This window comes from Aeromonas sp. FDAARGOS 1403 (assembly GCF_019047325.1).
In the GTDB taxonomy this organism is placed as follows: domain Bacteria; phylum Pseudomonadota; class Gammaproteobacteria; order Enterobacterales; family Aeromonadaceae; genus Aeromonas; species Aeromonas dhakensis.
On sequence record NZ_CP077249.1, the window covers coordinates 3622648 to 3678966 of the forward strand.

Below are 56319 nucleotides of genomic sequence, written 5' to 3' on the forward strand. Positions count from 1 at the left end.
TCTTCCCCAACCTGACGGTGGCCCAGAACATCGCCTTCGGCCTTGAGAATCAGGGGCTGGCGCGGGATCTTATCAAGGAGCGGGTCGATCACTGGCTGGGGCTGGTGGATCTCACGGCCCAGTCCCACAAATACCCGAGCCAGATCTCCGGCGGCCAGCAGCAGCGGGTGGCGCTGGCCCGTGCCTTGGCCCTCTCCCCCGGTCTGTTGTTGCTGGACGAACCGCTCAGCGCCCTGGATGCACTGGTGCGCACCCACCTTCGCAGCGAGATCCGCGCCCTACAGCAGCGCCTTGGCATCACCACCATCATGGTGACCCACGATCAGGAAGAGGCGCTGACCATGGCCGATCGCATCGTGGTGATGGATAGCGGCCGCATCGTGCAGGTGGGCACCCCGCAGGAGATCTACCACCAGCCTGCCAGCCGCTTCGTGGCAAGCTTTGTCGGCACCATGAACTTCCTCGACACCCTGGTGCTGAGCCCCACTCAGGTGCGCCTTAACGATCAACCGTTGCCACTCACCAACCGGGCCACGGCCGGCAGTAAATTGCAGGTGGCGATCCGCCCCGAGGCGATCACCCTGAGTGCGCCGAGCGAGCCCTATCTTGGGAAGCATGGCGTTGAGGCAACCATCGATCAGGTGGAGTTTCTCGGCGCCGCCCAGCGCCTTATCTGCACCGCCGACACCTATCTGGGCCCGCAGCAAATTCTGGTGGAGCGCCCGACCCACGAGCTGCCCCGCCACGAGCAGGGGGGCTGGCGCAGCGGCATGCGCTGCTCGCTGCACTGGCCCGCCGGAGCGATGCAGCTGTTTGAAGGAGAGCGCCCATGACAGCCCCCCTTGCGACCTCCTCCCTGCTGCCACCAGCGACAGCCCGCCAAGACTCCCACTGGCAGCGGCTTTGTCGCGGCTGGAGCCGGGATCAACTGCTGCAGCTGATCCTGCTTTTGCTTGGCATCGCCCTGCTGGTGGGGGGCCTCTTGCTACCGCTGCTCACCATGCTGCAAAAGAGCCTGCAGGATGAGAACGGCCTCTGGGTGGGCCTTGCCAACTTCAGCGCCTACTTCGACTCCCCTCATCTGGGGCGCACCATTGGCAACACCCTCTGGCTCGGGGTGCTGATCACCGCGCTGGTGGTAACCATCGCCTTTGGTTACGCATATGCCCTCACCCGCACCTGCATGCCGGGCAAGGGGCTGTTTCGCCTCATTGGTTTGATCCCGCTCCTGATGCCCTCCCTGCTGCCCGCCATCAGTCTGGTCTACTGGTTTGGCAATCAGGGGATCGCCAAGGGGCTGCTCGGCGGCGAGAGCATCTACGGCCCCATCGGTATCGTCATTGGCCTTGGCTTCTGGTGCTTCCCCCACGCCCTGATGATCCTTATCACGGCGCTCGGTCAGAGCGACGCCCGCCTCTATGAAGCCTCCCGGGTGCTGGGCAGCCGCGGCTGGCGCACCTTTGTCACCGTCACCCTGCCCACCGCCCGCTATGGCCTGCTCAGCGCAGCCATCGCGGTGTTCACCCTCACCATCTGCGACTTCGGGGTGGCCAAGGTGATTGGCGGCCAGTACAGCGTGCTGGCCACCGATATCTACCGGCAGGTGATCGGGATGCAGAACTTCTCCCTCGGTGCCGTTGCCAGCGTCACCCTGCTGCTGCCGGCGCTCTTGAGCTTTGCGCTGGAGCACAGGGTGCGCAGCAAGATGCAGGAGCAGAGCAGCACCAAGGCGGTGCCCTATCGCCCCAAACCCCATCGGCTGCGGGATCTGCTGGCGCTCGGCTGGTGCACGCTCTGGGCCCTGCTGTTTCTGGCGCTGGTGGGCATGGCCGTTTACGGCTCCCTGGTGCAGTTCTGGCCCTACAACCTCGCTCTGACGCTGGATCACTACGCCTTTGACAGCAACAGCGTCTATGGCTGGCAGCCCTTTACCAACACCTTGCAGTTGGGCCTCTTTACCGCCATCACGGGCACAGTGCTGGTCATGGTGTTGGCCTGGGCGCAGGAGAAGGGACGCCACTTTGCATGGCTGCGCCAGTTACTGCATCTGCTCGCCATGCTGTCGCTGGCGGTGCCCGGCATGGTGCTGGGGCTGGGTTATATCTTCTTTTTCAACGGCAATCCGCTCTTTGGCAGCCTCTACGGCAGCCTGCCGTTAATGGTGCTCTCCTGCGTCATCCACTACTACACGGTGGGTCATATGACGGCGCTGACCAGCCTGAAACAACTGCCCAAGGAGCTGGAACTGGTGGCCATCTCATTGCGCATTCCGCTCTGGAAAGCGTTCTGGCGAGTCACCCTGCCCGCCTCCCTGCCCGCACTGCTGGAGATCTTCATCTATCTGTTCGTCAACGCCATGACCACCACCTCGGCGGTAATCTTCCTCTATTCGAGCGACAGCGTGCTCGCCTCCATCGCCGTGCTCAATATGGAGGATTCTGGCGACACCGCCGCGGCCGCCGCCATGGCTACCCTGATCCTGCTGGCCGCCGCCACCGTCAAGCTGCTCCAGCTCTTTTTGAGCCGCACCCTGCTGGATCGCACCCAGCGCTGGCGCCACCCATAACCTTATCGAGGAGTCATGATGTCCACTCTCCCCTTCTGGCTGGCCGAAGCGCTGGCCGCCGAACAGCCCGCGCCCCCCACGCCACTTTGCGGCAACCACGAGGCCGATGTCTGCATCGTCGGCGGCGGCTTTACCGGGCTGTGGAGCGCCATCGCCCTTAAAACAGCCGAGCCACACTTGCGCATCATGGTGCTGGAGAAAGATCGCTGCGGCAGCGGCGCCTCCGGGCGCAACGGCGGCTGCCTGCTCAATTGGTCGGCCAAGTACCTGACGTTAAAGCGCCTCTTTGGCGAACAGCAGGCCGCCTGGCTGGTGCAACGCTCCGAGCAGGCGGTGCACGAGATTGCCCGCTTCTGCGAACAGCACAATATTGAGGCACAGCTGAGGGTCGAGGGCACCTGTTACACCGCCACCAGCGAGGCGCAGCGCGGCCTGATGGAGCCGGTATTACGTGAGCTACAGCGAGCCGACCTTAACCAGTGGCAGGCGATTGCGGAGGGTGAACTGGCGAGCCAGAGCGGCTCTCACGTTCATCTGGAGGGGCTCTACAGCCCCCACGCTGGCTCGGTGCAACCGGCACTGCTGGTGCGCGGCTTGCTGCGGGTGGCGCGGGAGCTGGGGGTCGAGGTCTATGAAGGCTCCCCCATGCAGCGCCTTGAGGCGGGCCAGCCGGCGCGGGTGCAAACACCGCAGGGCGAGGTGCGTGCCCGCAAGGTGGTGCTGGCCCTCAACAGCGCCATGGTTCAGCACTTTCGCGAGTTTCGCCGCAGTATCGTGCTGGTCTCCTCCGATATGGTGATAACCGACCCCGCGCCAGATGCACTGGCCGCCCAGCAGGTTGCGCACGGCCGCTCCGTGGTGGATGGCCGCACCTTTGTGCATTACTACCGCTCCACCCCGCAAGGGCGGCTGATGCTGGGCAAGGGGGGCAACACCTTCGCCTTTGCCAACCGCCATCTGGCCGAGTTTGATGCGCCGAGCCGTTATCTTGCCCCCCTCACCCGCACCCTGCGCCGCTTCTTTCCGGCCCTTGCAGAGGTGCCCATCGCCGCCAGCTGGTGCGGTGCCTCCGACCGCTCGGTGGATGGCCTCCCCTTCTTCGGCCACTGGCGAGGGCAGCCCAATATCGTCTATGGCCTCGGCTACTCCGGCAACGGGGTGGCGCAGAGCTGGATGGGCGGCCAGATCCTGGCGGCCTTGGTGCACGATGAAGTGCGGGAAGCGGACAAGCCGTGGCGCGACTGCGCGCTGGTCAGCGGCCCGCGCGGCTATTTTCCGCCCGAGCCATTTCGCTGGCTGGGCGCCATGGTGGTGCGCAACGCCATCCGGCGCAAGGAGCGGGCGGAAGATGAGAACCGCCCGGTGGCCTGGTATGACAAGCAGCTGGCCAAACTTGCCGATGCGGCGGGCAAGGCGGACAAATAGACGCCTTCGTCCAGCGCTTAGGAAAGCACCAGAAAGCCGAAGGGGCAGGAGAGTGATGACTCCCCTGCCCCTTCGCAGTTGGTACGGCTCGCAGCTGACCCGATAGACAGGCTGGCGTTAGCTGGCCCAGGTAATGATGTGATCGATCCAGTCGCCGGCATCCACCTCGTGCACCACCTTGCCGCGCACCGACTGGCCGGCCTGGTGCATGGCGCTGCGGCTGCCGGTGATAAGCGGATGCCACTCTGGCAGGCTCTGCCCCTCCGCCAGCAGGCGGTAGGCGCAAGTCGACGGCAGCCAGTCATATTCGGCAATCTTGTCGTGGGTGATCTGCAGGCAGTCCGGCTCTTTCTTAAAGCGGTTGCCGTAGTCGGAGCACTGGCAGGTCTTGGTATTGAGCAGGTTGCAGGCCACGTTGGTGAACACCAGCTCCTCGGTGTCCTCGTCGATCAGCTTGTTCAGGCAGCACTTGCCGCAGCCGTCGCACAGGGACTCCCACTCCGTCATGGTCATCTGTTGCAGGCTCTTCGCCTGCCAAAAGGGGGCGTTCTGCACGGGTTCTGTTTGCTGCGCGTTTTGCTGCATGAAGATAGGCTCACTCAATACACTGACAAGCGCGTGGTTATACGCCCTATGGCCCGATTTTTCAAGGTTGGCAGCTTTGACATGACGACCAAATGGATGCTGCCAACAGGAGAAGAGGTACAGGAGGTATCTCGGTGTAACAGAGGATGATTCAAGGCCTCCGCTATTAAAATACAAGGACCTTACATCTATTAAAAATCAACTAAATCTCAATTGCCACCTATTTTATAAACTCACAGTTGACTTAAGAATAATAGATTTACAGCCATACCTATCAAGATAACACTGCAAGAACGGTTTAATCCAATCTGAACAGCAGGTTTAGACTGTATCCAAGGAGATAACACTCCAGCCAAGTAACCTATTGGTAATTTTACTAAAAAGGTAAGGAACGCAAAAGATGCCCCTAAAAACAATAATGCTTGTGTCGATGACGCACTATCAACACTGACAAACTGAGGTAGATAGGCAAAATAAAACACTGCTATTTTTGGATTGCTTATGTTAGAGATCATTCCTTTAAAGAAGAAAGAACTCATACTCCCATCGACGCCTCCCACATTTTCAAAGCCAATAGCTGACACTTTAAATAATTTTACTCCAAGATAAAAAAGGTAAGCCGCACCGACATACTTCATTATATCAAAGGCTAACTCTGATGCTTGCAACAAGGCACCTAAGCCTAAAGCTACCAGAATTGTATGGCCCAACAATCCAGTCGCGACCCCAGATGCTGTAATCACTCCAGCCTTCGGGCCTCTTGCTATAGAACTGGATAGTACCAACACCATATCTTGCCCTGGAGCCAAGACGATCAACAATGATGTAGTGATGAAAATAAAGAGTGTCGAGTCAATCACGGACAATTACCTTTGGTTATTTATCTTGTCCCTGAAAGTTACCATTAAACTCTCACTTACAGTTTGTTCAAAAGCCGATTTAGTATTGCCAAAAGCTGATTCGTGCATTATCTCGCTCGTAGCTTTCTAGGTTGATAGCCGTAGTAATGACTAAATCTAGAGCTGAATGCAGATGAATCCTGATACCCGACCTCGCCCGCTATGACGTTGACAGGGTAGTCAGTATTGACCAGCAATGCCCTTGCTTTTTCCATCCTTAAATGCAGCAGATATTGTCCTGGTGTTTTCCCTGTTTCATTTTTAAATAGTGTTTTGAATTGACTTATGCTCAGGCAAGCGACAGAAGCTAATTCATCCAGTGAAGGCGACATTCGGATATCATTTTCCAAGTGTTCTATTGCTCGGGAGATCCTCTTATCTGTATTCAGCAAAAATGGTTGTTCGCTCAGAAGCTGAAAAAACCAATTCCCCATACTACTTTCCAGTGTCGGACTGGTTCGGTACTCAAGTTGCTTTTGAACAAAGAAGCAGAAGGCTTGAACAGGTTCGGAGATTTTCACAAAAGACTCTTGTAGCTTCTCTATATTTGCAGGAAGTTCACTTAAATCTGCAACCAGAAAATATGACCCTTTTTCTGGTGCAAATGTGTGCTCATCCCTAGCAAGAGTTATGATACATTGCCCAGGAACCCCTCTTCCTGCATGCCGGCCTGTATGCATGTCAACCGCACCGATTAAAGGAAACACCAATTGGTGATGGTCATGTGCGTGGGTATGTGACACAAAAGTATATGAGCGAATCGATAATTTAGCCGTCATATGTTCCCCAAAGCTGTGTGCATCCACTCTTCAACAGGTTTGTCTTGGCTGATGTGCATTGAAAAAATAGCTAATGTATATGGCCTACAACACTAGCACCAACCCTTTTAGAATATCAAGAATGGCCATCTTACCCATAGCTTCGCTTGTTATGAACTATGTATCCATTTGTTGAGGGGGATGAATAGATTAGAACTCCAGACAGTTTTCCTGCCCTGCCTGCTTATAGTAGTTTGGTTCAGCATAATTTGTTGCATGATTAATTACAGGGCAACAAGAGAAGTCAATGATAATAATGCTCAGCACTGAAATCTGAAAGGATAGCCCGGCTATTTTTAAAGCGGTTGCCTTAGTCGGAGCACTGGTGTCCTCGTCGACCTGCTTGCTCAGGCAGCACTTGCCGCAGCCGTCGCACAGGGACTCCCACTCGGCCGTGGTCATCTGTTGCAGGCTTTTTCCTGCCAAAAAGGGGCGCTCTGCACGGGATCTGTTTGCTGCATGAAGAAATGCTCACTCAATACACTGACAAGCGCGTGGCTATACGTGCTATGCCAGATTTTTCAAGGTTGGCGGCGGTTTTGCCTGCAGTCCGAGAGCGATGTCATTAACGGTGATTCATGTTATCCCATCCAGATAATCAGACTGGCAGATCTCCATCTAACGGTTGTCATTTCTACCCGCTGGTGGGAGGAAATAGCTGTGGCATACTAGCCTACCCCGCAGATCCGAATATGATCTGCTATTCGAACCTGCGGGTGAACATGAACTGATCTTATGGATTAATGGGTCGTGTGATGAAGACAGTATTGATAACGGGGGCGAGCAGAGGATTGGGGCTGGCACTTGTCCAGACTTTTTATGAACACAAGTATCAGGTTTATGCAGTTGTCAGAACCGCCAATGCCTATGACATGCTGATGGCTATGTACCCTGGAGTCTCTGTGCTTGTTGCTGATGTAACTCATGAAAACTACGAGGCTCAGCTTTCCGGGTTTATCGAGCACACGAAGATAGATATTGTCATAAACAATGCGGGCTCCGCCGGCACCCCGGGTATAGATACCAAGCGCAGTACAGGCGACCAGCTCACTTATGAATTTAAAACGCACTGTGTCGGCGCTCTTTCTACCGTCAAAGCCCTGCTGAACCATGAAAATAGAATACAACCATCCTTGATCGTCAATATCAGTTCAAGGAGAGGATCATTGAACATGCAAGCAGCAGGCGCAGCCAAGGGAATTATGTGCTCTTTCTCTTATCGCATTGCGAAGGCGGCCCAGAATATGTTGTCACTCTGCATGGCGGATGATTTGGAGAGCATGGGTATTAAAGTGATCTCGGTCCACCCCGGGGCATTGCTCACCAAAATGGCCCCTGCCGATGCGACGCTGACACCGGAGCAATCCGCAAGCAGACTGGTTGACATGATCGAACGTGATGATGTTAATTCACGGGATTTTATTTGCTTGGAAACAGGGAAACTTCCGTGGTGAATCACAGCATCGGTTCGAACAGTACAGTATCAAGCGCAGGCTTGTAGCCTAATAACTATTCAATGCGAATAACCAGTCACTACAGACTCTCTCAATCAGGTAGGCCACATGTCACCCATCCAGCGACCTACCTTTTCAACCATGTTTATACAACCGCATGCCATACCATGATGGTCGTTTCCCAATGACCGTGGGTTGATTTATGTATTGCGTTGAAGCCTTGCTGACGATAGAAGTCAACGTTATGTGTTTCACACTGCAAGTAGAGTGTCGCAACACCACGGGAAACGGCCATATCCTTGGCGACATTAATCATTTTTTTGGCGATGCCTTTTCTGCGGTGCGGCGCTGGAACATAGATACCACCAATCCAGAACTCATATTCAGGGTAGTTTTTATTTTCCTGGATTTTCAGTTCCAATGTTCCAACCAGTTCGCTATCGTCATGCGCGACCAGGCTAAATGGGATGTTTCTATTCAAGGCTTTTACTTCAACCTTTTTACGTACCATCTCTTTCGTAACGCCGGGCATCTGAGAGGCCCACTCATCGAAATACCAGTTAACTATTGTCGATACATCATGCGGATGATCCGCAAGCAATGAAATTTCCATATATTCCCTTTGCCAATATACAAAACATTCTTAGATTCGCGACAATGGATAATGATGTCAAATCATTAGAAATAAAAATGCCGCCCCAAAGGGCGGCATTTTGTTATCTGAGATAACAGGCTAACTTACCAACCGGTTACTTCACGCAGGGCCTTGCCGATATCGGCCAGGGAACGCACGGTTTTCACGCCGGCATCTTCCAGGGCGGCAAATTTCTCGGCCGCGGTACCTTTGCCACCGGCGATGATGGCGCCCGCATGACCCATGCGCTTGCCAGCCGGAGCGGTGACACCCGCAATGTAGGAGACCACCGGCTTGGTGACGTGGGCCTTGATGTAGGCAGCCGCGTCTTCCTCGGCGTTGCCGCCGATCTCGCCGATCATCACGATGGCTTCGGTCTGCGGATCATTCTGGAACATCTCCAGGATGTCGATGAAGTTGGAGCCCGGGATGGGGTCGCCACCGATACCGACGCAGGTGGACTGGCCGAAGCCCTCGTCCGTGGTCTGCTTGACCGCTTCGTAGGTCAGGGTGCCGGAGCGGGAGACGATGCCCACCTTGCCCGGCTTGTGGATGTGGCCGGGCATAATGCCGATCTTGCACTCACCCGGGGTGATGACGCCCGGGCAGTTGGGGCCGATCATGCGCACGCCGGTTTCCTGCAGCTTCACCTTGACGTCCAGCATGTCCAGGGTCGGGATGCCTTCGGTGATGGTGACGATGAGCTTGATGCCGGCATCGATGGCTTCCAGGATGGCGTCCTTGCAGAACGGCGCCGGGACATAGATGACGGAGGCAGTGGCGCCAGTGGCTTCCACGGCGTCACGGACAGTGTTGAACACCGGCAGGCCCAGGTGAGTGGTGCCACCCTTGCCCGGGGAAACGCCGCCGACCATCTGGGTACCGTAGGCAATCGCCTGTTCGGAGTGGAAAGTGCCCTGACCGCCGGTAAAGCCCTGGCAGATCACCTTGGTGTCTTTGTTGATCAGAACGCTCATTATTTGGCCTCCGCTGCTTTTACCACTTGCTGAGCTGCGTCAGTCAGACTCGTTGCGGCGATGATATTGAGGCCGCTGTCGGCCAGTTTACGGGCACCCAGTTCGGCGTTGTTGCCTTCCAGACGCACCACCACGGGCACTTTCACCCCCACTTCCTTGACGGCGCCGATAATGCCTTCCGCGATCATGTCGCAGCGCACGATGCCACCGAAGATGTTGACCAGCACGGCTTGTACCTTGCTGTCGGAGAGGATGATCTTGAACGCCTCGGTCACCCGCTCCTTGGTGGCGCCGCCGCCGACGTCCAGGAAGTTGGCCGGTGAGCCGCCGTGCAGGTTGACGATGTCCATGGTGCCCATGGCCAGACCCGCGCCGTTGACCATGCAGCCGATGTTGCCATCGAGGGCCACATAGTTCAGCTCCCACTGGGCGGCGTGCGCTTCACGGGGGTCATCCTGGGACGGGTCGTGCATCTCGCGCAGCTTCGGCTGGCGGTACAGGGCGTTGGCGTCGATGTTGATCTTGCCGTCCAGGCAGTGCAGGTTGCCCTTGTCGGTGATGACCAGCGGATTGATTTCCAGCAAGGCGAAGTCGCAGTCCAGGAACATCTGGCCCAGACCCATGAAGATCTTGGTGAACTGCTTGATCTGATCGCCGACCAGACCCAGTTTGAAGGCCAGCTCGCGGGCTTGATAAGGCTGCGGGCCTACCAGCGGATCGATGGCGGCTTTGTGAATGAGTTCCGGGGTTTCGTGGGCGACTTTTTCGATCTCCACGCCACCTTCGGTGGAAGCCATGAAGACCACACGGCGAGAACCACGGTCAACCACGGCGCCCAGGTAGAGCTCCTTGGCGATGTCGGTGCAAGATTCCACCAGGATCTTGGTGACCGGCTGACCGTTGGCGTCAGTCTGATAGGTCACCAGGTTCTTGCCGAGCCAGTTCTGGGCGAAGGCACGGATCTCGTCCTTGCTCTTGGCCAGCTTGACGCCGCCCGCTTTACCGCGGCCACCGGCGTGGACCTGGCACTTGACGACCCAGGTGTTGCCGCCAATCTTGTCGGCCGCTTCGGCCGCTTCCTGCGGGGTGGCACAGGCATAACCTTCGGAGACCGGCAGGCCATACTCGGCAAACAGCTGTTTTGCCTGATATTCATGCAGATTCATAGATGCTCTATCCGTGTTGTAGGTATTTCCGTCCGGGGCTCGTGTTTCTCAATCCCCTGTGAAAGAGGCCAAAGTGGCCCCTCGTTATCTTTCTAATTTCACTTTCACTCAGACGTTCCGTCAGGGCCGCGAGGGCCCCCGCTTGCCGCCGGGCGACAGACCCGGCGGCAAGCTTGTGGCGCGGCTTGGCAAGCCCACAGGCTTGCCACTCCGGCCGATTTCTTTAGACGTCCAGCAGCAGACGGGTCGGATCTTCCAGCAGCTCCTTGATGGAGACCAGGAAGCCCACCGACTCGCGGCCGTCGATGATGCGGTGATCGTAGGAGAGCGCCAGGTACATCATCGGCAGGATCTCGACCTTGCCGTCGACGGCCATGGGGCGGTCCTGGATCTTGTGCATGCCCAGAATGGCGCTCTGGGGCGGGTTGATGATCGGGGTGGACATCAGGGAGCCGAACACGCCACCGTTGGTGATGGTGAAGTTGCCGCCGGTCAGTTCGTCCACGGTCAGCTTGCCGTCACGGCCCTTGCCGGCCAGATCCTTGATGGCCTTCTCGATGTCGGCCAGGCTCATGCTGTCGCAGTCACGCAGCACCGGAGTCACCAGACCACGGGGGGTGGAGACGGCGATGCTGACGTCGAAGTAGTTGTGGTAGACGATGTCGTCACCGTCCAGCGCCGCATTCACTTCCGGGTAGCGCTTGAGGGATTCCACTACCGCCTTCACGTAGAAGGACATGAAACCGAGCTTGATGCCGTGCTTCTTCTCGAAGATCTCGCCGTACTGCTTGCGCAGCTTCATGATGGGCGCCATGTTGATCTCGTTGAAGGTGGTCAGCATGGCGGTGGTGTTCTTGGCCTCCAGCAGACGCTCGGCGATACGCTTGCGCAGACGGGTCATGGGCACGCGTTTTTCAGTGCGACCGGCCAGCGGGGCGACCGGTGCAGCCGGGGCTGCAGCGGCAACCGGCGCGGCGGCAGGCTTGTTGCCACCCTTGATGAAGGCTTCCACGTCTTCCTTGGTGACGCGACCGCCTTTGCCGGTACCGGTCAGCTTGGCAACATCGATGTCATGCTCGGCCACCAGGCGGCGCACGGAGGGGCTCAGGCCATCGGCGGCGTCATCGGCTACCGCTTCTACCGGCTTCTCCTTGGTCTCTTCACCGGCCACCGGGGCAGGCTTGAGCATGGCGATCAGCTGGCGGGAGAGCACGGTGGCCCCTTCGCTTTGCAGGATGTCGCCCAGCACGCCGGCTTCCGGCGCCGGCACTTCCAGCACGACCTTGTCGGTCTCGATGTCAACCAGCACTTCGTCACGGGCAACCAGATCACCCGGCTTCTTGTGCCAGGTCGCGATGGTGGCATCCGCCACTGATTCCGGCAGGTCCGGTACTTTGATCTCGATAGTCATCTAATCAGTTCCTTGTTTACTTCTTGGCCAGCGGGCTTGTTCTTGGTCGAAGAGGACGCTCCCGGGGAGCGCCCTCTCCTTCACAACTCGTTATTCCAGGGTAAGTGCGTCTTCCACCAGGGCTTTTTGCTGCTTGGCGTGGACGGACATGTAACCGACGGCCGGCGAGGCCGAGGCCGGGCGACCGGCATAACGCAGACGGGCATGGCTTGGCAGCACGCTGTCGTAGTGATGACGGGTGCAGTACCAGGCGCCCTGGTTCTGCGGCTCTTCCTGACACCAGACGAAGTCGGTGACATGGCTGTAGTCGGCCAGGATGGCGCGCACTTCCTCTTCCGGGAAGGGGTAGAGCTGCTCAATCCGCACCAGGGCCACATCTTGCTGCTCGGCCTTGCGACGGGCATCGAGCAGGTCGTAGTAGACCTTGCCGGAGCAGAACACCACGCGCTTGACGCCCTTCGGATCCAGCGCATCGATCTCGCCGATGGCGTTCTGGAAGGTACCTTCGGCCAGCTCTTCGAGCTTGCTTACCGCCAGCGGGTGGCGCAGCAGGGATTTGGGCGTCATCACGATGAGCGGACGGCGCATCGGACGCACTACCTGACGGCGCAGCATGTGGAACACCTGGGCCGGGTTGGACGGCACGCACACCTGCATGTTGTGCTGGGCGCACATCTGCAGATAACGTTCCAGACGGGCGGAGGAGTGCTCCGGACCCTGCCCCTCGTAACCGTGCGGCAGCAGCATGGTCAGGCCGCACATCCGGCCCCACTTCTGCTCGCCGGAGGAGAGGAACTGGTCGACTACCACCTGGGCGCAGTTGGCGAAGTCGCCGAACTGGGCTTCCCAGATGGTGAGGCCGGCCGGCTCGGCGCTGGCGTAGCCATATTCAAACGCCAGTACCGCGTTCTCGGTCAGCACGGAGTCGTACACCTCGAACGGGCCTTGCTCGTCGTGCAGGTTGCACAGCGGGGTGTAGGTGCTGGCATCGGTCTGGTTGTGCAGCACGGCGTGGCGGTGGAAGAAGGTGCCGCGACCGGAGTCTTCCCCGGTGAAGCGGATGCGGGAACCCTTGTCCACCAGGGTGGCGTAGGCCAGGGTCTCGGCAAAGCCCCAGTCCACCAGCTTCTCGCCAGCGGCCATCAGGCGGCGATCTTCGTAGATCTTCTCGACCTGGCGCTGCAGCACGTGGGTGGCTGGATACTGGCTCACCCGCTCGCCGAGGGCCTTCAGGTGATCCATCGGCACTGTGCTGTCATAGGGCATGGCCCAGTCGTGACCCAGGTAGGGGGTCCAGTCGACGGAGTGCAGCTCCATCGGACGCCACTCCTTGCTCACCCGCTCACCGCGATCCAGGGTGTCGCGATACTCGTTGACCAGAGTAGTGGCCAGCTCCTGGCTGATGACGCCATCGGCCACCAGCTGATCGGCGTAGATCTTGCGCGGGGTCGGATGCTGCTTGATCTTCTGGTACATCAAGGGTTGGGTGGCACTCGGCTCGTCGGCCTCGTTGTGGCCGTGACGACGGTAGCAGACCAGCTCGATCACCACGTCGCGCTTGAAGGTGTTGCGGTAATCCAGGGCAATCTGGGTCACCAGCACCACGGCTTCCGGGTCATCGCCGTTGACGTGCAGCACGGGGGCCTGCACCGCCTTGGCGATGTCGGTGCAATATTCGGTGGAGCGCAGGTCACGGATATAGGAGGTGGTGAAACCCACCTGGTTGTTGATGACGATGCGCACCGTCCCGCCGACGCCATAGGCACGGGTCTGGGACATGTTGAAGGTCTCGGCCACCACGCCCTGACCGGCCATGGCCGAGTCACCGTGAATGGTGATGGGCAGTACGGTCGAGCCGTCCTTGTCACCACGACGATCCATGCGGGCACGCACGGAGCCGATGACCACGGGGTTGACGATCTCGAGATGAGACGGGTTGAAGGCGAGCGCCAGGTGGACGTTGCCGCCCGGGGTGGCGAAGTCGGACGAGAAGCCCATGTGGTACTTCACGTCACCCGTGCCCCAAGATTCGCCGTGCTTGCCGGCAAACTCGTCGAACAGGTCCTGGGCGCGCTTGCCCAGCACGTTGATCAGCACGTTGAGGCGACCGCGGTGGGCCATGCCGATGACAGCCTCTTTGCAGCCCTGCTCGCCGGCGCGACGAATAAGCTCTTTGAGCATGGGTACCATGGCATCGCCCCCTTCCAGGGAGAAACGCTTGGCCCCCGGGAACTTGGCGCCCAGGTATTTTTCCAGCCCTTCGGCGGCGGTCAGGCTCTCGAGGAAGCGGGTCTTCTCTTCGAGGGTATAGGTCCCCTTCCCTTCGATGGATTCGAGCCTGTCTTGCAGCCAGCGCTTCTCCTCGGTGGAGGTGAGGTGCATGTAGTCGGCGCCTATGCTGCCGCAGTAGGTCTTCTTCAGCGAGGCATAGAGATCTGAGAGCACCATGGTCTCGCGACCGATGGCGTAGGAGCCCACGTTGAAGGTGGCCTCCATGTCCGCGCCTTGCAGGTTGTGAAACGCAGGGTCCAGTTCGGCAACGGTTTCACGCGCCCACAGGCCGAGCGGATCCAGATTGGCGTTTTGATGGCCGCGGAAGCGGAAGGCGTTGATCAGCTGCAGTACCCGCACCTGCTTGGCATCCACTTGCGGATCGGAGACGGGGGCACTGTAACGGGAGGGCTCCTTGGCCAGGCGACGGAAATAATCGCGGACCCGGGAATGGGGTTGTTCTATCGCATGGCCATTGACCTGAGGCAGCGAGCTAAACAGGCTGCGCCACTCTTCGGCTACGGATTCGGGGTCTTCCAGGAAGGATTCGTACAAATCCTCGATATAGCTTGCATTCGCACCAGCCAGGTGAGATGACTCCAACCAGGCCTTCATCACGCCGTTATGCATTTCTATCCCTTGTACATCTTGTTCACTGCAGCGCAGCTTGTAGGGGTCAAATAGCCATCCAGGCTGGATGGCTATCCAGAGGTCGGGCCTGGCGCGTGACGCCCTGGCCCTGATATCAAACAGCCCGGTTGAGCAGCATCGACTTGATGTGGCCGATGGCCTTGGTCGGGTTCAATCCCTTGGGACAGACGTTCACGCAGTTCATGATGCCGTGGCAACGGAACACACTGAAGGCGTCATCCAGATTCCCCAGTCGCTCGGTCGCGGCGGTGTCGCGGCTGTCCGCCAGCCAGCGGTAGGCGGCGAGCAGCCCGGCCGGGCCGATGAACTTGTCCGGGTTCCACCAGAAGGAGGGGCAAGAGGTGGAGCAGCAGGCACAGAGTATGCACTCGTACAGGCCATCCAGCTTGGCGCGCTCTTCGGGGGATTGCAGGTGCTCACGCACGGGCGGCAATTTTTCGTCGTTGATGAGGAAGGGTTTGACCTTCTCCCACTGGGTGTAGAACTGGGTCATGTCGATCACCAGATCGCGGATCACCGGCAGGCCTGGCAAGGGGCGGATAACGACGTTATTGCCCTTCTTCAGCAGATCGGAGAGCGGGGTGATGCAGGCAAGACCGTTCTTGCCATTCATGTTGAGACCGTCTGATCCACAGACCCCTTCGCGGCAGGAGCGGCGGAAGGCGAGCGTGGGATCCAGCTCTTTCAACTGGATCAGTGCGTCGAGCACCATCATGTCGGAACCTTCAGGAATATCAAGACGATATTCCTTCATATGGGGGACGTTATCAACATCCGGATTGTATCTGTAGACAGAGAATGTGACGTTCATTGTGCTTGGCTCCGCAATCAGTAAGTCCGGACCTTGGGCGGGAACGCCTCACGGGTCTTGGGTGACATGTTGACAGCGCGACGGGTCATGGACTCGGTGTCCGGATGATAGAGGCTGTGGCACAGCCAGCTCTCATCGTCACGCTCCGGGAAATCGAAGCGGCTGTGGGCGCCCCGGCTCTCGGTACGGAAGTTGGCGGCCACCGCGGTGGCATAGGCGGTCTCCATCAGGTTGTCCAGCTCCAGGCACTCGATGCGCTGGGTGTTGAACTCCCTGGAGGTGTCGTCCAGCCGGGCGTTCTTGAGGCGCTCGCGGATGAGTTTCAGCTCGGCCAGCCCTTCCGCCATGGCATCCCCTTCGCGGAACACGGAGAAGTTGTTCTGCATGCAGCGCTGCAGATCCTTGCGGATCTGAGCCGGGTCTTCACCGTTACGGTTGCTTTCCCAGCGGTTGAGGCGCTCGAGCGCCTTGGCGATGTCGGCGTCGGTGGCTTCCACGCCGTGATCCATCGAGCCCAGAGTCTCCACCAGGTGCATGCCGGCGGCACGACCGAACACCACCAGATCCAGCAGGGAGTTGCCGCCCAGACGGTTGGCGCCGTGCACGGAGACGCAGGCTATCTCGCCCACCGCGAACAGACCGACCACCGGCACGTCGTTGCCATCCTTGTCCTGAGTCAGGCACTGGCCGTTCACGCTGGTCGGCACGCCGCCCATCATGTAGTGGCAGGTCGGGATGATGGGGATGGGTTCCTTGACCGGATCCACGTGGGCGAAGGTGCGAGAGAGCTCGCAGATGCCCGGCAGACGGGATTCCAGTACCTCTTTGCCGAGGTGATCCAGCTTGAGCTTGATGTGCGGGCCCCAAGGACCGTCGCAGCCGCGGCCTTCGCGGATCTCGATCATGATGGAACGGGCCACCACGTCGCGACCAGCCAGATCCTTGGCGTTCGGCGCATAACGCTCCATGAAGCGCTCGCCGTCTTTGTTCAGCAGGTAGCCACCTTCACCGCGGCAACCTTCGGTCACCAGTACCCCTGCCCCGGCGATGCCGGTGGGGTGGAACTGCCAGAACTCCATGTCCTGCACGCCGACCCCGGCACGCAGCGCCATGCCGACACCGTCACCGGTGTTGATGTGGGCGTTGGTGGTGGACTGGTAGATGCGACCGGCGCCGCCAGTGGCGAGTACGGTGGCCTTGGCCTTGAAGTAGACGACTTCACCGCTCTCCATGTCGATGGCGGTACAGCCGACGATGTGGCCGTCCTGGTTCTTCACCAGATCCAGCGCATACCACTCGGAGAAGACGGTGGTCTTATTCTTGACGTTTTGTTGGTACAGGGTGTGCAGCAGGGCGTGGCCGGTACGGTCGGCAGCCGCCGCGGTACGGGCAGCCTGCTCACCACCGAAGTTCTTGGACTGACCGCCAAACGGACGCTGGTAGACGCGGCCGTTGTCGAAGCGGGAGAAGGGCAGACCCATGTTCTCCAGCTCATAGACGGCCTCGGGGCCTGTCTTGCACATATACTCGATGGCTTCCTGATCACCGATGTAATCGGAGCCTTTCACGGTGTCATACATGTGCCACTGCCAGTTGTCGTCGTGGGCGTTGCCCAGCGCAACCGTGATGCCGCCTTGGGCGGAAACCGTGTGGGAACGAGTCGGGAAAACCTTGGAAAGCAGTGCGCAGCTCTTGCCGGATTGGGCAATCTGCAGCGCGGCGCGCATGCCGGCACCGCCGGCGCCGATCACGACCGCATCAAATTCACGAGTTGGAATAGTCACCTTACACACCCCACAGCACGACGAAACCCGTCATCAGATAGACAAACAGCACCACCACCAGTGCAAACTGCAGCGCACCGCGCAGCCCGACCGGCTTGATATAGTCGGTCAGCACCTGCCACAGACCGATCCAGGCATGGATCAGCACACACAGCAGCGCCAACAGGGTGAACACCTTGGTGAAGGTTTTCGCGAAGAAACCGGTCCACACCTCGTAGGTGATGTCATTGCACGCAACGAAACCCACCAGATAGAGGACATAACAGGTCATGATGAGGGCGGTGGCGCGGATCAGGATGTAATCGTGAACACCGCTGCGCCCGAATGTTGCAGAATTGGTTACCATACCAGAACCCCCGCCAATACCGCCAAAATCGCAGTGATCACGAAGGCCACACGGGCACTTTGATTACCGGATTCCAGCTCTTCCCAATAGCCCATGTCCATGACCAGGTGACGCAGCCCGCCCACAATGTGGTAAGCCAGCGCGGTCAGGATCCCCCACAGCACGAATTTGACCAGGAAGTTGTCCATGATGGACACCACGGTCTCAAATCCTTCGGGAGAGGCGAGTGAAGTACCAAGCATCCACAGCAAGATTGAGAGCGCCACAAAGGTGATGACCCCTGAGACACGATGCAAGATGGAAGCGATGGCGGTGACAGGAAAGCTGATCGTCTGTAGGTCGAGGTTTACAGGTCTCTGTTTATTTTTCACGGCTTTGCCCACTCAGCTCCATTGAGCACGTTAGTTATTGTTTTTTCACGCTTATGAGGGCATGGAGTGGCATTTGTTAGGTTTTTGTTACCAAAACAACTCGGGAAAGCCAAAAACGACATTTTCAATATCACATCTGGCTTTGCGAAAGCGTTTCAAACACCGACAGCCATCACCCACGAGGCGCAGTATATCGGCGGGCTTAACCAATGACAATCAATTAGCTACAAAGAAAACCCAAAACCGTAAACCAGATCTCACAACTGATTTAACAAAACATTAATGATCATCCAGCAAAATTGACAACAGACCTGAACTCTGTTTCAAATAAGGCGCTCCAGCCGCCCTGGTACGGGTCAGAACCTTTGCCAGCGTCATCAAACTCGTAATAAAGTAGAGCTGGAATCAAATTATAAAAGAGCAAAGGAGACGTGCTATGGCTGATAAGATAGCCACCCTACATCTGCCCGGCAAAGACCCGGTAGAACTCCCGATCCTGTCAGGAACTGTCGGACCCGACGTGATCGATGTCAGAAAGCTGGGCGCGCAAGGGTACTTCACCTTCGACCCCGGTTTCATGGCCACCGGTTCTTGCAAATCATCCATTACCTACATAGATGGCGATCAGGGTGTCTTGCTGCACCGTGGTTACCCCATCGCCCAGTTGGCCACCCAGGCCAGCTACCTCGAAGTCTGCTATATCCTGCTGTACGGCGAGGCGCCCACCAAGGCGCAATACACGGAATTCGAACGTCTGGTCACCCGCCACACCATGGTGCATGAGCAGATCGCCTTCTTCTTCCGCGGCTTCCGCCGCGACGCTCACCCCATGGCCGTCATGTGCGGCGTGGTCAGCGCGCTTTCCGCCTTCTATCACGACGCCCTCGACATCAACAACGAAGAGCACCGCGAGATCTGCGCCTTCCGTCTGCTCTCCAAGATGCCGACCCTGGCCGCCATGTGCTACAAGTACTCCATCGGTCAGCCATTCATGCAGCCGCGCAACGCCCTCTCCTATGCCGGCAACTTCCTGCACATGATGTTTGGCGTGCCGACCGAAGAGTACAAGGTCAACCCCATCGTCGAACGCGCCATGGACCGCATCTTCACCCTGCATGCGGACCACGAGCAGAACGCCTCCACCTCCACCGTGCGTCTGGCGGGCTCATCCGGTGCCAACCCGTTTGCCTGTATCGCCGCGGGGATCGCCTCCCTGTGGGGACCAGCCCACGGCGGTGCCAACGAAGCCTGCCTCAAGATGCTCGAGGAGATCGGCTCAGTGGATCGCATCCCCGAGTACATCGCCAAGGCCAAGGACAAGAACGATCCGTTCCGTCTGATGGGCTTTGGTCACCGGGTCTACAAGAACCACGACCCCCGTGCCACCGTGATGCGCGAAACCTGTCACGAAGTACTGACCGAGCTGCAGATCAAGGATCCGCTGCTGGACGTGGCCATGGAGCTGGAGCGCATCGCGCTGTCCGACCCCTACTTCATCGAGAAGAAGCTCTACCCGAACGTGGACTTCTACTCCGGCATCATCATGAAGGCCATCGGCATCCCCATGTCCATGTTCACCGTGATCTTCGCCATCTCCCGTACCATCGGCTGGATTGCCCACTGGAACGAAATGCACTCGGATCCGGATCAGAAGATTGGCCGTCCGCGCCAGCTCTACACCGGTCAGCCGCAGCGCGAGTTCACCCCGCTCGACCAGCGTTGAGTCGCAGGTTTCAGATATTTTGTTACAAAGGCGGTCATTGACCGCCTTTTCATTTGCCGCTCTAATGCCCCCCTTTTAGCCAAGGAGTCCATCATGAGACCATTATTCATCAGCGCCGGCGCCGCCCTGCTGCTCAGCGCCTGCCAGAGCGCCCCTGCCCCGACCGCCGGCGAGACCCTCTACGTCAACAGTCAGCTGGTGCACTGCGTCGGTGTCGGCCCCATGCAGTGCATGCAGGTGCGCAGCGACGAGCAGCAGCCCTGGACCCTGTTTTATCAGCAGATCGAAGGCTTCCAGTTTGAGCCCGGCTACCGCTACCAGCTGAGCGTCAGCAAGGAGCAGCTCACCGATGTGCCGGCAGATGCCCCTTCCCTGCGCTACCAGCTCATCAAGGTCGTCAGCAAACAGGCGGCGCGCTGATCAAAAAAGGCATCATTTGAAGATGCCTGTTCAGTTGGTGACCCGCTTCTGGTAGGCTGGCTGACGCATTCACTATTTAATCAGCGTTTTCGGGCAGTCATGCCCTGTCACTATGATCAAGATCCGCACGACTCGGGCCAACGACTGGCCCGCCATCATGGCCATTCAGGACGAGTGTTATCACCAGCTGGATCCTGAACCCATCGACGTCATGAGCAACAAGGCCGAACTGGCGCCCGACTGCTGCTGGGTCGCCGAATATCAGGGCCAGGTACTGGGTTACCTGCTCTGCCACCCTTGGCGCGCCCACCAACCACCGCCCCTCTCCGTGTCCATGCAGCGCCTGGCCGGCAACGACGAGTTCTATCTGCATGATCTCGCCGTCTCCAGACAGGCTCGCGGCAAGGGGATCGGCCAGCGTCTACTCGCCACCGCCCTCGCGTTTGCCACCGACGAAGGGTTCGAGCACGCCGGTCTGGTGGCGGTACAGGATGCGCCAGCCTTCTGGCGAAAGCAGGGGTTCAAGCCTGCCAGCACCCAGAAATCCCTGGCCGAATATGGCGAGGGCGCCACCTACATGCGACTGCCGCTGCAGGCGCGGGCTTGACGAACACCCAATAAAAAAGGCGCCTTGCGGCGCCTTTTTTGCAACTCATGACGGGCTCATCAAGCCTTGTACTTGCTGAACACCAGGGAGGCGTTGGTACCGCCAAAGCCGAAGCTGTTGGACATGACGGTGTTGAGCTCGGCCTCTTCGTACTCGCGCACGATGGGCAGACCTTCAGCCTTCTCGTCCAGGGTCTCGATGTTGATGCTGGGGGCGATGAAGCCGTGTTCCATCATCAGCAGGGAGTAGACAGCCTCGTGCACGCCAGCGGCGCCCAGCGCATGGCCGGTCATCGCCTTGGTGGCAGAGATCTTGGGACCGTTGGCACCAAACAGGGTCTGGATAGCTTCCAGCTCTTTGGTATCACCGACCGGGGTGGAGGTGCCGTGGGTGTTGATGTAGTCAACCTTGCCAACACCTTGCATCGCCATCTTCATGCAGCGCACCGCACCTTCACCGCTCGGGGCGACCATGTCGTAGCCGTCGGAAGTGGCGCCGTAGCCGGTCAGCTCGGCATAGATGTGGGCACCACGAGCCAGCGCGTGCTCCAGCTCTTCGATCACCAGAATGCCGCCGCCACCTGAGATGACGAAACCATCGCGGTTCGCATCATAGGTACGGGACGCCTTTTCCGGCGTGTCGTTGTATTTGGTAGACAGCGCGCCCATGGCGTCAAACTGGATGGTAGAGGACCAGTCCAGCTCTTCACCGCCACCAGCGAAGACCACATCCTGTTTGCCAAGCTGGATCAGCTCCATGGCGTGACCGATGCAGTGAGCGGAGGTCGCGCAGGCGGAGCTGATGGAGTAGTTCACGCCCTTGATCTGGAATGGTGTAGCCAGGCAGGCAGAGGTGGTGGAAGACATGGTGCGCGGCACCATGTAGGGACCCACACGCTTGACCCCTTTCTCGCGAGCGATGTCCACAGACTCGGAGGTGTTCTTGCCGGAAGCACCACCCGAACCGACCACCAGGCCGGTACGCTCGTTGGAGACCTGGTCTTCCGCCAGGCCGGCATCTTCAATGGCCTGCTGCATGGAGAGGTAGGCGTAGGCCGCGGCGTCACCCATGAAACGCATGACTTTACGGTCGATCAGTTCAGACGGATCGAGTTTGATGTTACCCCAGACACGGCTGCGCAGGTTGTGCTGCTCGAACTGCTCGGAATAGGTGATGCCAGATTTGCCTGCTTTCAGGGAGGCCAGCACTTCTTCCTTGTTGTTGCCGATACTGGAGATGACGCCGATACCGGTGATCACTGCTCTTCTCATTAATTCATCTCGTCTGGAAAAACTGGCACCGAGTCTACCCGCTTTCGGCTGCCAAACTGGTCTGCTTTCACGTAGAATGCCCGCGATTTTGTGACGCGAGCCGAGGAAAACGTGAGTCAAACATCCTTACATCATGCCCGATTGGACTGGAATGAAGCGGGAACTCCAGTCTCCAGTGAGTTCGGGGATGTGTACTTTTCCAATGATAACGGTCTAAGTGAAACCCGCTACGTCTTTTTGCAGCAAAATCGGCTGCCAGCGCGATTTTCGCACCACGATAGTGACATTTTCGTGATAGGTGAGACAGGTTTCGGCACAGGTCTTAACTTTCTGGCGACAATGGCCGCCTTTCTGGAACAGGCGCCCCAAACCGGCAACGGTTCCCGGCTGCACTTCATCAGTTTCGAAAAGTACCCGCTCACCCAGGTCGATCTGCACAAGGCGCTGGCGGCCTGGCCCGAGCTTGCCCACCTGAGCCAGGATCTGATTGCCCAGTGGCCGCTACCGGTCTGCGGCTGCCATCGCCTCATCTTTGCCGGCGGCCGCATCCGGCTCGATCTCTGGCTTGGCGACATCAAGGAGATGCTGCCCCAGGTGCCCCACCCGGCAACGGGGCTGGTGGATGCCTGGTATCTGGATGGCTTCTCGCCGGCCAAAAACCCCGAGATGTGGACCCAGGATCTGTTCGACGGGCTCGCCCGTCTCGCCCGCCCCCAGGCGACCATCGCCACCTTTACCTGCGCCGGCTTCGTGCGCCGCGGCCTGATTGCCGCCGGCTTTGTCATGCAGAAAGTGAAGGGCCACGGCAGCAAGCGGGAGATGCTGGCGGGCGAGCGCGCAGACAAGCTGCCGCAGCAGACCATAGCCCCCTGCTATGCCCGTCCGGCCGGGCGGAAGGAAGAAGTGCTGATCATTGGCGGTGGCATCGCTTCGGCCATGACGGCGCTCTCGCTGGTGGAGCGGGGCCGCAAGGTCACCCTCTTGTGCCAGGATGACGAGCCGGCCGGCGGCGCCTCCGGCAATCGCCAGGGAGCGCTCTATCCGCTGCTCAACGGTGAGCACGATGCCCTGTCGCGCTTCTATTCGCTGGCCTTCGGCTTTGCCAGAAGCCGACTGCTGGCCCTGGCCGAGCGCCACCCCATCGCCTTTTCCCTGTGTGGCGTCACCCAGCTCGGTTATGACGACAAGTCCGCCGCCAAGCTGACCAAGATGGCGCAAGGCCCCTTCCCGCCCGAACTGATGCAGGTGCTTTCCGAGCCAGAGGTCGAGCAGGTGGTCGGCCTGCCTTGCGGCCACGGCGGCGTCAGCTATCCGCTGGGGGGCTGGCTCTGTCCGGCCGATCTCACCCGCGCCGCCATCAAGGAGGCGCAGGCCGGCGGACTGCTTGAGGTACTCTTCAATACACAGATCACGACCGTGACCGAACAGGCGGATGGCTGGCAAGTCGAAAGCTGTGACGGTCGCCGCTGGCAGAGCCCCACCCTGGTGGTGGCCGCCGGACACCAGTTGCCGGCGCTCATCCCCTTTGCCGAGTTGCCGCTCTATCCGGTGCGCGGCCAGGTGAGTCATGTGCCCACCTCCGCCAGCCTGAGCCGGCTCAATACCGTGCTCTGTTATGACGGCTACCTCACCCCAGCCAACGAAGGCCAACACTGCATCGGCGCCAGCTATGGCCGCAACCAGACCGAGCTCGCGTTTCGCGCCGAGGAGCAGGCCCAGAACCAGGCGCGCCTGCAGGCCTGCCTGCCGCAGCAGCGCTGGCCTGCCGAGGTGGACGTGAGCGGCAACCAGGCCCGGGTCGGCGTGCGCAGTGCCAGCCGGGATCATCTGCCGGTGGCGGGGCCGGTCGCCAGATTGGCGGCGCTGGCGGATCACAATCTGAAGGCGCCCGTTGATCAGCAGAGTCCATTGCCCCTCTACCCCGGCCTCTATGTGCTGGGGGCGCTCGGCTCACGGGGTCTGTGCTCGGCCCCCCTTTGCGGCGAGCTGCTCGCCAGCGAGATCTGCGGCGATCCGCTGCCGCTGGCCGCCGATCTGCTGGAGGCGCTCCATCCGGCCCGCTACTGGGTACGCAAGCTGCTCAAGGGCAAGCCGTTGCAGTAAGCCTCAGATGCTCAGCTCAAGTGCCCGGCAAGGCGCAACAACAAAACGGGCTCCCCAAGGGAGCCCGTTTTTCATGGATGGTATGTGGCGTCAGATGCCCTTAGGCCAGTTGAGCCCCAGCTTGCGGCCATGGTCGGTCTGCTGCTGCAACTGGGCAAAACGCTCGCGCAAGCTGGCCAGCCCCCCCTGCCCGCGTTGCCAGGCCTGATACTGCAGGGCGGCGCAGTCACGCTCCACCGGCAGCTGGGCCAGCTGGATGCCAAGCTGGCTCACGCTCTCCAGCAAGATGTCCTTGTGGCGGCTCTCGTAATCGAACATGGCGGCCACCAGCTTGTCCCACTTCTGGCGCTCGGCGGCGGAGGCCTTGGCCTTGTCCATCCAGTTCGGCACCATCACCTTGATGCGGGTGGTGACCTTGACCTGCTCCAGCTCGCAGCGCTGCGCCCCGGGGCTGGTCTGCAACTGCCAGGAGAGTTGGTAACTGGCCATGCCGATGTGGCCATTGGCTCGGGCTGTGCCCGCATTGGTCATCTGGCGGGCCAGGCTCGCCACATCCGGCCCGGAAACCCGATAAAACTGGAAGTCTACCTTGATGTCAGGCACCGCCTTGATGCCGGTGTAATGGGAACTCTCGGCCCCTGCGGTGGCGGCGAACAACATCAGTGCCACCATGAAAAGTTTGCTGACCATTCCCATCTCTGCTGCCTTGACCTCGTTGCTGGCGGGGTTGTTATTTTAATTAATAATCAACGCATTAATATTCAAAGCAGGAGATTAACCGCGATCCCCGCGACTGTCACCTACTCCCGTCACAAAGCCTAAGTGTCAGCTTGACAAGTCGCAACCCCGCGCCCGTATTGATTTGCAAGCGAGATCACAAGTGATGCGCTACATCATGGTGGGTTACCCCTTATTGGATAATAATCGCCGAGTTTTATGTCGATGCATTTCGGGATTGGCCAGATTAACCTCCAAGTTGACGCCAATAATGCATCCACTCCCATTCGTACTCAGGAACTCACTCTATGATGGAACTCCTTATTGGTACCCTGGTCACCCTTGCCGTGGGCCGCTACATCTTCAAGGGCTACTCGGCCACCGGGGTGCTGCTCAGCGGCGGCCTGCTGCTGCTGGCGATCACCGCCCTGATGGGCAAGGCGGTACTGCCCGCCAGCGTCGCCTCCACCGGCCACGTGGCCACCGACGTGTTCGAATACGTGCGCTTCCTGCTGGTGGACCGGGGCGGTGGCCTTGGCATGCTGATCATGGTGCTGTGCGGCTTCGCCGGCTACATGAGCCACATAGGGGCCAACACCATTTTGGTGAAGCTCGCCAGCAAACCCCTCGGCGTCATCAAGTCCCCCTACATCCTGCTGGTGGCCGCCTACCTGGTGGCCTGCGCCATGTCGCTGGCGGTGAGCTCCGCCACCGGCCTCGGCGTGCTCTTGATGGCCACCCTGTTCCCGCTGATGGTCAACATGGGGATCTCCCGCGGCGCCGCGGCGGCGGTGTGCGCCTCGCCGGCCGCCATCATCCTGGCCCCCACCTCGGGGGACGTGGTGATGGCAGCCCAGGCCGCCAACATGGAGCTCATCGAGTTTGCCTTCAAGCTGACCCTGCCCATCTCGCTGGTGGCCATCGCCGCCATGGCGGTGACCCACTTCTTCTGGCAACGCTATCTGGATCAGAAGGCCGGCGAGCACAATGCCGCCGTCGCCCCGAGCGATCTCATCACCGACGCGCCCGGCTTCTACGCCATCCTGCCCTTCACCCCCATCATCGGGGTGCTGCTGTTTGACGGCAAACTGGGGCCCAAGCTCGACATCGTCACCATCATCGTCATCTGCCTGGTGCTGGCCGCCCTGCTGGAGCTGGTACGCAAGCGCAACGGCAAAGAGCTGCTGGACGGGTTGCAGGTGTGCTGGCGCAGCATGGCTGACGCCTTCGCCGGCGTGGTGATGCTGTTGGTGGGGGCCGGGGTGTTTGCCCAGGGCCTGATGGGGCTCGGCTTCATCGCCAACCTCCTGGATCTTGCCCAGAGCTTTGGTACCGGCGGCATCGTCATCATGCTGGTGCTGGTGGTCATCACCACCCTGGCCGCCTTTACCACGGGCTCCGGCAACGCCCCCTTCTACGCCTTCGTGGAGCTTATTCCCCATCTGGCTACCAGCCTCGGCGTCAACCCGGCCTATCTGGTGATCCCCATGCTGCAGGCCTCCAACCTCGGCCGCACCATTTCGCCGGTCTCCGGGGTGGTGGTCGCCTGTGCGGGGATGGGCAACCTCTCTCCGTTCGAGGTGGTCAAGCGTACCTCGCTGCCGGTGGCCGTCGGCCTGCTGGTGGTGATCCTCGCCACCCAGATCATGGTGCCCGCCTGACGTGGTCGAGGCTCCCTGAGCGGATGCCCCGCCTCTCCCCGCTCTACCAGCCCGGCCTGCCGCCGGGCTGGTATCTCCCCCCGCCATTGGAGTAGACTCGGTGCTCTTTTTTCTCTAAGGAGGACCGAGATGAGTATTACGGTTCAACTTGCCCATTTCAGTGACTGCCACTCCCATTTCGATGGCGCCCCCATGCGCTTCGCCCCCGCAGGCGAGTCCGAATGGCGCACCCAGTGCGGCGGCTATGCCCGTATCCTGACCCGGCTCAACGCCCTGCGCCGGCAGGCAGACGAGGCGGGCCAGCCCTGTCTGTTTCTGCACGGTGGCGACACCTTCCAGGGCTCGCTCTATTTCAACCGCTTCAAGGGGCGGGCCAACGCCGATCTGCTGAGCCTGCTGCGACCGGACGCCATGGTGATCGGCAATCACGAGTTCGATCTGGGCAACGGTCCTCTGGTGGAGTTCCTGCGCCAGCTTGATTTTCCGGTGCTGGCTGCCAACCTCGACAGCAGCCAGGAGCCGGCCGATACCCCACTCCCCCTGCGCGGCCTGTCCAATCTGCACGATGTCAGCCGCCCCTGGCAGCGGCGCCTGCTCGGCGGCGTGCCCTTTGCCCTGCTTGGCATCACCTTGCCGCAGATGGCCGCCATCGCCAACCCGGATGCCCACACCCGCTTCCACGGCATCGAGCAGACCCTGAAGGCCGCACTGGCAGAGATCAAGGCCGCCGGCATTCAGCACATCATCCTGCTCAGCCACCTGGGGCTAGAGCAGGACAAACGGCTGGCCGAGCGTTTCCCCGAGCTCAGCCTCATCATCGGCGGCCACACCCACAGCCTGCTGGGGGAGCTGGCGCCGCTCGGGCTCGACAGCGAAGGCAGCTACCCGCTGATGGTGAACGGGGTGGCCGTCCTGCACGCCGCCCACAGCGCCCTCTGCCTCGGGGTATGCGAGCTGGCCTTTGACGAGCGCGGCCGGGTAGCGCGCAGCCGCGGCCAGCTGGAGTGGCTACCCTGGCAGCCCTGGCCGTTTGCCGGCAATCCGCCGGCCGGGCTCACCTTCTGCGACCCCGACCCCGAACTGGAACAGCATCTGGCCAGGCGCTATCGGCCCGAGCTGGAGACCATGACCCAGCGCATCGTGACCCGCCTTGACGAGCCGCTGCACCACCAGCGGCTGCCTGATGCCAACCTGCCGGCCGGCAGCCAGGTCGCCCCCCTGGTGGCGAGCGCCATGCTGGCCAGCGCCCGCGAGCAGGTCGGTCAGGTGGACTTTGCCCTGCACAACGCCGGCGGGGTGCGCTGCTCCCTCGAACCCGGGCCGCTCAGCGAAGCGGACATCGCCGGCCGCCTGCTGCCCTTCGCCATCCCGCTCACTCTCTATCGGGTGCACGGTCATGAATTGGCCGAAGCGCTGGAGGGGGCCATCGACAACGCCACCAACAACGGCGTGACGGGCAATGGCAGCGGCAGCTTCCCCTACACCGCCGGAGTGCGCTTCTGTTATCAGGCGGATCAGCCCAAGGGGCGCCGGATCACCCGGCTGGAGTGGGAGCGTGCGCCTGATGAGTGGCAAGCGGTCGAAGCCGACGCCGTCTATCGGGGGGTCTCCAGCGCCTACACCGCCTCCGGCAAGGAGGGCTACACAGCACTGGCCCGCACCCTGACCCAGCACAATCAGGAGCTCGGCATCACCCTGGCGGATGCCTTCATCCGCTGGGCCCGCTATCTGCCGGCGCTCACCGCCATGCCGGCGCGGGTGGAATATCAGGGGCCGACCGCCGGCTGATCCCCCGCCAGCCGGGGCGAAAGCCGGACTCGGCTTCGCCCTTTGTCCCCATACGCCATAAAACGTGCCGCTTTCTTGTCGTAAAGCGGCACTTTTGCAAATTATTTCAAGCACATTCCCCTCGCCCATTGCATCGTGTGGTCAGGCTCGGCAAGATAGGCCCGCTTTCGAGACTTCCCAGCAGGAACAGGTCACCCATGAATCATGCCATCCGTTTTACTCCTCCTCGCGTCAATCCGGGCCTGCGGCCGCTGGTGATCCTGCTCACCGGTTTGCTGGCTTTGCTGTTCTGCCTGCGCAACCCGCTGTTCCACGGCATGGCGCCGGGCTTCGACGCCTCGCTGTTTGCCGTGATGGGCAAGATGTGGAGCGAGGGGGGCGTGCTCTATCGGGACATGATCGACATCAAGGGCCCCATGATCTTCGCCCTCGACGCCTTCGGCTACGGCCTCGGCGGCTTCTTCGGGATCTGGCTGCTGGAGTGGGCGCTCTGCTGGCTGGGACTGATGGCCAGCTGGCAGGCCTTCGGTCAGCTCGGCCTCTCATTGCGGGCCCGACTCGGCAGCATGCTGGCGGTGCTGGCGCTCTATGGCACCCGCTACTACTACGGCAACATGACCGAGGACTGGACCTTCCATCTGGCCCTCATCGCCCAGTGGGCCTTCATCACCATGTTGCTGGACAAGCGCTGCAGCTGGGGACCGGCGCTGGTGGCCGCGCTTACCTTTGCCATCGTCGCCTGGATGCGCACCAACAACGGCGCCTTCTGGGGTGCCTGGTATCTGGTGCTGTTCTGCCACTGGTGCCTGCGCGAGCAGTGGCGCTGCGCCCTCTCCCTGCTCTGCTCCAGCCTGCTGGGGCTGGCGCTCGTCGGCGGTCCGCTGCTGGCCTACTTCCAGCACCACAACCTGCTGGCCGAATTTAAATACTACGCCTTCGACATCTTCTTCGAGGGGAGCTACGGCAACGGCTTCTCGCCGGATGTGGGCAGCGTCGGCCTGCTGCGTACCGGCCTCATCATGCTGCTGCCCGCCTTCATCGTGCTGATGATGAGCCGGCGTCAGGAGTGGTACCTGCCGGTGCTGTGCGCCACCCTGTTTGGGGTCATCTTCACCCTGATCGCCAACTCAGTCTCCGGCCACGTGTTCGATCACTACGACGTGCTCTATCTGCAGCTGGCCCTGCTGCCGCTGGCCTGCCTGCTGGATCGCAGCGAACAGCAAGCCGATGCCCTCGGTCTGCTCTGCATCTCGCTGGTGGTGCTGACCGCCAGCTGGCTGCTGGCCCAGCAGCTCGGCTACGGCTGGAGCACCAAGGAGTGGTCACTGGAACGGGTACGTGAAGTGCTCGGCAACAGCCTGCTGTGGGCCCTGCCGGTGCTCATTCTGGTGCCCCTGTGGCGCGCCTGGGACGTGCGCAGTGCCACCCCCTGGCTCGCCTCGCTCGCCATGCTGGCCCTGATGCTCAACAACGCCTGGGAAGGCAGCCAGAAAGGTAGGCCCTTCAACCCGCCGGCCCAGGTACGGGTCGACCGGATCCTGGCCGAGACCACCCCCGCCGACAAGATCTGGGTGGATGGCATCCAGCCCCAATATTACCTCTGGACCGATCGCCAGCCGGCCTCCGCCTACCTCTTCTTCGCCAACGTCAACCCGCCCTACGACGTGCGTGAGCGGGTGCTGGCCGACCTCAAACGCCAGAGCCCCAAGTTCATCATTGCCAAGCCGGATCGGGTGGCCGATGAGCTCAAAAAGCCCAGCTCCCCCTCCAGCCTCGCCTTCTATCAATACCTGGTGAGCCAGTATGAAGAGGTGGAGCCGGGTCTCTATCGCAGACGCTGAGCCCCCTTGAGCGAACAGGGCCGTCATCCCGCGATGACGGCCTTTTCATTGCGGTGAGGCAGGCTCGGCCCGAAACGGTAGGCAAGCGGCGACGCGCTGACTACAATGGCGCTCTTTTGATGTATTGAGTAATGCAGACATGGCGGAACTGACCTATCTCGGTGGCTACCCCGAGCCCCTCAAGGCCCAGGTGCAACAGCTGATCGCGGCGGGCAAGCTCGGGGAGGTGCTGGCCAGGCGCTATCCTGAGACCCACCTCATCCAGAGCGACAAGGCGCTGCTCGCCTACACCATGGAGCTGAAAAACCGCTACCTGAAAAGCTCGGCGCCGCTTTCCAAGGTGATCTTCGACGGCAAGATCAACGTGATCAAGGATGCCCTCGGTCTGCACACCTATGTGAGCCGGGTGCAAGGCAGCAAGCTCAAGGCCAAGAACGAGATCCGCATCGCCGCCCTGTTCAAGGAGGCCCACCCGGCCTTCCTGAAGATGATCGTGGTGCATGAGCTGGCCCACCTGAAAGAGAAGGATCACAACAAGAGCTTCTATCAGCTCTGTCAGCATATGGAGCCGGACTATCATCAACTGGAGTTTGATCTGAGGCTCTGGCTCACCTGGCGTGATCTCGAGCGTGCCGCACGCTGACCCATCGCAGGTTTCAAGGAGGAGACATGACCCCGTTGCGCCGACCACTTGCCCGCTGGTTGATGGCGTCACTCTTGCTGAGCCCTTCCCTCTCGGCAGCTGAACGCTGGCAGAGCGATGCCTATCTCACCGCAAGCTTCTTTGAGATCGCCATGAAGCGGGAGTATGGCCACGAACAGAACGTGCGCTTCTCCCGCTGGGAGCAGCCCATCCGGCTCAAGCTGGTCAACGAGTTTGGCGACAAGGCGCTGCAAAGCGAGGTGGTCAGGGTGCAGAGCCAGCATCTGGCCGGCATCATAGGCCGCCCCATTACGCTGGTAGACGAGCGGCCCAACATCACCCTGATCATGACCGAGCGCGCCAAGATGGCGAGCTGGGCCAAGCGCACCATGGGGCAGGATACCTCCGTCAAGACGGCGCTCAAGGAGGGGCTCTGCATGGCCAACTTCACCACCAATACCCGCCGCGAGATGGCCCGCGCCACCATCATCATTCCGGTGGATTACAGCCGGGCCAAGGGGCGCTTCCTCGACTGCGTGGTGGAGGAGCTCACCCAGGTGATGGGGCTGCCCAACGATTCGGACAAGGTGTTTCCCTCCATCTTCAACGACAACAGCATCGACAGCTTTCCGACCGGGCTCGACTACGTGCTGCTCAAGCTCGCCTACCACCCGGCCCTGCAGGCCGGCATGACGGCCAGCGAAGTGCGCGCCGCTCTGCCCATCGCCCTCAAGGCACTGCGGGCCAGCGGTGACATTGCCCAGGCCGATCAGCGGGTGCAGGTCAACAGCCTCAAACGCTGGGGCGGGCTCTAACACTTGCTGCCTGTTCTGGGCTTTAAGGATTGAGGATTAAGGGCTGAGGGCAGAGAGCACGACAAGCACTGGCTCCCATCCCGCGAAAACAAAAAACGCAGCCGAGGCTGCGTTTTTCTGTCTATCCAATTTTCATATGCTCGACGCCCGCCCCGCCTGGCTCAGGAGGCTGCACTCTCCGGCATCCAGCTGTCGGCGTTCTCCCACACCTCCTGCACCATGGCTTCTGCCAGCTCCTTCTCCTCCTTGCTGGCCCGGCTGACGGTCAACGCCATGGCACTGCCGGGGGCGACGCGAACATGCAGGTCGGGGAATTTCTCGCCCAGCTGCTTGAGCAGCTCCTGGCGCAGCGCCTCCATGGTCGAGGTGGGCACCTGATGTTTCTTGTCGATGATGATTTCCAGACGCATAGGATACTTCTCCATGATTTTTACTGTATTTTTATACAGTAAAAATCAAAAGTAAAGAGGGCGCCAGCGGCTGACCAAAAACTCTTTCCTGCCAGACCCTCTCCTCTGATGCAATTGGCTGCCTAATCAAGCGGTCAACCGAGCAAACGACGCAACGCGGCAACTTCATTCTCCTCGCTCAACCCTGATGCAGTGCAAAAAGTTGTTGATATTGATTCTCAACGGAGGCATTATTTTATTGTTATAACATAACACGAAATCACACAGAGCAAACCATCATGCGTCCAGACATTCACCCCGAGTACCGTCAGGTTCTGTTCCACGACCTGACCGCCAACACCTATTTTCTGGTGGGTTCCACCCTCAAGACCGATCGCACCAAGCTGTGGGAAGACGGCAACACCTACCCCTATGTGACGCTGGATGTCTCCAGTGCGTCACACCCCTTCTACACCGGCAAGCAGAAGCAGGTCAGCAAGGAGGGTCAGGTCGCCCGCTTCGGCCAGCGTTTCGGTCAGTTCTTCAACAAAGGAAAAGCGCAGTCATGAAAGTCCTCTCTTCCCTCAAATCAGCCAAGTCGCGCCACCCCGATTGCCAGATTGTCCGCCGACGCGGCAAGCTGTTCGTGATCTGCAAGAGCAACCCCAGATTCAAGGCCCGTCAGCGCTGATCCACAGCATCACAAAAACAAGGCCCTCCTGCGAGGGCCTTGTCCATTTATCACTCCGGCATCACGCCGAATCTGCCGCTGTTGAAGTCATCGATGGCCTGCACTATCTCCTCATGGCTGTTCATCACGAAGGGGCCGTGACCCACGATAGGCTCCTCGATGGGCTCACCGCTCAGCAGCAACACAGTGGCGTCACTGTTTGCCTCGATCAGCACCTGCTGTCCCACCCTCTCCAACACCACCATCTGCGCCTCCCGGGCGATGGCACTGCCGTTGACCTGCACCGACCCCTTCAACACGATGAGCGCGCCGGTCCAGCCTTCGGGCAACTCGAGTGTGCTGACGCTGCCCTGCACCAGACGCAGATCCCAGACATGCAACGGACTGAAGGTATGGGCCGGACCACGGACCCCCTCAAACTCGCCGGCGATGACCCGTACCGACCCCGCGTCGCTGGCCAGTGCCACCGTCGGAATGTCGCGCGCCAGGATGGGCTGGTAACCGGGCAGCGTCATCTTGTGCCGGCTCGGCAGATTCACCCACAACTGCACCATCTCGAGCTCACCGCCCAACGCGCTGAAGGCCGGGGCGTGAAACTCCTCGTGCAAGATACCCGCGCCGGCGGTCATCCACTGCACGTCACCCGGGCCTATCACGCCGCCCCGACCGGTCGAATCCCGGTGCGCCACTTCGCCCTTGTAGACGATGGTCACCGTCTCGAAACCGCGATGGGGATGTTCACCCACCCCGCGCGGCCGGCTGGTCGGCGTGAAGTTGGCCGGGCCGGCATAGTCGAGCAGCAGAAACGGGCTCAACTGCTTGCCATGGCTGCTGTAGGAGAAGAGGGAGCGTACGGGAAAGCCGTCGCCTACCCAGTGAGGACGGGGGGCGCTGTAAACACCGAGGATCTTTTTCATCTGTCGCTCCTGACATATCCGGTGGAATTGAACACTGGAGACAGCATAGTTTCGAGACGAACAGGTGGGTAGACTGCTAAATTAAGCATCAGCGTCCTATTTTTGGAACGATGAGAGCACCCTAATGCAGGATCTGAACGATCTCTACTACTTCGTCCAGGTGGTGGATCACGGCGGCTTTGCCCCCGCTGGCCGCGCCATCGGCATGCCCAAATCCCGCCTCAGCCGCCGGATAGCACAGCTTGAAGAGCGGCTCGGCGTGCGGCTGCTCCAGCGCTCGACCCGCCAGTTTGCGGTGACCGAGCTGGGCCGTACCTATTACGAACACTGCAAGGGGATGCTGGTGGAGGCCGAGGCGGCGCAGGCTGCCATCGAGATGACCCGAACCGAGCCCTGTGGTCTCATCCGCATGAGCTGCCCCATCGCCCTGCTGCACACCCATATCGGCCCCATGCTGGCGGATTTCATGGCCCGTCACCCGCAGATCAGGATCGAGCTGGAGGGGACCAATCGGCGGGTCGACCCCATCGCCGAAGGAGTCGATGTGGCGATCCGGGTCAGACCGCCACCGCTGCAGGACAGCGAACTGGTGATCCGGACACTGGCGCAGCGTCGCCAGTGCCTGGTGGCCAGCCCGGCACTGATAGCACAACGGGGCTTGCCCGCCGCGCCGGCGGATCTGCACGGCTGGCCCAGCATGGGGCTGGGAGCGCCACGGCAGCACTATGTCTGGTCGCTGTTCGGGCCGCAGGGGGCCCATGTCGAGCTCGCCCACCAACCCCGTTTCGTCACCACCGACATGGTGGCCCTGCGCAGTGCCGCGCTGGCCGGTATCGGCGTGGTGCAGTTGCCGCTGTTGATGGTGCGGGAGCAGCTCGATGCCGCCACCCTGATCAAGGTGGTGCCCGCCTGGGAGCCAAAGCCCGAACTCATCCACGCCGTGTTCCCCTCCCGGCGCGGCCTGCTCCCCTCTGTGCGGGCGCTGATCGACTATCTGGTGGCTCGATTCGCCGCCATCGATGAGGAGTAACCTGCCATGCCCGGCCGGGATCGCCAGGCCGGGCATCCATCCTCGATGTCCGGCACACTGGCGGACGCGGCCAGAGAAGCCGTTGAGCCATGCCTTTGTCTTAGAAGATCATGGCGTTGCTCATCTCACCTGGCTGGCCAACCTGCCGCGGCCAATAAACCGCCAACCACGACGACTGCCCTTCGCTCTGCCTGCGCTATGGTTTACCATGCAGGCAACCGAGGTGCATGGCACCCCCACCCAGGCGCCAGACGCCGCCGTCATCGGATATCCCTCTCGAGCAACATGAGTAAAACAGCACACGCCGGCAGCGAGCCGACCTTCTACTTCCACGATTACGAGACTTTCGGCATCAGCCCGGCCAAGGACAGACCGGCGCAGTTTGCCGGCATTCGTACCGACGGGGATTTCAACCTCATCGGTGAGCCGCTGGTCATCTATTGCAAGCCGCCGGCGGACTATCTGCCGGAGCCGGAGGCGTGCCTCATCACCGGCATCACGCCACAAAAAGCGATGAAGGACGGGCTGTGCGAGGCGGATTTCATCCGCCAGATCCACGAGCAGTTCGCCACCCCGGGCACCTGCGTACTGGGCTACAACAGCATCCGCTTCGATGACGAAGTGACCCGCTACACCCTCTATCGCAACTTCTATGACCCCTATGCCTACGCCTGGCAGAACGGCAACTCCCGCTGGGATATCCTCGACATGCTGCGGGCCTGCTACGCCCTGCGCCCGGAGGGGATAGAGTGGGCGTTTGACGAAGAGGGCAAGCCGAGCTTCAAGCTGGAGAAGCTGACAGTGGCCAACGGCGTGGCCCACGCCAACGCCCACGATGCGCTCTCCGACGTGCTGGCCACCATCGAGATGGCCAAGCTGGTGAAAAAGGCCCAGCCCAAGCTGTTCGATTATCTCTTTGATCTTCGCAACAAGAACAAGGTGAAGGCCCTCATCGACGTGGTGACCATGAAGCCGCTGGTGCACGTCTCCGGCATGTTCTCCCCCTGGCAGGGGTGCGCAAGCTGGGTGTCGCCGCTCGCCTGGCACCCCAGCAACCAGAACGCGGTGATCATGGTGGATCTGACCCGCGACCCCACCCCGCTCATCGAGCTCACCAGCGAGGAGATACGCGAGCGCCTCTACACCAAGAAAGAGGAGCTGGGGGATCTGGCCGGCATTCCGGTGAAGCTGGTGCACATCAACAAGTGCCCGGTGCTGGCGCCGGCTGCCACCCTGACGGCGGAGCGTGCCGACCAGCTTGGCATCGACCGGGAGCAGTGCCGCAAGAGCCTGGATCTGCTGCGCGCCCACCCCGAAGTGCGGGAAAAACTGGTGGAAGTGTTCAATCAGGAGTTTGCCGGCAACAATGACGGCGATCCGGATACCCAGCTCTACGCCGGCTTCTTCGGTCACGGCGACAAGTCCACCATGGATCTGGTGCGCGCCACCCCGGCAGATCTGCTGGGTGAGCGGGAGTTTGCCTTCACCGACTCACGGCTGCCGGAGATGCTGTTCCGCTACCGCGCCCGCAACTGGCCGCACACCTTGAGCGAAACGGAGCAAAAGCGCTGGCGCCTGCACTGCAGCGACTACTTCAGCCGCCGTCTGCCCGACTATGTGCCGCGCCTGGAAGCGCTGGCCGAGCAGAATCAGGGGAACGATCGGAACTTTGCCATCCTCAAGAGCCTCTATCACTACCTCGAAAATCTGTGAGATGTGACCCGCCTCACGGTTAAATGACTGTACGCTCCCCCGCCCCGCGACATAATGGGAAGGGGAGCAAAGACTCCTGATGTTTCAATTATTTGTGCGCTAACATTGCACTAACGGCCGGTTGGCCTATCGACCCTTGGGGATGCCTCATCCGATGCGTTCAGGATTATCCGGTTTTGGTTTGCTCATCTGCGCCCTGCTGCCATCGACCAGCATGGCGGGCGTGCGCTTTGATATCCCCGACTACCTGCTGCAGTTGCCGCAGCAGACCTATGAGCTGATCGAGAGCAACTTCAGTCGCCTCTATCGACAGACCGATTTCACCCCCCAGATCACCAACAGCTATTTCAACCGCTCCGATCTCTACAACTTCGTCGGCGTGCCACTGGCCATCACTCCCCAGGCCGGTTTTCAACTGGAGGTATTCGGCCAGCTCTATAACCGCGCCTCCCAGAGCTATGTGCACATGAGCCAGGACATGTCGCTCTATCGGATGATCCGGGCCGACATGATGGGCAACACCAACGACGAGGTAGCCCTCGGCATGGGGCTCGGCATTCCGCTCACGGCGCAGCTCACCTTCAAGGCCCTGCTCTCCAGCAACGAGATCCCGGGCTATGGCGCCGCCAACTACGCCATCGGCTTCGAGTGGCGTTACTGACTCCGCTATAGCAGCTCCTTTCACAATAAATTCAGGCTCCCACGGGAGCCTGAATCATGATTGCCAGCCTGCTCAGCGGTAGCGGATCACCCGCCCCTCGCCCCCCTGCAGGGTGAGTGCAGTACCGACTGCCCCCTCATCCCAGAAGTCTTCGCCGCCCGCCGGCAACAAGAACTCCTGAGGCTGCGCCTCCCAGTTGAAGAGGCAGAGCAGGGTACCGCCCCCGGGCAGGCTCACCTCGCCGCAGGCAAAGTCCATCGACTCGAACCGGGCGCCAGGGGCGCGCGCCGCGCAGAGCTCGAGCAGCTTGCGCAGTTGCGCCGCCTGAACCTCGTCGAGATCCTGCAGCCTGTCCCCGGCCAGCATCATGCCACCGCTTGCCACCAGCGCCGCCAGATGGAAACGGTACTCGGCAGGGCTCGCCTGCTGGCTCGGCAAATCCCGCAGACAGATGCAGTCGGGATCGAGGGCCCACAGCCGGTCGTTCTGCCAGGCGCGGCAGAAGGCCTCGCGGGCTATCTGGCGATAACGCTGGCCGTGGCGCTCCACGTCATCGCTCACCCGCATGCCGTGCACCAGGCCAAGGCTTGGCCAGATGGGCGCGTTGCAACCGAGCAAAAAGGCCCCCTCGCCCGCCCCGCGCAGGATGGCGGCCATGCCGCGCCGATAGGCTTCGACCCGGGTGGCGGAAGAGTCATGGAAGCGGCTGCCGTGGATGGCCCCCCAGAAGTTGGCGTCAAGCTTGAAGTAGTGGATGCCCCACTGCTCGCGCAGGGTACGGAACACCTGCTCGAGGTGAGCCTGCACCTCGGGGTGGGTGCCGTCCAGCACGTACCAGGGGGTACAGCGCCAGCCGCCGTAGGTAACCCGCTCGGAGGGCAGCGGCAGCCCGTCCTCCCCCTTCACGAACCAGTCGGGGTGATCCTGAAACACCTGGGAGCCGGGCTCGGCGATAAAGGGGGCCACCCAGAGCGCGGGCTCGCAGCCGGCACCTTTGATCTCGGCGGCCAGGGACGCCACCCCCTGCTCGAACTTGGCCGACGGGGTGAGCCAGTCGCCCATCTTGGCCTGATAACCGTCGTCAAGCTGCACGTAGCGCAGCGCCGGGAAACGCTCGGCACGCACCTGCAGGTTCTCGCGAATGTCGGCGGCGCTCACGTCCGCGTAGTAGTGATACCAGGAGCACCAGCCGCTGGGGCGCTCGCCAACCTGACCGATCAGCGAGCCATGCTCGGCCTCGATCCGCTGCGCCAGTTCGGCCAGCAGCGCCTCCCGATCTTTTCCCTCGAGGCAGAGCAGCGCCTCGCTCTGCCAGAACTGGCCAGCCGGAAGCGCACGCCCTTCGCCGTTCATCAGGATCTGCAACCGGCCATCGGGGTAGAGCCGAAACTCCCCGCCAAAGCGCTGGCAGCTGGCAAAGGCGAGCAGCAGCCAGCCCTTGTCATGCTCCACCAGCAGCAGGTTGTGCACCGTGTGATAGCCTTGATCGTCGGTGATGCGATAGACGCCGGCATCGGGGCAGCGGCCAACCGGTTGCGGCGCTTGCCAGCTGCCCATGGTCTGGGCCAGCATCTGGAAGCCTTCGCCGTAGATGGCGCTCGCAGGCAAGAGGCCGAGTTTGCCGTCAAACAGCGTCCAGTGCCCGACCCGGGCCTCGCTGCTGCCGGTGTTGTCGAGCCGCACCCGGCACAGGGGGCCTTCCCACTGGCGGGTTTGCAGCAACGAAGGGGGGAGATGGTGGTCGTCCGCCAGCTGACGCAGGCGGGACAAGAGAGATGTCATGGCGACTCCTTGTGGTTCGAAAAGGGTTCTATCTGAAAATCTTCAATGAAATCAGCCTCAAACGAACTGATTTCAGCTGTTATTGTTTTAATGCCGCGACCCTGTCTCTCTGGTAGACTGGCGTATTCCTTACTTTACCGTTACCAAGATGGGGCTCCTGTGATCGCGCAACGTGCCTTGCTGTACCTTCGTGACTTTCTGGTCATCGTCGCTTGCCTGCTGGCGGGCAAAGCCCTGGCAGCCATCCTGCCGTTCGCCTTTCCCGGCAGCATCATCGGCATGCTGCTGCTGTTCGTGCTGCTCTCCCTGCAACTGGTGAAACTGCACTGGGTCGAGCAGGGCGCCGGCCTGCTGCTGCGCCACATGGGGGTCTTGTTCGTGCCGGTGGCGGTCGGGCTGGTGGCCTGGCTGGAGCCGCTGCGCCAATCCTTCGGCCTCATCATGCTCTGCATCGTGCTCGGGATCGTGCTGATCCTCGGCACCGTCGGCCGTCTCTACCAGAGGATGAACAGATGATCTTCTGGCTGGCCATTCCCTTGACCCTGGCACTCTATTTCGCCACCCGGGCCCTCTATCGCAAGCTGCCCTGGCCCATCATCAACCCGGTGCTGGTACCCACCGCCGTCATCATCGGCCTGCTGCTCTGGTTCGATCTGCCGCTGGAACAGTACGAGAGCGGCACCCGCCCCATCACGGCGCTGCTGGAACCGGCGGTGGTGGCGCTGGCGCTGCCCCTCTATCAGCAGGCCCGCCAGATCCAGGCCAGGCTCAAGCCCATCCTGATCTGCACCCTGAGCTCGGTCCTGATCTCGGTCTGCACTACCTTGGCAGTCGGTCATTTCATGGGCGCCGATCCGGCACTGCTGGCCTCGCTCGCCACCAAATCCATCACCACTCCGCTCGCCATGAGCGTCAGCCAGTCCCTCGGCGGCATTCCCGCCATCGCCGCCGCCGTGGTGGTGGTGGTCGGGATCGTCGGCGCCCTGGTCGGCTTCCCCCTGCTCAGGCTGATGCGGGTCACCGACCCCGAAGCCCAGGGGCTGGCCATGGGCGCCTGCGCCCACGCCATCGGCACCGCCACCTCCGCCGAGCAGGGCATCACCCAGGGGGCCTTTGCCTCGCTGGCCATGGTGGTGTGCGGCATCCTCACCGCCGCCGTGGCGCCCCTGCTGTTTGCCATTTACCACTGGTTGAGCTGAAGCGCACCCTTTTCCGCTGCGGCGGGCCTGCGGGCCCGCCGATGTGCGACCTGCCGCACAATTTGCACAAGACAAACGTTTCCATTAACATCCCCCTCCGTTTGCCCGTCAGGGCGTGAGCACGCTCACACATTTAGCCGAGCTTGCTCCCTACAATGGCCCCCCAATTGGCCTTTGAGGACACACTATGCATCCCCGTTTTGCCAAGCCACTCGATACCCTGTCCGCTCCGCTCAAGGCAGCCCTGCTGCCCATGCTGGGCGATGACTTCCAGGCCCGCTTCACCGCCGATCAGGTCGCGACCCTGAAAGCCGCTACCGGTCTTGACGATCGCGCCCTGCGCCTGGCCCTGCTGCCGCTGGCCGCCGCCTGCTCGGTGGCCCCCATCTCCAAGTTCTTCGTCGGTGCCATCGCCTGCGGCCTGAGCGGCAACTGGTATTTCGGCGCCAACATGGAGTTCGCCGGCCAGGGACTGTTCCACTCGGTGCATGCCGAGCAGTCCGCCATCTCCAACGCCTGGCTGGGCGGCGAGACTGGCATCTCCGAGATCACCGTCAACTACACCCCCTGCGGTCACTGCCGCCAGTTCATGAACGAGCTGAGCACCGCCAAGACCCTCAAGGTCTCCCTGCCGGACGACTTGAGCGCGCTGCAATCCTTCCTGCCCCACTCGTTCGGCCCGGCGGATCTGGACATCACGGACGCCCTGATGAGCCCGCAGTCCCACGACGAGCTCCAGCTTGAGAGCGAGGATCCGCTGTGGCAGGCCGCGCTGGCCGCCGCCCGCCAGAGCTACGCCCCCTACAGCCAGGGTTATGCCGCGGTGGCACTGCAGTTCGCCGACGGGCGCATCTTCTGCGGCCGCTACGCCGAGAATGCCGCCTTCAACCCCAGCCTGCCACCGATGCAGATGGCCTGTGCCCATGCAGTGCTGGGCGGCGAGGATCTCGCCACCATCCGCCGCGCCGTGCTGCTGGAGAGCAAGGATGGCCAGATCAGCCAGCAGGACTCCGCCCGCGCCACCCTCAAGGCGCTCGGTTCGGTCGAACTGGAGTACCAGGCGGTCTGATCGGCCATGGCCTGAAGCAACAAGGGGAGCCAGTGGCTCCCCTTGTTGCTTTGCGGTGATCAGCGGATCCCCTGTCAGGACTCCCAGACGATGCTCTGGGCAGAGGACCAGGCGTCCCCCAGGTTTGCGTACTTCTGCTCCAGCAGGTGGCGGCGGATCTTCATGGTGGGCGTCAGCACCCCGTTCTCGATGTTCCAGGGGCTCTTCACCACCAGGATGCCGCGAATTTTGGCGTGGGACTCCAGCTGCTCGTTGACCCGGTTGCGGGCCGCCTCCAGCTGGGCATTGACCTGACTGCGATCCCCCTTCATGGCGTGTTCCGCCAGCTGCACCAGCGCCACCGGCTGCGGCATGCCGTAGCCGATCACGCACAACTGCTCGATGATGGGCTCCTGGCCCAGCAACCCCTCGATGGGCACCGGCGCCACATACTTGCCCTTGGCGGTCTTGAACACGTCCTTCATGCGGCCGGTGATGGTGAGGTAGCCCTCCCGATCCAGCTTGCCCATGTCGCCGGTGTGCAGCCAGCCCTCTTCATCGATGGCCTCGCGGCTGTGCTCGGGATCCTTGTAGTAGCCCAGCATCATGCCCTCGCAGCGACAGAGGATCTCCCCCTCGTCGGAGATCTTGATGTTGACCCCGATCCCCGCCTTGCCGACCGTGCCTATCTTGTCGGCCCTGAACGGGTAGTTGATGGTGGAGTAGGCGTGGTTTTCGGTCATGCCCCAGGCTTCGGTCACCTGAAGGCCGATGCTCAGGTACCACTCAAGCAGGGCCGGCGACACCGGCGCCGAGCCGCAGCCAAGCACCCGCGCCTGATCCAGCCCCAGCCCCTTTTGCAGCTTGCGCTTGATGAGGCCCGAGACGAAGGGGATCTTGAGCAGCAGCGCCAGCTTCTGCTGGGGCAGCTTCTCGAGGATCTTGATGCGGAACATGGCCCACAGCCGCGGCACCGAGATGAACACGGTGGGACGGCAGCGTTTGACGTCCTCGATAAAGGTATCGAGGGACTCGGGGAAGGCGATGGTGGCGCCGCCGTAGAGGCTGCCGCCATAGATGTAGACCCGCTCTGTGATGTGGGCGAGCGGCAGATAGGAGAAACCGCGGTCGGACTGGGTCAGGCCCACGGTCTCCACCAGCTTCTCGCACGACCAGGCGTAACGTTCGACGCTCAGCATGGCCCCTTTCGGCTTGCCGGTGCTGCCAGAGGTGTAGACCAGGCTCAGCAGGGCGTCCGGCGCCTGCACCGGGCTGTCCGGGATCGGTTCGTGGCGATCCAGCAGTTCGTCCCACTGGTGGGCCGCCGGCATGGTGTCATAGGGAAAGGCGATGCGCAGCAGATCGGCGGGCACCCCTGCCTCCTGGCTCTTCCAGTCATCGAGCTTGCCGACGAAAATGGCCTTGGCCTCGCTGTGGCGCAGCACGTATTCGATGGTATCGACGTTGGCGGTGGGGTAGATGGGCACGCTCACGTACTGCCCCATCTGCATGGCGAGATCGGCGATGAACCACTGGGCGCAGTTCTTGGAAAGCAGTGCCACCTTGTCGCCGGCCACCAGCCCCAGTTGACGCAGTGCCGTCACCATGCGGCGGGCCTCATCGGCCACTTCGCCCCAGGTGAAGTCCACGTATTCTCGGTTGATGGTTTGACGCAGATAGACTCTGTCAGGAGACTGCCGCTCCCAGTGATAGAGCATTTCGAGCGGCAGTTTATTGGCAATACGCGAGGAGGAAGCCATAGTTTAATCCCTGAAACAAAAGGCGAAACTTATTATTAACCTTTCACTAACCTCAGGGAAGAATAAACTTAAACTTCTGTTTGAACTGTGTAACCGATCAAGCTTCTGCCTGTTGTTGCAAACGAATCCACATCGCCTGCACCAGCTTCTCATCCTCTTCCGAGAGTTCACCCTGCAAAATGGCCTCGTTCAGGCTGCGCAGCACATAGCTCTTTACATCCCGCACCAGGGTCTTGCCTTCCAGCTCGGCCCGCGCCACCGCCAGCGAGATGTGGCCGCGCAGGTAGCCCCCGGCAAACAGCTCGTCATCGGTCGCCGTGGCCACCATGCTGTCTATCAGTCCCAACAACTTGTGCTCAAATTCATGAATCGTCATTTAACGCAGCCTCATTTTCCGGGATTGCCGGCAAAATAATTCGGGGGAGTGGAACCGCGATCCGGTTGATCGCGGCTCTCTGGCGCCAGGCCAGCCGCATCCTTGATGTCCTATTCCGGGTTGGCCACCGGGTAGATGACCTGATCCTTGTATCCCGTGGTGATCCGCAGATAACCACTTAACGACCGGTTCAGCGCCGGATCATCGGTATCCACCAGCAGCGGACGGCCAACGAGGGCTGCCAGCTTGGCTTTGGTGGCCAGGACCTGGATCTGGTCCCGCCCGACGGCCCGGATCACCTCTGGACTCAGTTGCTGATTTCCGCGCCCGAACAGATGTCCCTGACCGCCGATCAGGGTGATGATCAGCCGGCAGCGACGACCGCGGATCCGGGTCAGGATCTCGGCGGCGCAGAGATCCTGCCCGATAAGCCGGCCATTTTCCACCAGATCCACACCGAGCAGGGTATTTTCCAGACCCAGCTCCGCCATGCAGGCCGCCACCGTGCTGCCGGAGCCCATCAGATAGAGGGTATCGGGCTCCATCTGCTCGACCACACCGGCGGCGATGTCCGCCAGCACCAGCTCTTCGGACTCCCGTCCCCCCTGCTTGACCGCCTGCACGTAGCGCAGATCGCCGGGCACCTGCAGCTGGCCATAGTGGCGGGCACGCACCTTGCCGGCGCGAAACGCCTCCTCGTCGATGTCCATCACCTCGGCATCCACCAGGCTCAGCAGTTCGCCTGCGATCATTCTGGCCACCACCCGACCGCTGGCGGCTGGGGTCACCCCGTACACCCCGGAGTGGATCTTGCAGCCGGCCGGGATCCCCAGCACATGGCACGACTCCCCCACCGCCGCACAGATGTCGCGCGCCGTGCCGTCACCGCCGGCAAACAGCAGCAGATCGACGCCGGCCTCGCGCAGCGCCCGCGCCGCCGCTCGGGTATCGGCCGCCGTGGTGGGCACAGTGGCGGGCTGATAGACGATGTGACAGGGCAGACCGAGCTCGCCGGCAAGCCCGGCCCCCATCTCCCCCGCCACCGTCAGCAGCTCGAAGCGCTCCGCCAGTTCACACAGTGGCAGCAGCGCCTGACGAGTCCGCTCGCAAGCCTTGGGCACGGCGCCACGGGCCAGCGCCTCGGCCACCATGCCGTCACTGCCCTTGAGACCGACCGCGCCGCCGATGCCGGCGACCGGATTGATGATGAGTCCTAAACGAAACATATGTCCCTCCCGTTGGATGGTCGCCATTTTTATCTTTTCCAGCCACTGGGACAAGCCATAACCCCCTGCTAGAATGCGCGGTTTCAACCCTCAACCAAAGTTCAACCAAGGTTTCATCATGCTGGAATGGATTGCAGACCCCTCCGCCTGGGTCGCGCTCGCCACCCTGACCCTGCTCGAGATCGTGCTCGGCATCGACAACATCATCTTCATCTCCATCCTGGTCGGCCGCCTGCCGGAAGCCCAGCGCCAGAAGGCGCGGATCCTGGGCTTGGGTCTCGCCATGGGCACCCGCATCCTGCTGCTGCTCTCCTTGGCCTGGGTGATGCGCCTCACCGAGCCGCTGTTCACCGTGCTGGGCGAGGCCATCTCGGGCCGCGATCTCATCCTGTTGCTGGGAGGCCTGTTCCTCATCGGCAAGAGTGCCCACGAGATCCACACCACTCTGGAGGGGGCCGCCGAGCCCGAGAGCGTGAGCACGGCCGCCTCCGGCTTCATCAGCACCCTGATCCAGATCGCCATCCTCGACATCGTCTTCAGCCTGGATTCGGTCATCACGGCGGTGGGCATGGCGGATCACGTGCCGGTCATGGTGCTGGCCATCATGATCGCCGTCTTCATCATGATGTTCGCCGCCAAGGCCATCGGCGACTTCGTCGACAACCACCCCACCATCAAGATGCTGGCCCTCTCCTTCCTCACCCTGGTGGGCTTTGCGCTGATGGCCGAGGGGATGGATCTGCACATTCCGAAGGGCTACATCTACTTCGCCATGGCCTTCTCGCTGACGGTGGAGATGATCAACATCCGCCTGCGCAGTCATCACGACCGCGAGAAGCTCAAGCAGCAATAACGGCGAGCCACAAAAAAGAGCGCCTGATGGCGCTCTTTTTGTATCTACACAACCGTGTCATTCATTGCTGATGACAATCGCCACGCGGCGGTTCTCGGCCCGACCGGCAGCCGTCTTGTTGTCGGCTATCGGATCGCGCTCGCCACGGCCCCGGATGTCCAGGTTGGCCTGCGGCATGCCGACCGAAACCAGCACGTCGGCCACCGACTGCGCCCGCTTGTAGGAGAGCTGATCGTTATAGTCCGCCGCCCCGTTGGAGTCGGTATGACCATCGATCCGCGCCCGGTTCAAGCCCACTTCCAGCAGCGTCGTCCCCAGTTTTTCCACCACGACGCGCGTCTTGGGGGTCAGGGCATCCGCGTTGTTGGCAAACAGCACACGGTTGGAGAAGTCCAGAGTCCAACCCTCGTCGGTCAGGCGAAAGCCTTGCTCCTTGAGTACGGCGATCTGCTCTGCCGTGAGGCCGTGGGGAGCACTCTGGCAACCCATCAGCACGCTCAACAGCAGACCGATCAAGCCGGTTTTCATCAGGACATGGATCTTCATTGTTATTTTTCCTCAGCAGAGACATCAAATTCCAGCTGCTCATGGAGTGCAAGCTCCCGACGCAGCCGTTTGGCTTGGTACATGGCATGGTCCGCCTGCTGCAGCAGATCGGCGGCACTCTGCCCCTGATCCGGATACAGCGCGACGCCAATGCTGACGGCCGCCACCAGCTGGCTGCCGTCCCCCAGTACCACGGGGTCCGCCATGGCCTGCTGGATGCGGGCAACCACATCCTCCGCCTCCTCCACCAGGGAGAGGGGGGTGAGCAGGATGGCAAACTCGTCGCCCCCCAGACGGCATACCAGATCCATCGGCCGCAGCTGATGTTGTACCCGTCTGGCCAGCGCGATCAGCACGTCATCCCCGGCGGCATGGCCCAGGGTGTCGTTGATCTGCTTGAAGCGATCACAATCGAGGTAGAGCAGCGCGAAGCGCTCGTCATGCAGCCGGCCCGTGGTGACCGCCTGATCCAGACGAGCCTCAAACAGAGCACGATTGGGCAAGCCGGTCAAGGCATCGTGGGTGGCCTGGTGCAGCAGGCTGGCATTCTCCCGCCGCTGGTGGGCCTGCCAGGCCTCCAGCTCGTCGAGCAGGGAGTTGAAATCCTGACCCAGCTCGTGCAGCTCGGCGATGTTGGCCTCCGGCACCCGCATGGCGAGGATCCGCTGGCGGCTCACGCTGTGGGCCACCTGGGCCAGCTCCTTGAGTGGCGCCGTGAGGGAGTGTTGCATCCGGTGCGCCACATAGAGGGCCCCCAGGGTGCTGAGCACCAGACAGAGCAGCATGGCCAACAGGGTTTGCAGCAGGAACAACAACAGATACTGGCCGTGCCCCACCAGGTGGATATGGGCGATCTCCATGCCCCCCCGCATCATGGGTTGATCCACCGGCCCCGGCAGGATGATCCGCGCCAGATACTGCTCAAGGCCGGACCAGGGGGTGCTCATGGCCCGGCTCCAGCTCGCCAGCAGCTGGCCGCTCGGCAGATAGATGCTGGCCTGCGCCACGTCTTCGTGCGTGAGGATGGCCTCCAGCGCCTCCCGGGCCGCCTCCTCGTCGTGGAACACCACGGCCGCTTCGCTGGTATAGCCGATGGCGCGGGCGACCAGCTCCAGATTGTGATCCGCATAGAGCCGCAGCGCCAGCAGGGCGATGCCGGTCAGCAGCAGACCGGCCATGCAGACCGCGGTCAGGGACGTCACCAGATGGGTGCGTCCCAGACTCTGTCGCAAGGTGAGGCGCTGGGAGGGGGGGCGGAACAGACCTATCATGACCCCCCCTCATCGGCCTTGGCCAGTTTGAGCACCGCCGGATGCACCCGCACTCCGCTCCTGGCCAGGGCATCCAGATTGACCCTGAACCGGATCCGCTCCTTGCCGATCTGCAGGCAGAAGACGGCGTCGGCCACGCACTCGGAGCTGGATTCGCTGATGCTGAGGATGGGGTAGCCACGCAGCCGTTCAAACAACGGCAAGCGCCGCTCGGAGGAGAGTACCCCCAGATAGAGCACGTCACACTGGGGGCCGATCGCCTCGTCATCGATTTCGTAGCGATGGACGCTGACCGGCCGGCCGTTGGCCTGCTGCTTGATGGAAAAGAGCGCGGTGGCGTACTCCGTCGGTGCCGCCACGCACAGGCGCAGCTCGCTCGGTTCATTCGGCCAGCGGGTATAGCTGAGAATGTCGAGCACGGTCTGGCGTACCTGCTCGGACCGCAGCTCGGCCGCGGTGAGCGGGGGCGATTCGCCGGAGAGGGCCAGCGAGCAAAACAGGGGCGCCAGCCAGACCAGGATCCTGAACAGTGAAAAAGTGTGCATCATGCCTGCGCTTACACCCGCCTCAGCAACCACACAGGGCACAGGCCCGAAGGGGGTGAGCCGGCAGGAGATAGTATGGAACTTGTCAGCAGCATGACAAGGCGCAGCCCGCAGAGCAAGGGGCTGACCGGGCTGGCGTCACAATAATGAAGAGGGCCCACCCCGGCGTGAGCCCTGCGATAAGTTACATTCATGGGGTTACTTCTTGCTGATCCCGTATTCCCGCAGTTTGTTGGCGATGGCGGTGTGCGACACCCCCAGCCGTTTGGCCAGCTGACGGGTGGAGGGGAACGCCGGGTAGAGCCGCTCCAGCAGCCTGCTCTCGAAGCGTTTCACCGCCTCGTCCAGCCCCCCTTCGAACCACTCGTCGATGAGCGGCATGGCGTCGGCCGCCACCGGCAAGTCCACGTGCTCAGGGCCGATCTCGTCCCCTTCCAGCAAGGTCATGGCGCGATAGAGGCAGTTGCGCAGCTGGCGCACGTTGCCGGGCCAGCGATAGGCGGTCAGGTACTCGGCCATGTTGCGGGTAAAGCGCGGGCGCGGACGCTGCAGTTCGCTGGCGAAGCGGGAGACGAACTGCTGGGCCAGCGCCATGATGTCCGCCTTGCGCTCGCGCAGCGGCGGCAGCGCCAGACTCAGCACGTTGAGGCGATAGTAGAGATCTTCCCGGAACTTGCCCTCATGCACCAGATCCAGCAGCTGCTTCTGGGTGGTGCAGATGAAGCGCACATTGACCTTCACCTCCTGCTCGTCGCCGACCCGGCGGAACACGCCATCCTGCAGCACCCGCAGGAACTTGGTCTGCAGATGGGGCGACATGTCGCCGATCTCGTCCAGCATCAGGGTGCCGCCGCTCGCCAGCTCCAGTACCCCGCGCTTGCCCTCGGTGTTGTTGCCAAAGGCGCCGGGGGCATAGCCGAACAGCTCGCTCTCGGCCACGTTGTCCGGCATGGCCGCACAGTTGAGCGCCATGAAGGGGTGGCTGGAGCGCAGGCTGGCACCGTGGCAGGCGCGGGCCAGCAGCTCCTTGCCGGTGCCGGTTTCGCCGACGATCAGCAGCGGCGCATCCTGCATCGCCAGCTTGCTCGCCTGGGCCAGCACCTGTTTCATCTTCTGGCTCTCGGCCTGCAGGTGTTCAAAGCCCCCCACTTCCACCGCGTGCAGCGCGCTGAAGTGCATGCCAACCCGGCGGGCGGACTTGAGCACCACCACGGCGCCGGCCAGGGCCTGCTTGCCCTTCTCCTCGGCAACGAACAGCGGCATCAGATCCGCCAGATACTCCTCGCCGCCGATGCTGAGCTTGCAGGTCTGCGGGCGGATCTCGCTCGCCTCCAGCCAGCGGCTGAAGGAGAAGCCCTTGACCAGGGAGCCGAGCGCCGCGCCGCGCACCTCCTCCACCGGCAGGGCCAGGGTGGTGAGGGCGGACTGGTTGGCCTGGGTCACCTTGCCCTTGGCATCGAGGGAAAAGACCAGATCCGGCAGCGCCTTGAGCAGCGCCTCAATCTCGTGGTGCTCCCGCTCGGAGGGCATGTAGGGGATGGTCTTGACGTCATAGACGCCGGGAATGCGGCGGATCTCCGGCATCAGGTGCTGGAAATCACGAAACTCCAGCTCGGGAAAGTTGAGATAGATGATGCCTGAGGTATCGATTTCGATGCCGCGCAGATCGATGTTGTGCTCCACCAGGCGGTCGAGCAGTTCCCGGGTCAGGCCCAGGCGGTCTTCACAGCTGACTTCAAGACGCATTCGGGACACACTTCCTAGCTAACTCTATGAATGACCGGATAATACAGACTCGATCCCGCCAGTGCGAGCGCCAGCCCATAAAAATGCGGGCCCGCCCCGTTTTCACCGGGCAGGCCCGCGTCATCTACAGGCGTTTATTTGAGCAATTTGTCGATGAGGAATGTCCTCTTCACTTCAGCTGCTCGTCCGTGCGCGCCGCCATGATGAAGCCGTTGCGGTGCAAGCCACCTATCTTGCGGGGCCACCAGCTGGCGGTCACCATCTCGCCCACTCGGTGAGTGAGGGCGTCTTCACTTCAGCAGCTCATCCGTACGCGCCGCCATGATGAAGTCGTTGCGGTGTAATCCGCCAATTTTGTGGGTCCACCAGCTGACGGTCACCTTGCCCCATTCGGTGAGAATGGCGGGATGATGAAACTCCGCCTCCGCCAGTTCACCCAGCCGGTTGGTGAAGGCGAGCGCCTCCTTGAAGTTGCGGAAGGTGAATTCGCGCCGCAGTTGCAGCTCACCTTTTACCACCAGCGGCTGCCAGTCGGGGATGAGGTGCATCAGTTCGCTCAGCTCCTGTTCGCTCACCTTGGGGGCATCGGCGCGGCACGCTTCACACTGCTGGCTGGCCAGTTCGGACATGGGACTCTCCTTGTGTATCGATGAAAAGGGGTAATCAAATACCGGCGGGCGACTCAGCTCGCCTGCTTGCCGCCGGCCGGTGCAAAACGGGGTGGACGCAGCCCCAGACGGCGCGCCTCGGCCACCATGGCCATGATGTCCTGCTCCGCCAGACGATAGAGCTCATCAAGCTCGGGCAGCACGAAATAGGTGGGCTGCATGATGTCGATGCGATACGGGGTGCGCAGCACCTCGATGGGATCAAAGGGTTGCAGCACAGGTTGGCTGCCGAGGGCATAGGCGGTCTCGCCGATGGAGGAGAGAATGCCGCCACCGTAGATGCGAAGCCCCTTCGCCGTGGCCAGCAGGCCAAACTCCACCGTGAACCAGTAGAGCCGCGCCAGAAAGACCCGATCCTCCTTGCCGGCCCGCTGGCCGAGCTGGCCATAGACATGGGTGAAGTGGGCGAAGGCGGGGTTGGTCAGCATGGCGCAATGGCCGAAGATCTCGTGAAAGATGTCGGGCTCCTGCAGGTAATCGAGCTCGTCCCGGCGGCGAATAAAGGTGGCCACCGGAAACTGGCGGTTGGCCAGCAGGGCAAAGAAGCGGTCAAAGGAGATGAGCGCCGGCACCGCCGCCACCGACCAGCCGGTGGCCGGTTGCAGCACGGCGTTGATCTGGGCCAGCTGGGGGATCCGATCCCGGGGCAGGTCGAGCCGCGCCAGCCCGGCCTGGTACTCGTCACAGGCCTTGCCTTCGAGCGCCGCCAACTGGCGTGCGATCAGGATCTGCCAGGTGCCGTGCTCCTCGTCCGAGTAGTGGATCGTGCCCGCTTCGTCCGGCTGGTGGGCGGTGTAGAGACTTGCCATGGGTGACTCCATCCTCTGGGTTGCAACCCGCCATCCGGGCGGTGTGGCGCCATTGCGCGATGAGATCACTGTAACGGTTTGCCTCCCAAAAAAGCAGCCGACCCAGGGGTCGGCTGCCGTGGACAATTGTAAATAATTTGTGACAACCACAATCGAGCCCCTGGCCTGGTGCTCACCCCTTGTTGAGGTAGCCCGCCAGCTGACCGATCAGCCGCTTGCGCAGCTCGCCGAGCCTGGGTTTCTCGTCCGCACACCAGGGCAGCGGGCGGCACGCCTCTATGGTGCGCAGGCCGAGCCGGGCAGTGAGCAGCCCGGCCCCCACCCCTTGCGCGGCGCGGGCGGAGAGCTTGGCGGTGAGCTCGGCCCCCAGCAAATCCATCCCCACCTCGGTCACCAGCTCGGTGGCGCCGGCGTAGAGCATGTTGCGAAACACCTGACGGATGAGGCGAATGCGGCTCCAGTAGCCGAGCTCGATGGCGTAGACGTCGGCGATGTCCTCGATCATCCGCAGGTTGCGCCACAGCATCAGCATCATGTCGACGGTGGCGAGCGGGCTCAGGGCCACCAGCACGGCAGCCTCTCCCGACCATTTGGCCACCCGCGCCTGGGCCAGCTTGTCGCGCTCACCGAGCACCAGCTGGCTGTAGAGGGTCAACACCTCCCGATCGTTGTGGCTCTCGTCGAGCTGGGCCAGCCAGGTCTGATATCCCTCGCGCCCCTTGTCGCCGCTGCGCTCGGCCAGCCCTTCGCAAAACCCCTGCCCCTGACCGACCCCCTGATGGGCCAGCAGATCCTCGGCCCGCGAGCGCACATCCTGGCGTCGCTTGAGGGTGCGCAGGCGCAGCCACTCGCGCCCCACCACCCCGGCGGTGCCCGCTGCCACCAGTGCCGAGGCCGCCAGCCAGGCACCGCCCCAGAGCGGGGTGGTGAGAAACTGCTCGTAGAGAAAGGCGCCGTACTGGCCCAGAGAGAGCACACCGACCGCTCCCAGTCCCCAGGCCAGCAGCCGATGACGGCGGCGCGGCTTGATGATGAGGGCGCTCTCCACCTCGGTGAGATCTTCCAGCTCATCGAGGCGCTCGAAGCTCGCCTCCTCCAGCCGCTGGGCCGGAGCCGGCGCTCGCTGGTCGTCAGCTGCCGTCAAGGTGGGTTCCAGGATCACCTTACCCTGCAGCGGCGGCTGCGCTTTTGTCTGATCGTTCATCGCTTCTCCTGAAAACCGTCTTCTGGGGGCGGCGCAGGCAACAAACCCGGACCGCACACCCTTATTCGAGGTGATCCCCGAGCAGAAACTCCAGCGCCGCATCGAGCCGGATATGGGGCAGCGCCTGATGGGCGCTCATGGGCAGCGGGCGAAAAGCCTGAAAATCAAAGCCCTGCTTGTTCCACCACTGCGCAGGCGGGATATGGGATGGCACCTCGCCCGGAAACAGCAACAGCGGCTCACCCGAGAGGCTGGTGCCACGAATGGCGGGGAACTCGCGGCCATCGGCCACCCCCTTGCCCACCTCGGTCGCCTTGATGGCGGCCAGCGCCAGACACTCGGTAGCAATCCCCTCAAAACGGGCCTGGCCGCGGCCGCTGCGCACCAGGTGTTGCAGCAGGGAGACCAGGGGGCCGTGCTGCTCCGGGGTGACGTGATCGGCCTTGCTCGCCACGAACAACAGCTTGTCGATGCGCGGTGAGAAGAGCCGCCGCCACCAGTTGCTCTTGCCGTAGGCAAAGCTCTCCATGATGCGGGCAATGGCCTGCTGCATGTCGCCAAAGCTGGCCGCCCCGGCGTTGAGGGGCTGCAGGCAATCCACCAGCACGATCTGGCGATCGAAACCAGCGAAGTGCTGCTCATAAAACCCCTGCACCAGATGCTGCTTGTACTGCTCGAAGCGCTGCTTGAGGGTGGCGTAGAGAGTCCCCTCGGCGGGCTCGCCAGCAGGCTTGTCCCACACCCAGGGCACGAACTGCAGCATGGGGGCACCGGCATACTCCCCCGGCAGCACAAAGCGGCCGGGCTGGATCAGGTGAAGCCCCAGCTCACGCTTGCAGGCGTGCAGGTAATCGGTATAGCGCTCGGCGAGCTGGGCCACCGGCCGCTCCTCGAAGCCCTGATCCGCCTGCCATGCGGGTGCCAGCCAGCCGGCGGCAAGGGCCTGCAGCTCGGGGCGGCGCAGCTGCTCGCGCACCTGCTCGCTCCACTGCTCGTAGCTCATCTCCAGCAGCGGCAAGTCGAGCAGCCACTCCCCGGGGTAATCCACCAGATCCACGTAGAGGGTGGAGATCTCCCCCAGGTGCTTGCGCAGCGGATGACGGGTGCGATAGCGGATTTCCAGGCGCACCTCGGCCACCCCGCGGGTCGGCTCGGGCCAGGCCGGCGGATCGCCAAACAGAGAGTCGAGGCCGCGCTCGTAGGCAAAGGTGGGAATATGGGCATTTTGCTGGGGTACCCGGCGAGCGCCGAGGATGCGCCCCTGGCGCAGGGCATCCCACAGGGGCAGGCGGCCGTCGATGGCCGCGTGTTCCAGCTGGTTGACCAGCGCCGTGATGAAGGCGGTCTTGCCGCTGCGAGAGAGGCCGGTGACTGCCAGCCGGATGTGGCGATCCCGGACCCGGTTCACCACGTCGCTTGCCTTGTGCTGCAGGCGATTGAATTGCTGTTCCAGTTTATTGAGTATCAAGGCTTGTTCTGTTCTCCCATACCAACCTGGCGAAGCGGGTGGCAGGCAGCCCCCCCTCGTCATGATCCCCGCCCGCCTCCCCTGCCATCAGAGGCAAGTCCAGGCCGGCGGGGCCATCGTACCGCTCAGGCCTTACAAGTTGCGAAACTCCCGCTGCAGGGTGAACTCCTTGGAGGTCACCAGCTTCTCGATGCGCTGCACCCTGGGCTCCAGCGCATCCAGCTCCTGGCCGATGCGGGCAAGGGCCTGATGAGGCGTGATGCCTGCCTGCCAGCTGCGTGCCTTCATCCGCACCTCGGCAAAGTCGGCATCCTCCTGGGCGTAAAGGGTGACCGGCTTCTTGTCGAGCAGAAACCAGGCGGCGACGTAGGCGGTGAAGGTGATGAAACCGGCGAAGATGAGGCCGCTGATGGCCAGCAGCCGCACGATCCAGGTCTCCACCCCGAAGTACTCTGCCAGGCCGGCACAGACCCCGGCTATCTTGCCGCGCTGGGGGTCACGATAGAGGTTGCGCCCCTCTTTGCTCCACTGTGTCATACCTTGTTCCTCCAGCCCGGGACTTCCGCATCCAGAATCGACTCCAGGGCGCCCACCCGCTCCTGCATCTTCTCGGCACGCACCAGCAAACCCTGCAGCTGTTCACGCTCGCCATCGGCAAGACCGGCGCCAATACGCCCCTTGGCGCGGTAGTGCAGCACCAGCCAGATGGGGGCCACCACTACCATGAAGACCACCATGGGAACCATCAACACACCCAGCAGATCTTCCATCTGTTACTCTCCCTGTTTCGGCGTGGTGTCGCTCTGGCCCAGCTTCTGGCGCATGGCTTCCAGCTCTTTGCTTATCTGATCGTCGGCTTCCAGCTCGGCAAACTGCTGGGCCAGCGCCTTGTCGGACTGCCCCAGATCGGCGCGGGCCTCCATCTCGTCGATGCGGCGCTCCATGCGCTCGAACTTGCTCACCACCGCCTGGCTGTCGCCACGGGCAACCTGGCTCTGCACGTTGAGACGGCTGCTGGCCGCTTCGGTGCGAATGGCCATCGCTTTCTGGCGGGCACGGGCATCTTCCAGCTTGGCTTCCAGCTGACGGATCTCCTCCCCCAGCTTCTCGATGCCGCTGTCCACCGCCTGCTGCTCACGCAACAGGGAGTCGGCCAGCTCGGCCTGCTTCTTCTTCTCGATGAGCGCCGCGCGGGCCAGGTCTTCCCGCTCCTTGCTCAGGGCCAGCTCGGCCTTGCCCTGCCACTCGGCGACCCGCTCCTGATGGCGGGCGACCTGGCGGCCGATCTCTTTCTGGTTGGCGAGGAAGCGGGCCAAGTTGGAGCGCTCCTTCACCAATTCGTCTTCCATCTCCTGGATGATCAGGCGCACCATCTTCTGGGGATCTTCTGCCTTGTCGAGCAGGGCCGTCAGGTTGGAATTGATGATGTCGGCCAGGCGGGAAAAAATACTCATGATTGTACTCCTGTGGTTGGCATACGTTGTTTCTCCATTGACAATGGCAACTTGTGTGCCAATCTGGAACAGAATTTAACTTGTTGATTTATATGGGGCTGCTCGATCACATTTCAAGAGACACCACACAAGTAATGATTAGAATCACCAACTTTTGGTAAGATTGACCAGCTTTCACCGACTCACGGGGATGACTATGACCACGGCCACGGAAAGCCTGTTGGGGGAATCCAACGCATTTCTCGAGATCATTGAGCAGGCCTCCCGCCTGGCGCCGCTGCGCAAGCCCGTGCTGATCATCGGCGAACGGGGTACCGGCAAGGAGCTGATCGCCCACCGCCTACATTATCTCTCGGCGCGCTGGGATCAAAGCTTTGTCACCGTCAACTGCGCCACCCTGAGCGAGAGCCTGCTGGAGACCGAGCTGTTCGGCCACGAGGCGGGCTCCTTCACCGGTGCCGCCAAGCGTCACCAGGGTCGCTTCGAGCGGGCCGACGGCGGCACCCTCTTCCTTGACGAGCTGGCCACCACCAGCGCCCGGGTGCAGGAGAAACTGCTGAGGGTCATCGAGTACGGGGAGTTCGAGCGGGTGGGCGGCGCCAAGGCCCTCAAGGTGGATGTGCGGCTGGTGTGCGCCACCAACGAGGATCTGCCGGCGCTGGCCGACAAGGGGCAATTTCGCCACGATCTGCTCGACCGGCTCGCCTTCGACGTCATCACTCTGCCCCCCCTGCGGGAGCGGCGCGACGATATTCTGATGCTGGCGGAGCACTTCGCCCACGGCATGACCCGGGAGCTCGGCTATCAGCTGTTTGCCGGCTTCTCGCGCAAGGCGACCCAGCTGCTGCTGGACTACCCCTGGCCCGGCAACGTGCGGGAGCTGAAAAACGTGGTGGAGCGCAGCATCTACCGCCAGGGCAACCCCCAGTTGCCGCTGGCCGAGCTGGTGCTCAATCCGTTCGATTCCCCCTGGCGTCCCTTGGCTCGCACCGACACCGCCGCGGCGCTGCCGAGCGAGCCGCAATCGGTGCCCGTTGCGGCCACTGCCACCCTGCCGCTGGACCTCAAACAGGCGGTGGCGGGCTACGAGATTAATTTACTCAAGCAAGCGTTGCAGCAATCCCAGTATAATCAGCGCAAAGCCGCCCAACTGCTGGCCCTGAGCTATCACCAGTTCCGCGGCATGCTGCGCAAATACCAGCTGC

General features: G+C 61.7%; 54 protein-coding genes and 1 pseudogene (2 of these 55 cut by a window edge). 23 read left to right on the top strand and 32 right to left on the bottom strand.

Translation table 11 applies throughout. The features are described from left to right. The 3 genes in view from I6L33_RS16775 to I6L33_RS16785 are tightly spaced (at most 18 nt apart) and all read left to right on the top strand, a layout consistent with a single transcriptional unit that may run on beyond the window. On the top strand, positions 1 to 833 hold the 3' portion of the coding sequence (locus I6L33_RS16775; protein ID WP_216972975.1) for a putative 2-aminoethylphosphonate ABC transporter ATP-binding protein. The gene continues 262 nt to the left of window position 1, outside the view; the window shows 833 of its 1095 coding nt (coding positions 263-1095); the start codon falls outside the window, past its left edge; it ends in the stop codon at positions 831 to 833. Then, positions 830 to 2566 (top strand): putative 2-aminoethylphosphonate ABC transporter permease subunit, encoded by a 1737-nt coding sequence (locus tag I6L33_RS16780; protein WP_216972976.1) that lies wholly within the window; start codon positions 830 to 832, stop codon positions 2564 to 2566. The genes I6L33_RS16775 and I6L33_RS16780 overlap by 4 nt, the downstream gene beginning before the upstream one ends. Positions 2567 to 2584: 18 nt before the next feature. Further along, entirely contained in the window at positions 2585 to 3991 is a 1407-nt protein-coding gene (locus tag I6L33_RS16785) for an FAD-dependent oxidoreductase (protein WP_216972977.1), read from the top strand. Between the two features lie 117 nt (positions 3992 to 4108). Here I6L33_RS16785 and I6L33_RS16790 read toward each other — a convergent pair whose 3' ends face one another. The 3 genes from I6L33_RS16790 to I6L33_RS16800 all read right to left on the bottom strand — a co-directional run bounded on the left by I6L33_RS16790 (position 4109) and on the right by I6L33_RS16800 (position 6254). Then, positions 4109 to 4576 (bottom strand): YcgN family cysteine cluster protein, encoded by a 468-nt coding sequence (locus I6L33_RS16790; protein ID WP_017787165.1) that lies wholly within the window; start codon positions 4574 to 4576, stop codon positions 4109 to 4111. A gap of 233 nt (positions 4577 to 4809) precedes the next feature. After that, entirely contained in the window at positions 4810 to 5436 is a 627-nt protein-coding gene (locus tag I6L33_RS16795) for a LysE family translocator (protein WP_139430746.1), read from the bottom strand. A 107-nt stretch (positions 5437 to 5543) separates the two neighbouring features. Then, positions 5544 to 6254: an AraC family transcriptional regulator gene (locus I6L33_RS16800; protein WP_201988614.1), complete on the bottom strand. Its 711-nt coding sequence runs from the start codon at positions 6252 to 6254 to the stop codon at positions 5544 to 5546. A 794-nt stretch (positions 6255 to 7048) separates the two neighbouring features. Between I6L33_RS16800 and I6L33_RS16805 the strand changes: the two genes are divergently transcribed. Beyond that, entirely contained in the window at positions 7049 to 7747 is a 699-nt protein-coding gene (locus tag I6L33_RS16805) for an SDR family NAD(P)-dependent oxidoreductase (protein WP_201988613.1), read from the top strand. Positions 7748 to 7892: 145 nt separating this feature from the next. Here the strand turns inward: I6L33_RS16805 and I6L33_RS16810 are convergent, their stop codons facing one another. The 9 genes from I6L33_RS16810 to sdhC form a co-directional block, all read right to left on the bottom strand. Beyond that, a complete protein-coding gene (locus I6L33_RS16810) occupies positions 7893 to 8360 on the bottom strand; it encodes a GNAT family N-acetyltransferase (RefSeq protein WP_201988612.1) in 468 nt (155 codons plus the stop codon). A 125-nt stretch (positions 8361 to 8485) separates the two neighbouring features. Beyond that, positions 8486 to 9358 carry a succinate--CoA ligase subunit alpha gene (gene sucD, locus I6L33_RS16815; RefSeq protein ID WP_005300222.1) on the bottom strand — a complete coding sequence of 291 codons (873 nt, stop codon included), beginning with the start codon at positions 9356 to 9358 and terminating at the stop codon, positions 8486 to 8488. Beyond that, positions 9358 to 10524, bottom strand: a complete 1167-nt coding sequence (gene sucC / locus I6L33_RS16820) for an ADP-forming succinate--CoA ligase subunit beta (protein WP_005300220.1) — start codon at positions 10522 to 10524, stop codon at positions 9358 to 9360. The genes sucD and sucC overlap by 1 nt, the downstream gene beginning before the upstream one ends. A 223-nt stretch (positions 10525 to 10747) precedes the next feature. Next, positions 10748 to 11935, bottom strand: coding sequence for a 2-oxoglutarate dehydrogenase complex dihydrolipoyllysine-residue succinyltransferase (gene odhB, locus I6L33_RS16825; RefSeq protein ID WP_005300217.1), 1188 nt, complete (start codon positions 11933 to 11935; stop codon positions 10748 to 10750). A gap of 90 nt (positions 11936 to 12025) precedes the next feature. Continuing rightward, a complete protein-coding gene (gene sucA, locus I6L33_RS16830) occupies positions 12026 to 14836 on the bottom strand; it encodes a 2-oxoglutarate dehydrogenase E1 component (RefSeq protein WP_005300215.1) in 2811 nt (936 codons plus the stop codon). A gap of 115 nt (positions 14837 to 14951) precedes the next feature. Next, positions 14952 to 15668 carry a succinate dehydrogenase iron-sulfur subunit gene (locus tag I6L33_RS16835; protein WP_010634177.1) on the bottom strand — a complete coding sequence of 239 codons (717 nt, stop codon included), beginning with the start codon at positions 15666 to 15668 and terminating at the stop codon, positions 14952 to 14954. Between the two features lie 17 nt (positions 15669 to 15685). Next, a complete protein-coding gene (gene sdhA, locus I6L33_RS16840) occupies positions 15686 to 17452 on the bottom strand; it encodes a succinate dehydrogenase flavoprotein subunit (protein ID WP_123246018.1) in 1767 nt (588 codons plus the stop codon). 1 nt (position 17453) lies between these two features. Beyond that, positions 17454 to 17798, bottom strand: coding sequence for a succinate dehydrogenase, hydrophobic membrane anchor protein (sdhD, locus tag I6L33_RS16845; RefSeq protein WP_005300209.1), 345 nt, complete (start codon positions 17796 to 17798; stop codon positions 17454 to 17456). After that, complete coding sequence (gene sdhC, locus I6L33_RS16850) at positions 17792 to 18181, bottom strand: succinate dehydrogenase cytochrome b556 subunit (RefSeq protein ID WP_005300207.1); 390 nt, start codon at positions 18179 to 18181, stop codon at positions 17792 to 17794. The genes sdhD and sdhC overlap by 7 nt, the downstream gene beginning before the upstream one ends. Positions 18182 to 18605: 424 nt before the next feature. Here sdhC and I6L33_RS16855 point away from each other — a divergent pair, with 424 nt between their 5' ends. From I6L33_RS16855 to I6L33_RS16865, 3 genes are all read left to right on the top strand, one after another. After that, entirely contained in the window at positions 18606 to 19892 is a 1287-nt protein-coding gene (locus I6L33_RS16855) for a citrate synthase (RefSeq protein WP_005300205.1), read from the top strand. A 93-nt stretch (positions 19893 to 19985) separates the two neighbouring features. Then, complete coding sequence (locus I6L33_RS16860; RefSeq protein WP_005300200.1) at positions 19986 to 20312, top strand: DUF4377 domain-containing protein; 327 nt, start codon at positions 19986 to 19988, stop codon at positions 20310 to 20312. A 112-nt stretch (positions 20313 to 20424) separates the two neighbouring features. After that, on the top strand, positions 20425 to 20919 hold the full coding sequence (locus tag I6L33_RS16865) for a GNAT family N-acetyltransferase (RefSeq protein WP_005300196.1): 495 nt from the start codon (positions 20425 to 20427) through the stop codon (positions 20917 to 20919). Between the two features lie 59 nt (positions 20920 to 20978). Here I6L33_RS16865 and fabB read toward each other — a convergent pair whose 3' ends face one another. After that, positions 20979 to 22190, bottom strand: a complete 1212-nt coding sequence (fabB, locus tag I6L33_RS16870) for a beta-ketoacyl-ACP synthase I (protein ID WP_054545032.1) — start codon at positions 22188 to 22190, stop codon at positions 20979 to 20981. A gap of 90 nt (positions 22191 to 22280) precedes the next feature. Between fabB and mnmC the strand changes: the two genes are divergently transcribed. Beyond that, entirely contained in the window at positions 22281 to 24293 is a 2013-nt protein-coding gene (gene mnmC, locus I6L33_RS16875; protein WP_216972978.1) for a bifunctional tRNA (5-methylaminomethyl-2-thiouridine)(34)-methyltransferase MnmD/FAD-dependent 5-carboxymethylaminomethyl-2-thiouridine(34) oxidoreductase MnmC, read from the top strand. A 90-nt stretch (positions 24294 to 24383) separates the two neighbouring features. Here mnmC and I6L33_RS16880 read toward each other — a convergent pair whose 3' ends face one another. Next, the gene (locus tag I6L33_RS16880; RefSeq protein ID WP_201891639.1) at positions 24384 to 24983 is read right to left on the bottom strand and encodes a DUF922 domain-containing Zn-dependent protease; all 600 of its coding nucleotides are present in this window, start codon (positions 24981 to 24983) and stop codon (positions 24384 to 24386) included. 335 nt (positions 24984 to 25318) lie between these two features. On the opposite strand from I6L33_RS16880, the gene dcuC reads away from it, so the two are divergent. The 5 genes from dcuC to I6L33_RS16905 all read left to right on the top strand — a co-directional run bounded on the left by dcuC (position 25319) and on the right by I6L33_RS16905 (position 31758). Beyond that, positions 25319 to 26671, top strand: a complete 1353-nt coding sequence (dcuC, locus tag I6L33_RS16885) for an anaerobic C4-dicarboxylate transporter DcuC (RefSeq protein ID WP_216972979.1) — start codon at positions 25319 to 25321, stop codon at positions 26669 to 26671. A gap of 129 nt (positions 26672 to 26800) precedes the next feature. Beyond that, positions 26801 to 28459, top strand: coding sequence for a bifunctional UDP-sugar hydrolase/5'-nucleotidase (locus tag I6L33_RS16890; protein ID WP_216972980.1), 1659 nt, complete (start codon positions 26801 to 26803; stop codon positions 28457 to 28459). Positions 28460 to 28656: 197 nt separating this feature from the next. Then, positions 28657 to 30300, top strand: coding sequence for a hypothetical protein (locus I6L33_RS16895; RefSeq protein WP_162518904.1), 1644 nt, complete (start codon positions 28657 to 28659; stop codon positions 30298 to 30300). A gap of 139 nt (positions 30301 to 30439) precedes the next feature. Beyond that, positions 30440 to 30943 (top strand): M48 family metallopeptidase, encoded by a 504-nt coding sequence (locus I6L33_RS16900; protein WP_005300181.1) that lies wholly within the window; start codon positions 30440 to 30442, stop codon positions 30941 to 30943. A 26-nt stretch (positions 30944 to 30969) separates the two neighbouring features. Next, complete coding sequence (locus I6L33_RS16905; RefSeq protein WP_216972981.1) at positions 30970 to 31758, top strand: DUF2927 domain-containing protein; 789 nt, start codon at positions 30970 to 30972, stop codon at positions 31756 to 31758. A gap of 161 nt (positions 31759 to 31919) precedes the next feature. On the opposite strand, the gene I6L33_RS16910 is transcribed toward I6L33_RS16905, so the two are convergent. After that, positions 31920 to 32168 carry a DinI family protein gene (locus tag I6L33_RS16910; protein WP_005300177.1) on the bottom strand — a complete coding sequence of 83 codons (249 nt, stop codon included), beginning with the start codon at positions 32166 to 32168 and terminating at the stop codon, positions 31920 to 31922. 278 nt (positions 32169 to 32446) lie between these two features. Here I6L33_RS16910 and I6L33_RS16915 point away from each other — a divergent pair, with 278 nt between their 5' ends. Beyond that, positions 32447 to 32716, top strand: a complete 270-nt coding sequence (locus I6L33_RS16915; RefSeq protein WP_010634187.1) for a type B 50S ribosomal protein L31 — start codon at positions 32447 to 32449, stop codon at positions 32714 to 32716. Beyond that, positions 32713 to 32838 (top strand): type B 50S ribosomal protein L36, encoded by a 126-nt coding sequence (gene ykgO, locus I6L33_RS16920; protein WP_005300174.1) that lies wholly within the window; start codon positions 32713 to 32715, stop codon positions 32836 to 32838. The genes I6L33_RS16915 and ykgO overlap by 4 nt, the downstream gene beginning before the upstream one ends. 50 nt (positions 32839 to 32888) lie before the next feature. On the opposite strand, the gene I6L33_RS16925 is transcribed toward ykgO, so the two are convergent. Continuing rightward, the gene (locus tag I6L33_RS16925; RefSeq protein WP_216972982.1) at positions 32889 to 33755 is read right to left on the bottom strand and encodes a pirin family protein; all 867 of its coding nucleotides are present in this window, start codon (positions 33753 to 33755) and stop codon (positions 32889 to 32891) included. Between the two features lie 124 nt (positions 33756 to 33879). Here I6L33_RS16925 and I6L33_RS16930 point away from each other — a divergent pair, with 124 nt between their 5' ends. The 3 genes from I6L33_RS16930 to I6L33_RS16940 all read left to right on the top strand — a co-directional run bounded on the left by I6L33_RS16930 (position 33880) and on the right by I6L33_RS16940 (position 37159). Beyond that, positions 33880 to 34785 carry a LysR family transcriptional regulator gene (locus tag I6L33_RS16930; protein WP_216972983.1) on the top strand — a complete coding sequence of 302 codons (906 nt, stop codon included), beginning with the start codon at positions 33880 to 33882 and terminating at the stop codon, positions 34783 to 34785. 285 nt (positions 34786 to 35070) lie between these two features. Next, positions 35071 to 36498, top strand: coding sequence for an exodeoxyribonuclease I (gene sbcB, locus I6L33_RS16935; protein ID WP_216972984.1), 1428 nt, complete (start codon positions 35071 to 35073; stop codon positions 36496 to 36498). Between the two features lie 154 nt (positions 36499 to 36652). Continuing rightward, positions 36653 to 37159 carry a hypothetical protein gene (locus tag I6L33_RS16940; protein WP_005300120.1) on the top strand — a complete coding sequence of 169 codons (507 nt, stop codon included), beginning with the start codon at positions 36653 to 36655 and terminating at the stop codon, positions 37157 to 37159. Between the two features lie 72 nt (positions 37160 to 37231). On the opposite strand, the gene I6L33_RS16945 is transcribed toward I6L33_RS16940, so the two are convergent. Further along, on the bottom strand, positions 37232 to 38941 hold the full coding sequence (locus I6L33_RS16945) for a glycoside hydrolase family 36 protein (protein ID WP_117404314.1): 1710 nt from the start codon (positions 38939 to 38941) through the stop codon (positions 37232 to 37234). Positions 38942 to 39100: 159 nt separating this feature from the next. On the opposite strand from I6L33_RS16945, the gene I6L33_RS16950 reads away from it, so the two are divergent. From I6L33_RS16950 to cdd, 3 genes are all read left to right on the top strand, one after another. Beyond that, positions 39101 to 39457 carry a CidA/LrgA family protein gene (locus tag I6L33_RS16950; protein ID WP_017785392.1) on the top strand — a complete coding sequence of 119 codons (357 nt, stop codon included), beginning with the start codon at positions 39101 to 39103 and terminating at the stop codon, positions 39455 to 39457. After that, positions 39454 to 40140 (top strand): LrgB family protein, encoded by a 687-nt coding sequence (locus I6L33_RS16955; RefSeq protein ID WP_010634194.1) that lies wholly within the window; start codon positions 39454 to 39456, stop codon positions 40138 to 40140. The genes I6L33_RS16950 and I6L33_RS16955 overlap by 4 nt, the downstream gene beginning before the upstream one ends. Positions 40141 to 40327: 187 nt before the next feature. Then, positions 40328 to 41209: a cytidine deaminase gene (gene cdd / locus I6L33_RS16960; RefSeq protein WP_042007764.1), complete on the top strand. Its 882-nt coding sequence runs from the start codon at positions 40328 to 40330 to the stop codon at positions 41207 to 41209. A gap of 74 nt (positions 41210 to 41283) precedes the next feature. Here cdd and I6L33_RS16965 read toward each other — a convergent pair whose 3' ends face one another. From I6L33_RS16965 to I6L33_RS16975, 3 genes are all read right to left on the bottom strand, one after another. Further along, positions 41284 to 42948 (bottom strand): AMP-binding protein, encoded by a 1665-nt coding sequence (locus tag I6L33_RS16965; RefSeq protein WP_042007761.1) that lies wholly within the window; start codon positions 42946 to 42948, stop codon positions 41284 to 41286. Between the two features lie 97 nt (positions 42949 to 43045). Further along, a complete protein-coding gene (locus I6L33_RS16970; RefSeq protein ID WP_005300108.1) occupies positions 43046 to 43324 on the bottom strand; it encodes a YfcL family protein in 279 nt (92 codons plus the stop codon). Between the two features lie 110 nt (positions 43325 to 43434). Beyond that, entirely contained in the window at positions 43435 to 44550 is a 1116-nt protein-coding gene (locus tag I6L33_RS16975) for an ATP-NAD kinase family protein (RefSeq protein ID WP_117404305.1), read from the bottom strand. Positions 44551 to 44668: 118 nt separating this feature from the next. On the opposite strand from I6L33_RS16975, the gene I6L33_RS16980 reads away from it, so the two are divergent. Next, positions 44669 to 45403 (top strand): TerC family protein, encoded by a 735-nt coding sequence (locus I6L33_RS16980; protein ID WP_181969419.1) that lies wholly within the window; start codon positions 44669 to 44671, stop codon positions 45401 to 45403. 57 nt (positions 45404 to 45460) lie between these two features. On the opposite strand, the gene I6L33_RS16985 is transcribed toward I6L33_RS16980, so the two are convergent. The 12 genes and pseudogenes from I6L33_RS16985 to pspA form a co-directional block, all read right to left on the bottom strand. Further along, positions 45461 to 45949, bottom strand: coding sequence for an OmpA family protein (locus I6L33_RS16985; RefSeq protein ID WP_005300102.1), 489 nt, complete (start codon positions 45947 to 45949; stop codon positions 45461 to 45463). A gap of 2 nt (positions 45950 to 45951) precedes the next feature. Beyond that, positions 45952 to 47220 (bottom strand): diguanylate cyclase, encoded by a 1269-nt coding sequence (locus I6L33_RS16990; RefSeq protein ID WP_017765502.1) that lies wholly within the window; start codon positions 47218 to 47220, stop codon positions 45952 to 45954. Continuing rightward, the gene (locus I6L33_RS16995) at positions 47217 to 47768 is read right to left on the bottom strand and encodes a YfiR family protein (RefSeq protein WP_026141919.1); all 552 of its coding nucleotides are present in this window, start codon (positions 47766 to 47768) and stop codon (positions 47217 to 47219) included. Before I6L33_RS16995 ends, I6L33_RS16990 begins: the two co-directional genes overlap by 4 nt. A 195-nt stretch (positions 47769 to 47963) precedes the next feature. Next, positions 47964 to 49511 carry a transcriptional regulator TyrR gene (gene tyrR / locus I6L33_RS17000; protein ID WP_010634201.1) on the bottom strand — a complete coding sequence of 516 codons (1548 nt, stop codon included), beginning with the start codon at positions 49509 to 49511 and terminating at the stop codon, positions 47964 to 47966. A 169-nt stretch (positions 49512 to 49680) separates the two neighbouring features. Then, a pseudogene (locus I6L33_RS17005) lies at positions 49681 to 49770 on the bottom strand (4a-hydroxytetrahydrobiopterin dehydratase); the annotation flags it as partial. 31 nt (positions 49771 to 49801) lie between these two features. Further along, positions 49802 to 50140 carry a 4a-hydroxytetrahydrobiopterin dehydratase gene (locus I6L33_RS17010; protein ID WP_017779983.1) on the bottom strand — a complete coding sequence of 113 codons (339 nt, stop codon included), beginning with the start codon at positions 50138 to 50140 and terminating at the stop codon, positions 49802 to 49804. A gap of 53 nt (positions 50141 to 50193) precedes the next feature. Then, complete coding sequence (gene phhA, locus I6L33_RS17015) at positions 50194 to 50988, bottom strand: phenylalanine 4-monooxygenase (protein WP_139752647.1); 795 nt, start codon at positions 50986 to 50988, stop codon at positions 50194 to 50196. Between the two features lie 172 nt (positions 50989 to 51160). Next, entirely contained in the window at positions 51161 to 52192 is a 1032-nt protein-coding gene (locus tag I6L33_RS17020; RefSeq protein WP_216972985.1) for a YcjF family protein, read from the bottom strand. A gap of 61 nt (positions 52193 to 52253) precedes the next feature. After that, a complete protein-coding gene (locus I6L33_RS17025) occupies positions 52254 to 53660 on the bottom strand; it encodes a YcjX family protein (RefSeq protein ID WP_216972986.1) in 1407 nt (468 codons plus the stop codon). A gap of 132 nt (positions 53661 to 53792) precedes the next feature. Beyond that, entirely contained in the window at positions 53793 to 54197 is a 405-nt protein-coding gene (pspC, locus tag I6L33_RS17030; RefSeq protein WP_213343540.1) for an envelope stress response membrane protein PspC, read from the bottom strand. After that, a complete protein-coding gene (pspB, locus tag I6L33_RS17035; RefSeq protein WP_005300084.1) occupies positions 54194 to 54430 on the bottom strand; it encodes an envelope stress response membrane protein PspB in 237 nt (78 codons plus the stop codon). The genes pspC and pspB overlap by 4 nt, the downstream gene beginning before the upstream one ends. A gap of 3 nt (positions 54431 to 54433) precedes the next feature. Beyond that, on the bottom strand, positions 54434 to 55114 hold the full coding sequence (gene pspA, locus I6L33_RS17040) for a phage shock protein PspA (RefSeq protein ID WP_005300077.1): 681 nt from the start codon (positions 55112 to 55114) through the stop codon (positions 54434 to 54436). 196 nt (positions 55115 to 55310) lie between these two features. On the opposite strand from pspA, the gene pspF reads away from it, so the two are divergent. After that, positions 55311 to 56319: the 5' portion of a phage shock protein operon transcriptional activator gene (pspF, locus tag I6L33_RS17045; RefSeq protein WP_216972987.1), read on the top strand. It continues 26 nt past the right edge of the window; 1009 of the gene's 1035 nt are visible here — the first part of the coding sequence; its start codon is at positions 55311 to 55313; its stop codon lies beyond the right edge, outside the window.

Coding starts and splice junctions, on each gene's coding strand:
- I6L33_RS16780 (WP_216972976.1), top strand. CDS start 830: ATGACAGCCCCCCTTGCGACCTCCTCCCTGCTGCCACCAGCGACAGCC.
- I6L33_RS16985 (WP_005300102.1), bottom strand. CDS start 45,949: ATGAAGATCCATGTCCTGATGAAAACCGGCTTGATCGGTCTGCTGTTG.
- I6L33_RS16810 (WP_201988612.1), bottom strand. CDS start 8,360: ATGGAAATTTCATTGCTTGCGGATCATCCGCATGATGTATCGACAATA.
- I6L33_RS16785 (WP_216972977.1), top strand. CDS start 2,585: ATGTCCACTCTCCCCTTCTGGCTGGCCGAAGCGCTGGCCGCCGAACAG.
- sucD (WP_005300222.1), bottom strand. CDS start 9,358: ATGAGCGTTCTGATCAACAAAGACACCAAGGTGATCTGCCAGGGCTTT.
- pspC (WP_213343540.1), bottom strand. CDS start 54,197: ATGACACAGTGGAGCAAAGAGGGGCGCAACCTCTATCGTGACCCCCAG.
- I6L33_RS16805 (WP_201988613.1), top strand. CDS start 7,049: ATGAAGACAGTATTGATAACGGGGGCGAGCAGAGGATTGGGGCTGGCA.
- sucA (WP_005300215.1), bottom strand. CDS start 14,836: ATGCATAACGGCGTGATGAAGGCCTGGTTGGAGTCATCTCACCTGGCT.
- I6L33_RS17020 (WP_216972985.1), bottom strand. CDS start 52,192: ATGAACGATCAGACAAAAGCGCAGCCGCCGCTGCAGGGTAAGGTGATC.
- phhA (WP_139752647.1), bottom strand. CDS start 50,988: ATGGCAAGTCTCTACACCGCCCACCAGCCGGACGAAGCGGGCACGATC.
- fabB (WP_054545032.1), bottom strand. CDS start 22,190: ATGAGAAGAGCAGTGATCACCGGTATCGGCGTCATCTCCAGTATCGGC.
- I6L33_RS16860 (WP_005300200.1), top strand. CDS start 19,986: ATGAGACCATTATTCATCAGCGCCGGCGCCGCCCTGCTGCTCAGCGCC.
- pspA (WP_005300077.1), bottom strand. CDS start 55,114: ATGAGTATTTTTTCCCGCCTGGCCGACATCATCAATTCCAACCTGACG.
- I6L33_RS16790 (WP_017787165.1), bottom strand. CDS start 4,576: ATGCAGCAAAACGCGCAGCAAACAGAACCCGTGCAGAACGCCCCCTTT.
- I6L33_RS17010 (WP_017779983.1), bottom strand. CDS start 50,140: ATGTCCGAACTGGCCAGCCAGCAGTGTGAAGCGTGCCGCGCCGATGCC.
- I6L33_RS16800 (WP_201988614.1), bottom strand. CDS start 6,254: ATGACGGCTAAATTATCGATTCGCTCATATACTTTTGTGTCACATACC.
- I6L33_RS16855 (WP_005300205.1), top strand. CDS start 18,606: ATGGCTGATAAGATAGCCACCCTACATCTGCCCGGCAAAGACCCGGTA.
- sbcB (WP_216972984.1), top strand. CDS start 35,071: ATGAGTAAAACAGCACACGCCGGCAGCGAGCCGACCTTCTACTTCCAC.
- I6L33_RS16930 (WP_216972983.1), top strand. CDS start 33,880: ATGCAGGATCTGAACGATCTCTACTACTTCGTCCAGGTGGTGGATCAC.
- I6L33_RS16890 (WP_216972980.1), top strand. CDS start 26,801: ATGAGTATTACGGTTCAACTTGCCCATTTCAGTGACTGCCACTCCCAT.
- I6L33_RS16990 (WP_017765502.1), bottom strand. CDS start 47,220: ATGATAGGTCTGTTCCGCCCCCCCTCCCAGCGCCTCACCTTGCGACAG.
- I6L33_RS16895 (WP_162518904.1), top strand. CDS start 28,657: ATGAATCATGCCATCCGTTTTACTCCTCCTCGCGTCAATCCGGGCCTG.
- I6L33_RS16905 (WP_216972981.1), top strand. CDS start 30,970: ATGACCCCGTTGCGCCGACCACTTGCCCGCTGGTTGATGGCGTCACTC.
- I6L33_RS16925 (WP_216972982.1), bottom strand. CDS start 33,755: ATGAAAAAGATCCTCGGTGTTTACAGCGCCCCCCGTCCTCACTGGGTA.
- I6L33_RS16940 (WP_005300120.1), top strand. CDS start 36,653: ATGCGTTCAGGATTATCCGGTTTTGGTTTGCTCATCTGCGCCCTGCTG.
- I6L33_RS16955 (WP_010634194.1), top strand. CDS start 39,454: ATGATCTTCTGGCTGGCCATTCCCTTGACCCTGGCACTCTATTTCGCC.
- tyrR (WP_010634201.1), bottom strand. CDS start 49,511: ATGCGTCTTGAAGTCAGCTGTGAAGACCGCCTGGGCCTGACCCGGGAA.
- I6L33_RS16910 (WP_005300177.1), bottom strand. CDS start 32,168: ATGCGTCTGGAAATCATCATCGACAAGAAACATCAGGTGCCCACCTCG.
- cdd (WP_042007764.1), top strand. CDS start 40,328: ATGCATCCCCGTTTTGCCAAGCCACTCGATACCCTGTCCGCTCCGCTC.
- sucC (WP_005300220.1), bottom strand. CDS start 10,524: ATGAATCTGCATGAATATCAGGCAAAACAGCTGTTTGCCGAGTATGGC.
- I6L33_RS16995 (WP_026141919.1), bottom strand. CDS start 47,768: ATGATGCACACTTTTTCACTGTTCAGGATCCTGGTCTGGCTGGCGCCC.
- sdhD (WP_005300209.1), bottom strand. CDS start 17,798: ATGGTAACCAATTCTGCAACATTCGGGCGCAGCGGTGTTCACGATTAC.
- ykgO (WP_005300174.1), top strand. CDS start 32,713: ATGAAAGTCCTCTCTTCCCTCAAATCAGCCAAGTCGCGCCACCCCGAT.
- I6L33_RS16880 (WP_201891639.1), bottom strand. CDS start 24,983: ATGGTCAGCAAACTTTTCATGGTGGCACTGATGTTGTTCGCCGCCACC.
- I6L33_RS16965 (WP_042007761.1), bottom strand. CDS start 42,948: ATGGCTTCCTCCTCGCGTATTGCCAATAAACTGCCGCTCGAAATGCTC.
- I6L33_RS16945 (WP_117404314.1), bottom strand. CDS start 38,941: ATGACATCTCTCTTGTCCCGCCTGCGTCAGCTGGCGGACGACCACCAT.
- I6L33_RS16865 (WP_005300196.1), top strand. CDS start 20,425: ATGATCAAGATCCGCACGACTCGGGCCAACGACTGGCCCGCCATCATG.
- I6L33_RS16970 (WP_005300108.1), bottom strand. CDS start 43,324: ATGACGATTCATGAATTTGAGCACAAGTTGTTGGGACTGATAGACAGC.
- I6L33_RS16900 (WP_005300181.1), top strand. CDS start 30,440: ATGGCGGAACTGACCTATCTCGGTGGCTACCCCGAGCCCCTCAAGGCC.
- I6L33_RS16915 (WP_010634187.1), top strand. CDS start 32,447: ATGCGTCCAGACATTCACCCCGAGTACCGTCAGGTTCTGTTCCACGAC.
- dcuC (WP_216972979.1), top strand. CDS start 25,319: ATGATGGAACTCCTTATTGGTACCCTGGTCACCCTTGCCGTGGGCCGC.
- I6L33_RS16975 (WP_117404305.1), bottom strand. CDS start 44,550: ATGTTTCGTTTAGGACTCATCATCAATCCGGTCGCCGGCATCGGCGGC.
- pspB (WP_005300084.1), bottom strand. CDS start 54,430: ATGGAAGATCTGCTGGGTGTGTTGATGGTTCCCATGGTGGTCTTCATG.
- I6L33_RS16835 (WP_010634177.1), bottom strand. CDS start 15,668: ATGAACGTCACATTCTCTGTCTACAGATACAATCCGGATGTTGATAAC.
- odhB (WP_005300217.1), bottom strand. CDS start 11,935: ATGACTATCGAGATCAAAGTACCGGACCTGCCGGAATCAGTGGCGGAT.
- I6L33_RS16980 (WP_181969419.1), top strand. CDS start 44,669: ATGCTGGAATGGATTGCAGACCCCTCCGCCTGGGTCGCGCTCGCCACC.